Source organism: Streptomyces sp. NPDC051636 (assembly GCF_044453765.1).
In the GTDB taxonomy this organism is placed as follows: Bacteria; Actinomycetota; Actinomycetes; order Streptomycetales; family Streptomycetaceae; genus Streptomyces.
On sequence record NZ_JBITDA010000040.1, the window covers coordinates 1 to 54,580 of the forward strand.

Below are 54,580 nucleotides of genomic sequence, written 5' to 3' on the forward strand. Positions count from 1 at the left end.
TACGAGCGAAAGGCCGAGCACTTCCTGGCCTTCGTCGGCATCGCCGCAGCCCTCATCAGCTACCGCAGGCTCACCAACTGAAACGACGTCTAAGCCGTGGGATGTGGCTGCGGGCTGGGCGGCGGTGCAGGCCGCGGGCGGGCAATGCCTGGAGTTCCCGGTGGCGGACGGTCAGACCGCTTATGTCCTGGGCACGCCTGGTGTCGCCGAACGCGTGGCCGCGCTCGTCGAGGAACACGCCGCCGTCTTCACCGCCACCCAGAACCGCACCCGGCAACGGAAGGCGGGCCGACCCGTGGTGGCCACCAAGGCGGCAACGTCCCGTTCCACCACGGTCGCCGGCGGCCCCAGGGAGGCATCCCCGTCCACTGCCGCCGACGCTCGTCCGCAGCAGAACTCCGAGCCCCGCCGCAAAGGACCCAGCCGATAGCCACCCGAAACTCAGCGGAAGACCCCGTGCCGGCCCAGGCTCAAGTCGGACAAAGCGTCCTGATGCTGAACGTTTGTCAGCGGCGGTACCTGCGACAGGGGAAAGTACCGGACCTCCAGGGTCTCTGCGCTCAAGGCGGCGCTGCTGCTCGTCGGCAAGGCGCTGCGCCTTCCGCCGGACCCGGTTGCCGAAGGCCTTCGGCTTGTCGGCGCCGGCGAACGCGGCGTCCTCCTCCCAAGTGGTCCCCTCGCCCTCCGCGTACGCAAAGACCACCTGGCGTTCGGCCGGGTCCAGGCCTCGCAGGACGGCGTTGAGCCGCTCGTCCTCGAACACCCCGCCCGCCACCCGGGACAGCATCTCGGTGTCTGCGGCGACCAGGTCGTGAAGGGACAGCCCGTCCCCCAGCACGGCATCCAGGGACAGCCCGGCCGTGCCGGGTGCGCCGCCGCCACACCGGCACCAGCTGCCGGTGCACGGCGCGCGCCTCCGCCCTGAGCGCGCCGAGTGCCGTGTCGGGCAGTCGCCTGGTACGCAGCAGTGCCAGGTGTAGCAGGGCCCTTGCCCGTTGCCATGTGTACGGGCATATGTACGCGTGCGGCAGGCGAAGCCGGCTGCCGTTGGCTGGCAGCAGCCCCTGATGCCCATCCTGCATTCAGACGGAGAAGTTTGTCCGCGGACAACAAGGCGGAAGACGGCATGACCGTGGCTTCTTTGACAGTTTCCGGGCAGCTCCCGCGCGGACGCCATCAGGTCTCTAGCCTGCTCATACCGCCTGCCACTGCGCTTCCAGACGGATCTGCTGCCAGGTCAGCGTGCGGCCTCAGATGGGTGTTACCACGGCGGCGACAGGCTTCCGTCGGGTTCGAGTCCGTACCACCGTGGGCTCTTCCCCATGAACGCTGTCGCTCCAGGACGGACCAAGGGTTCGCGGGCTGGCTCATCACGGACCCTGTGGTACACGATTTCAAAGTCGTCGTGAGGTCGGCTCTGCTTCCGCGAAGTGGCCAAGGCAAAGAGAGCCCGGGGTTCACCAGCGTCAGCGGCTAGTCGAGCGAGGCGTTCGGCGCCCTCGCTGTCGCCAGCTGCCTCACGCGACCGGGTCAAATCCAGCAGGCCCCGCAGATCTCCGGCCTCGGCTGCTCGTACGGCGAAAGTTTCGGCCCACTTGCTGTCGCCTCGTCGTTCCACGATGTAGGCCAGCATTGCCAGCGCCTCCGCATGGCCCGTGTCCGCGGCGCAACGGGCAAGGCGCTCGGCGTCGGCCATGTCCCCGACGTCCTGCCGCATCCACGCTATGTTGAGCAGCGCAAATGGCTCGCCGATCTGCCGGGCAAGAAGTTCGGCGCTCTGCGCTTCTCCGGCCTCGGCCCGCAGTTGCAGCACTGAGAGATAGGCGCGGTTGTCACCCGTAACCGCAGCCTGCCGGGCGATGGCCTCGGCATCAGTCCACCGGCGGGCCCTCCCCCACATCTGGGCGAGGAAGACCAAGGCGTCGGACTCGCCTACGTTGAAGGCTTGCCGATAGGTGGCCTCGGCACCGTCCAGGTCTCCTGTTACATCGCGCAGCCGCGCCAGATCAATCAGCGCCTGGGTGTTGCCAAGATCAGCCGCCTGTTGGGCGAGGGATTCGGCGTCCGCCAGGCGTCCGGCCTTCGCTCGTACCTGAGCCAGGTAGGCCAAGGCGTGGCTGTCACCCGCAGCAGCAGCCAGGCGACAGGTCTCTTCTGCTCCGTCCTCGTCTCCGGTCTCGGCTCGTTTCCGGGTCAGGTACATCAAAGCTCGAGTGTCGCCAGCGTCGGCCGCCCGTCGGGCCAGCCGATCAGCCCCGTCCCGGTCCCCGGCATTCTCCCGCATCCGGGTGAGCGCACGTAACGCGTCGGTATGGCCAGCTTCTGCGGCCTGCCAATACGCAGCCGCCGCACCGTTGGGATCTCCAGATTCTTCACGTCTCCGCCCTAATGAGAGCAGAACTTGGCAGTCAGAGGCATCGAGGGCCATCTGAGCAAGTGATTCAGCGCCTTCCCTGTCCCCGTCCGCTTCCCGCATCTGGGCAAGATCACGAAGAGCGCGGGTATCACCGAACTCAGCAGCCTTCCGGGCGAGTGACTCAGCGCCTTCCCTGTCCCCGTCCGCTTCCCGTAACTGGGCAAGATCACGAAGAGCGCGGGGGTCACCGAACTCAGCAGCCTGCAGATAGGCGGCATCGGCTGCGACGCTGTTCCCGGCGGCCTGCCGTGTTCTGGCCAGGTGGAGTAGGGGGCGCGTGTCGCCGGTGTCAGCAGCCTGCCGGGCGAAGGTCTCGGCGTCACCCGGTTTTCCTGCTTTCTCATGCTGCAGGGTCAGGTGAAGAAGGGCCTGTGAACTGCCAGCCTCGGCTGCCTGCCGGTACGCCGCTTCTACACCCTCGTTGTCTCCGGCTGCCTCTCGCCTCCGGGCCAGGGCGAGCATCGCCTGGATATCACCGGTGTTGGCGGCTTGGAGCCACAGGTGGTGGGCCCATTGCAGGCGGTAGCGAGCCTCTGCCGCCCTGGCCAAGTTGACCAGATCGTCAGAGCGCAACAGGTGAGTATGAGCCGCTTGCCACAAGGAGGCGGGCGGGCACAGTAGACGGCGCGTCTGACGCCCGTGTTGCTCAAGAAAGTCGGCCAATCGGAACACCGGACCTGCGATCGGTCGGACAGAGTCGGGAGCAAAGCTGCCGGGCAGTCGGCGTGGAGGGCGCGGATTGGCCCGACGTAGAGGCGCCTGCTTCCCGTGGACAGGGCGGGCAAGTTCCGCGTATGCCTGCTCCGCCCAGTCTTCGGCCAGGCTTTCGTATTCCTGATCGGTCAGGTAGTCGGTGGCGGCATCTGTGAGAAAGGCCTGGGGGAGTCCCACTCCAACGCCGAGGCGCCGTGCGTCCATCGCCGCTTCAAGCACGGCTCGGGCGGGTGGCGTGGCGGTTTGGTATCGCGTGAGGAGTTCGGGCGCTCCGGCCAAGTCCTGAGCCAGGCGCCCATGGTCGCGGGCGCGAGTGAGTGCGTCGGCCAGGAGCTGGTCGCCGCGTTCTGCGAGAGTGGCTGCGGCTTCAAGAGCCTGCGGGCTAAAAACGTCTGGCACGGTAATGGTCCGGCCAGCAAGTAGTTCCCTGGTCCGGCTGTGCGGGTCCGGATCGCGAGGGTTGGGCACTTCGGTGTACTGGTGTGCGTATTCAGGCCACAGAGTGCCCAGAACCAGAACCGGCCCTCGTTCTGGGCGAGTGAGCAGGTCGTGGAGTTGGGCTGCGACGGGCTCGCCTGTACGGGTGTCTCCCAGGTAGTGCTGGGCTTCGTTCAGCCATACAACGGTCTTTGCACCTACGCGGTGCAGATCCTCAAGCGCGGCTCGGGCCCGAGTGGGCTCGAAGGGGTGCCACAGCTGCCAGCCTTGGCTGGCGAGGGGTTGGACAGCCTCCCAACACGCCCTTGTTTTACCGGTCGACGATGCGCCAATCAGAATGACAGCGCGGCTGTGTCCCTGGGCGGCATCGCGCACGGCTTCGGCCAAGAGCCGGTCGTGATCGCGGGGCACATAGCCGGGCAGCGCCCCACGGACGGCAACCCCGTTCCGGCCGACAGCTGCGGTAGTCGTACCGGCCGGATGCACTTCCAGGTCGTGAGGATCCCAAGCGGAGATGGGGCGCCCGAGGCCCTGATCGGCATCACTGATCCGTGCCTCTGCCGGATCACCCAAGGCACGATGGAGTTGGCTGAGCAGTTCCTCGTCTGGAAGCCGAAGCTCGCGAGCCAGCGCAGCCACAGTTGCAGGTGATGGCGCTGCTTCACCCTCGCGCAGGGCGCCATGAATCGTCGTTCGGCTTAAACGCGCACGGGTCGCCAACTGCGTCTTCGTCAGTCCGGACTTAGCGAGGGCAGCCGTCAGGCGGGCCCGCAATGCCGCGAGTTCTGCTTCGTCCACGCGCCTCCTCCCCGAGGCCTGGCCGTGTTCACCAATGTGCATCATCGTCCGGGCGAACCCCGACGAACAGCGCTTTCTGGATTCTCGGTAACACCGCTGACCCATCAAACGTGGAGAGAGTCCGCCATGGCCCGTCTTACCCTTGTCCTTCTCCTCGCCGCCCTGGTGATCCTCACAGCGATCATCGCTGCCGCGGGCGCAGCCAAACTGGCACGCCTCGATGGCGCCACCTATCCCGCGGCTATTCTGCGCGCCGCGACTGTCTTCGCCGCCGTACTCAGCCTTGCGGCCAGCCTCATCACCGCTCTCGCCCAGATCACCTGAATGCACCGGCCGATCAGGCCCGCAATGTGGTCCTGCACCCCTGCAGACTCTAACTGGCCGTTCTCTATCCGGTCGTGCGCTCGGTCTGGTTCGAACGGGGTCCTGGATCGGGTGACTTGTGGGCTGGTGGGGCATAGAGGAAGGGCCTCTTGGTAGCTCGCGGTTGTCGAGTCCAGCGAGGAGCAAGAGGCCCTGTTGTCGAAGTGTCGCGTGGTCGTGGTTGCCGGGTCCAGTCCGTCCACTCCTGGGTGTGACTGTCTCGCCCATCGGTTCGGGAATGCGGCTGACCGGCCAGAGCGCCGGCCGCGGTACGGCTCGGACATAAGCGATGCGGAGTGGGCGTCGGTGCGGGATCTGCTGCCGGTGCCGGGATGGCTGGCGGGCCGGGGCGGGCGTCCGGAGGGCTACTGCCACCGGCAGATGATCGACGCGGTGCGCTATCTCGTCGACAACGGCATCAAGTGGCGGGCGATGCCGTCTGACTTTCCGCCGTGGCCGCGTGTGTATGCCTTCTTCGCCCGCTGGCGGGATACGGGGCTGGTGGCGGAGCTGCATGAACGGCTGCGCGAGGCCGTCCGTCTGGCTGAGGGCCGCAGCCCGGAGCCGAGCGCGGCGGTCGTGGACTCGCAGTCGGTGAAGGCGGACGCCACGGTCACCCTCGCTTCACGGGGATACGACGCCGGGAAGAAGATCAACGGGCGCAAACGGCACGTGCTCACCGACACCCTCGGGCTCCTACTGGCCGTGCTGGTCACGCCGGCCTCCACGACCGACCGGGACGCTGCCCGCGTCCTGCTGCCTGCGGCGAAGAATCATTTCCGGCGGCTGGCGCGGGTCTGGGCCGACGGTGGTTACACCGGCCACCTCACCGACTGGACCGTCCAGCACCTCGGAGTCGTCCTCGACATCGTCCGCCGCAGCGACGACGTCCAAGGTTTTCAGGTCCTGCCCCGCCGCTGGGTCGTCGAGAGATCCTTCGCCTGGCTCCTGCGCAGCCGGCGCCTGGTCCGTGACTACGAACGGCGCGCCGACACCAGCGAGAGCGTCATCCTGTGGTCGATGACCATGCTCATGGGCCGCCGCCTGGCCGCCCAGCGCCAGCAGCGTCGTGCTCCGGCGCGGGCAGCATGAACCTGCCCGGCTTCTCTTCGACCAGCCAGCCCCGTTCCACCAGTCGCTTCAGCCGGGCCCTCGCTCCCTCGACACGGGAAGCGGAGGCGCTGTCCCAGCCCAGCACCACCGCCGCCCGCCGGGCACCCAGCCCATCGGCTCCCGCCTCCAGGGCAGCGGCCATCAACGCCTGGTAGTCCACCGACAGCACCTCGGTTCCGGCCGCGTCCTGGTGGTGAGGCACCGCCCGGCGCGGGCCCACCGGCTTCCTGGGCGACACCACGGCCACGGCGGGCGCATCCTCTTCGGCCAGCGCCTCCAGATACTGCTCCAGACCGATCATCCGGCGCCTGAGCACCTCTTCCGCCTCCGCCAGGGCCGCACGCACTCGCTCCAGCTCGGCTTCGAGGTCCTCCACCCGCACCGCCGCGGCTTTCTGCCGCGCTTCCAACACCGCCGCATCGACGGCATCCGCCACCCCCACGAGATGTCGGTCAGCAACGGACCGAGACTTCCGTGCCAGCCGCCATCTCACGCCTGATCAGTGGAAACCGCACATGAGGTTCGGAAAGAGAACGACCTCTAACGGGCTGCCCCGCGATTGTTCCGCAGCAGCCAGTCACCCGGGCCAGATCCTGAAGACCGACGTAACGCCATGTCCCGAATTGGCCACAACAGCATTCCCCAGGGTGCGGCGCCGTTCGCATGCCCACGAGATGCACAGCGTTCCCCTGGAGGGGAAACGGTCGGGACGGCAGCCGATCTGTCCGTCGCAGGCCCCGTCTGGGATGCTGAAGGCCAGGCTCGACAGGGGGGCAGACGGTGTATACGGAACCTATGGCGCGAGCCGTTGTGGAACCAGCAGTACTCAAGCTGATACGGCAATACCCCCGTGGCAGGTCGTTCTCCACGACGGTCACATTCGGCGGGGACGACTTCAGCATGTGCGCCCACATACGGGCGCAGTGGGCGGCACCCGGGCAGGTGAAGATCGCACTGGCCTGTTGGGTCGTCAACATGGACACTGCGCGCTATCTCGGTGACAACCCACCTGCCAGGGAGGAGATGCGCCTGACACCGGAAGGCACAGCGCAGTGGGACGAGGAACTGACCAGCCGGGTGATCGGCCACCTCGCAGCTCGTATGAACGCTCTTGCCACCGCCCTGCCGACCACCGACGAACACCTCACCATCACCGTGCCTCTCGTCCTGACGTAGTCCGGTTGAAGGGTCGGCCGCACAACGCCCGGGCGCCCCCGCCTGGACCGCACACACAGGTGACCAGAGCCAGCCCGGTCGCTACCTGCATCGACGGCCTGGAGGCCGCTGTGGGCGAGCGCGGCGAGTCAGCGATCGATCAGGCTCCGCGACCTCGCCGGTGCAGCCAGATGGCGATCAGGGCGCGCTGAGCGATGCGACGCCGGTTTCGTCACGGGCTGCCTCGCGATTGATCTTGGTCACGTCAGGCGACATACGGAAGGCCGCGCCAGTGGTCTGAGTTGTGAAGATTAAACAGGTCCGCGCGGCCATGTCACATCATGCCTTCTGCGGCCTCTGTCGTAGGCATCTGGGCGCGCTGGTGGAAGAACTCGCTCCGCGTTGGGAGGCGCGCTGTGAGTCTGCACGCCACCAACGGCGCGAGGGAGCCCGCCAGCGTCAGGCAGGAGCCGGGCCGAAGCACGAATTCGTCTTCACCGACCGGCTGCTGGCCACACTCGTACATCTGCGGACTGGCCTTACCCACGAGGCCCTCGGGGTGCTCTACGAGGTGGGGTCCTCCACGATCGGCCGGGCCCTCGCCGAGATCCGCCCGCTGCTCGCCGAGCGGGGGTTCGCCGTCCCCGGCCGTCCCGGTGTGCGCCTGCGTACCCTGGCCGATGTTTTCGCCTATGCCGAAGCCGAGGACGTGACTCTGCGGATCGACGGGATGGAAACCCAAGTCCGCCGCCCCCGGGCAGGCCAGCCCGGCCGCCGCGCCTTCGTCTCCGGCAAGCGCAGGCAGAACACCCTCAAGACCACCACGATCAGCGACCACCAGGGCCGCACCCTGTGGTCCGGCGCCCTGCGGCCCGGCCGCATGCACGACCAGACCGCGCTGCGCACCGAGGGCATCGTCGAACAGTTCCACCAGCATCCCGGCGTGAAAGCCGAGGTCGACGACGGCTACCGCGGCCTCGCTAACGAGTTCCCCGACCAGGTCTTTGCCCCGCCGAGGAAACCGAAGACCGCGAAAGACCCGGCCGAGCGGCCGCTCACCGAGCACTACGGCTGGCGCGAGCACAAGCGCCGTCAGTCCTCCCGGAGGATCTGCGTCGAGCATGCGAATGCAGAAGTACGCCAGTGGCGCCCACTCCAGCGATACACCGGCCGCCGCGAAACCTACGGGGAAACCCACCAGGCCATCGCCGCCCTCGTCTCCGACCGCGCCGCCCAGCGGCCCACCCGGCACAAGACGAGTACCGAAGCTCATGCCCGTCCGCACGACGGCCTGCTGAATCACCCACCAGCTAACTCCCCAGGCCAACACGCCTCGTGATCAATTGCGGGGCAGCCCGTAAGGGTGCAGGACCACGTTTTTGCCGTCCCACGGGAAACCGAGACGGACAGCTTGTTGTCCGCGGACAACAAGACATGGACGGCATGGCCGAGTGGCAGAACCGGCCCCTCGCCGCCGTCTACCCGGTCATCTTCATCGACGTGATCCACATGAAGGCCGCGACGGTGCTGTGGCCAACCGGCCGATCTACGTGGCTCTGGCCGTCACCGCGGAGGGGCCGGCGCGACATCCTGGGCCTGTGGGCCGGCGACGGCGGCGAGGGTGCCAAGCACTGGATGCACATCCTCACGGAGATCAAGAACCGCGGCGTCAACGACGTCCTCATGCTCGCTGCGACGGCCTCGAGGGCCTGCCCGACGCGGTCGAGACCGTCTGGCCCCGCACTTGACCTCCCGCATGCACTTGTGGAGTGGGTGACGATGCTGATCGTCACCCGGGAGGGTGACCGCCGCTGCAAACTCCGTCCGTCCGGGCGTGCGCTGATCGCTCTGGCGTACCTGCGCCGGCACGAGACCCTCGCCCAGTTACACAGTGGCGCCCACCTTGACGCGCTGGCCGCCGAGGCCCGGAGGCGGGGCATCGAGATCGGCCGCAGCCAGGTCCGCCGGATCCTGCTGGCCGAGGGTGTGCGCTGGCGACGCACCCGGTCCTGGACAAGATCAAGAGACGCGGACTTCGAGGGAAAAGGACCAGGATCATCGAGCTCTACACCTGCCCGCCCGAAGGCGCGACGGTCGTCTGCGCCGACGAGCTCGGACCGGTGATCCCCCGCACGTTCCCACCGGCGCCGGGCTGGTCGCCGGACGGCCACCGCATCAAGTCCGAGGTCGACTACGGTCGCGGACCGGAGAAGACCTGGGTCTACGGCGCCTTACGCGTGCGGGAGGGACACGAGGTCACCATGACCGCATCCTCCCGCAACAGTGTCTTCTACCAGCAGTTTCTTCAAAAGATCGAGGTGGCCAACCCCGTCGGGGACATCTACGTCGTCACCGACAACCTGTCCTCGCACAACAGCGTGTCCACCCGAACCTGGCTGGAGGACCACCCCAGAATCCAGCACGTCTTCATCCCCGTCGGCGCCTGCTGGCTCAACCTCCAGGAAGGTTGGTGGCGCATCTTCCGCAAGGCCGCCCTCGCAGGCCAGTCATTCGCCGGCCCAGCCGAGATCGAACACGCCACCCGCCTCACAACCTCCCAGCTCAACGCCCGGGCCCAGCCCTGGATATGGGGCAGACCCGCACCACCAACCCGGCCACTACGACGCCGATATACGTACATCCAATGAGGAATCCAGCGCTAGTAGGGCTTGGTCAGGTTCGTATGGGGGTGGGTGTGTCGCGGTGGCAGGTGGGGCAGGTGCCGGCCCAGAGGGCGAGGAGTGTCTGCATCTCGCGGACTACGTGGTAGAGGCTGAGTCCTGCGCCGCGTCTTTTGGGTCGTGTGCCAGTCGTTGGAGGGTGCAGAAGGCGTGGGCGGCGGAGACGAGGGTGACGTGGTGGTGCCAGCCGTTGAAGGTGCGGCCTTCGAAGTGGGCCAGTCCCAGGGCTTGTTTCATCTCGCGGTAGTCGTGCTCGATGCGCCGGCGGAGTTTGGCCAGTCGGACCAGCGTGGCCAGGGGCATGCCGGAGGGCAGGCTGGACAGCCAGAGCTGCACTGGTTCCGGCTCGGTGGCGGGCCATTCGGCCAACAGCCACCGCTCGGGCAGTTCCGCACCCTGCGTGGCCTGGCGGATCTCGCGTCCGGGCCGGATGCGCAGGGCGACGAAGCGCGAGTACTTGCGCTTGAAGCCGCTGCCGCTTTTTTCCGGCCGGGAACCCTCGCGCCAGGACATCGGGCGGGCCGCCTGCCGGCCGGCCTGCATGACCAGTTCCTTCACCGTCATCGGCTTGTCCGGATACCTCGCCACCGGCGGGCGACCGATGCCCTGATAGGGCTGGGTGAGCGGCTGCGCGTGTCCGGGCTGGGCAGTGAGCCGGGAGGAGATGCCGACGGCGTAGGCCAGTTTGCGTTCCTCCAGGCCCAGGCGGAAGGCTGTGGCGTCGCCGTATCCGGCGTCGGCAACGACCAGGGGGACGTCGACGCCCCAGCCTCGTCGATCATGTCCAAGGCCAGCTGCCACTTCTCCACGTGTCCGGCCTCGGCCGGGATCCCGCACCGCGGGCGGCGGGCGACCTTGACCGGATCCGCCTCCGGCGAGGCCGGATCCCAGGAAGCCGGCACGAACAGCCGCCAGTCGACCGCGGCCGAGGCACGGTCGGTGGCCAGGTGCAGCGACACGCCTACCTGGCAGTTGGTGACCTTGCCCGCGGCGCCGGTGTACTGCCTGGACACGCACGCCGAGGCGTCCCCGTCCTTGAGGAAGCCCGTGTCGTCGACGATCAACGCCTCCGGCCGGATCACGTCCTGCATCTTCCACGCCAGGCGGGCTCGCACATGCGCCGGATTCCACGGGCTGCTCGTCACGAAGTGCGCCAGCGCCTGCCGATTACCGTCCTCACCCAGCCGCGCGGCCATCGCTCCACCGACTTGCGCCGCCCGTCCAGCAGCAGCCAACGCACGTACACCTGCCCCCAACGCCGCTGATCAGCGCGGAAGAACCCGTCGAACAACTCCGCCGTGAACGCCTCCAGATCCTCCTCGGACCTCGGCCATCTCCCCAGGTGTCACACCACCACAACGACACCCGGAAGCCGCCAGACACGCCACTCACGGGTGAAGCTGACCAAGCCCTACTAGCCCTCCTGCGGGAGCCCCCGCGCGCCGGTCCGCTTGGCGCCCTTCAATTTCACATTGGTCAGCTTGGCGCCACGGAAGTCCGCATTGGTCAGGTCCGCGTTGCTCAGGTTCGAGCGAGCAAGGTCCGCGCCACGAAGATCTGCGCCTGACAAGAACGCGTTGCGAAGGTCCGCGTCGCTCATCTTGGCGTTTCGAAGATCCGCACCCTCAAGCGAGGCGTACTGCAGGTTCACACAGTTGTATCTCCCTAGCTCGTCTCCGGTATCCGCGTCGAACGATTCCTCCCCACATCCCATGTCCGCTCGGCGAAGATCCGCGCCCACTAGGTTCGTCCAGGGGAGGCTTGCCCCACTCATATCCGCACCCCGGAGGTTCGCCCTATCAAGATCAGCAGATTCCAGGTTCGCCTTGTGCAACGTCGCCTTGTGCAGGTCCGCGCCGATCAGAAAGGCCGCGCGCAGATCCGCGTCGGTCAGATCCACCCCGGGGAGCTTGATGGGTTCCCTTTCCGTGAAGCGGAGGCCACGCAGGTCGGTTTTGCTCAAGTCGATGACCGTGCCCCTGTCGCGGTCGGGGCGGCGATGGGCCAGCGTGGCGATCGCTGCCCGGACATCTGCCTCCGGAGTGGGAATTTCCTGGGGGGCGCTCGACCGGACATCCGGCTCCAGAGTGGGAATTACCTGCGGTTCTTTCAGGCTCTCTGCGCTCGACCCGGCGTGCCGTTGTGCGAAGGCGGCCAGCACGGAAACGACCGTCGGATGGTCGCGGGCGGAATCCTGCATGATGCGCTGCAGGGCGTAGATGCCGCCCAGTCGGATGTCCAGGGACTGCGATCCCAAATTGCCGACTGCGGCATTGAACCGGCTGGTGATCTGACCGTGCTCGGAGATGCGTAGCTCCTTACTGGCTTGTCCGACCTGCATCCAGGTGAACAGCAGCGCGCCCAATGCGGCGAGCCCCGGCAGGCTGATCGCGATCAGACCGACCCACTGCGTCCGGCCCCGCCCCTCAAAACTGGGCACCGACGATCGGCCGTGGTGTCGACGCCGCCGAACGTGATGGCGACGAGCGATACGGCGAAGCCCAACGGCGCCCAGTTTCCCAGCCACCTGCACATCGCATCCCGCGGGCCGAGCGTCAGCAACTCTCACTGCTCCAACTGGACCACCACCAAGTTCCGCCCGCTGATCCAAACGAAACGCCCTAGTACTCCAGCAGCACTTTGACGTTTTCCCTGTTCAGGGGCGGTTTCGGTGAGTGTAGTGGGCTGGTTTCCGGCCCGTGTCCTCTTTCCCGGGCCGCCCCTCGATCGTGTGCAGCCGCCGCTGATAGTGACAGTGGCGGGCGACGGCTTGGCGTCGTCTGCGCCAGTGCGACCATCTCAGCGCGCATGCGCTGATGAGAGGCTGGTGGGCACGTGCGAGTGAGTGGCCAGTTGCCAGGAGCCGCCGAACTTCTGCCACGGTGAGGGGCGCGAGGCCGAGGCAGGAACCGTTTCTGCTGCCCCTTTTGCTGCAGCGTCGGCGGCCATGACGGCCAGGAACGCGTGCGCCAGCATCGCCAGGGTGATGTGCCGCATCCAGCCGGTATAGCGGCGGACTTCGTACTGGTCGAGGCCGCACTCGTTCTTCGCGGCCTGGAAGGCCTCCTCGATGGCCCACCGTATCCCCGCGACACGGACCAGGTGCTCGACCGTGGTGCCGAGCGGCGCGTAGGCAAGGTAGTAGGCGATCTCCTCGGGCTTGCTGATGCTGCGGCGTGCCAGTGCCCACCGCTGATGGGTGGGCATCTCGCCCTCGAAGTCCTCGATGCACGTGATCTGCAGGGCGGCCCAGTGGTAGACGCGCGGGCCCTTCGCGCCGTCACCGCACGAACGTCTCTCCCACGCTTCGTTGGGTGCCTGGGAGAAGAGGTGATCGATGCGTCCGAAGTGTGGCACCTGCTGGGACTTGGGGACCGAGAGCACATATCCCAGGCCGGTCTCCTCCAGCATGCGGCGCAGCCGCCACTCCTGGCCGTAGGCCGCATCCGCGGTCACCCAGGCGATCGGCAGCGGCGAGGCGATCGCCCGCAGCACCATGGCCTTGGCCAGGTCGGGCTTGGTGGCAAAGGCCCGCTCGTCGGGGATGTGAGCGGCGCGGCAGCGGTCGCGGTCGTCGGTCCAGGACTTGGGCAGATACAACTCCCGGTCACCAGGGCGCGTCCACGTGTGGTGGCGTAGGCGGTGAACACGCCAATCTGACAGTTCTCGGTGCGGCCGGGGGCTTGTAAATGAATAACTGTCAGGGTTGATCTGCGGCGATCTGCTCGCCGTACGAAAGGCGGGCCTGCAGTTGTTCACGGGTGCGGCTGGTGAACCGGGTATCGGCGTGATGGCGATCCGGTGCAGGTCGAGGAGCCGGTGGCCGTCTTGGAACTGGTTGGACAGGTTGGTGCGTGTGACACCCAGCAGTTGGGCTAGGAGCGTACTGGTCGCGGCCTGGCGGCGGCGCAGTAGCGCCGTGAGGAGCCGGTGGAAGTGGTCCAGGCTGCTGACCTGCGGGTGGAGGTAGCTGCGCGGGCGGTGGAAGCGGCGCTGGAAGGCCGCTTCTGCCAGGGCGTCCCAATACGGCTCCGAGACCGCCACCAGATGCGCGAAATCCGAGCGCGACATGCCGGTCAGAGCGGGATCAGTGAGCATCGCGGTCAGGGCGGGATCGATCGGCCGCCGGGTCGCCGACGCTTCGCAGGGACGGGGCGGGGCCGGGGCCAGGGTGTAGTTCCAGTCACCGTGGAAGGCCTTGGACGAGATCGGCAGGGAGTGGAACTCGCTGGGGTGATGGAGCCGCCCAGGGGGTAGCTGCCCGTGTCCAGTTCGGCGCCGATGGCCAGACCGGCGGCAGTGGTCGTTGCGGCGATGGTCTCGACGACGACCTGGTAGCTGGTCAGCGGTCGGCCGCGCCAGTTGGCGGTGATGTGGCAGAACATCCGGTGCTCGATCTTGTTCCACTTCGACGTTCCGGGCGGGAAGTGGCAGATCGTGATCTCCAGCCCGCTCTCGAGGGCGAAGGCGTGTAGGTACTTCTTCCAAGTCCAGCGCCGCGGATCGTTGGAGCCCCCGGCATCGGCGGTGATCAGCAGTCGGGTCGCGTCCGGATGGTCGGCCAGCCCGCGATGTCGCCACCAGCGGCGGATGGACTCCGCTGTGAACTCGGCGGTGTCGTGGTCGGTTCCGACGTTGACCCAGCCGGTGTTGGTGGCCAGGTCGTAGATCCCATAGGGGATGGCGACCGGCTGGTCTCCTGTGACGAAGGTGTGGCAGTCCACCTTGATCGGGTCCTTGCCGGGGCGCCAGGTGCGTCCGGGCCGGTCGCGGTTGCCGATCCACTCCTTGGCCTTGGTGTGACGCTGATCACCGGCTGGTTGTCGTCGAGGAAGGCGGCGGCGGTGGCGTTGATGTATGCGAACTGGGCGTCGCGGTCCGGATGGCGGGCGCCCTCCGTGGTCTTGGCAGTGCCCTGCAGGCTGAAGCCCAGAGAGTGCAGGAGGTGCCCGACGGTCGTGGCGCTGACCGGGTGTCCCTGCGCGGTCAGGGTCGAGGCCAAGGTGCGCATCGACAGCGTCGTCCAGCGCAACGGGGAGACAGGATCGCCGCGGGTGTGCGGTTCGATCAGCGCCTCCAGGGCCGGCAGCAGGCCGGGGTCGGTCGTCGTCAGCGGCTTGCGGCCGGCCCCAGGGGCCCGGATGCGGTGGGTCGGCACGGATTGCTCGGCCAGTTCGCCGATGCCGCGCGTGATGGTGGCGGTACTGGTGCCGGAGGCGGTGGCCACCAGGGTGATCCCGCCGTGGCTGAGCGCGGCGGCCTCGCTGGCCAGATAGAGCCGACGGCGCCGCTCGTCGAGGTGCGGCAGGATCTGATCGAACTTGGCCCGCAGCACGGCAGCGGGGATGCGATCTGGCGAAGGCGCACTCATGCCCCAGCCTCCCACCAACACCCGCCCCACAGATCAGCCCTGACAGCTATTCAATTACAAGCCCCCGGGCAGACCGAGAACTGCCAGATCGGCGTCTTCGCCGCCTACGCCACACCCGCGGACACGCCCTGGTCGACCGCGAGCTCTACCTGCCCAAGTCCTGCACAGACGACCGGGAACGCTGCCAAGCGGCCCGCATCCCCGACGAACGCACCTTCGCAACCAAGGGCGACCTCGCCCGAGACATCATCCGTCGCGCCCTGGCCTCCCCACTCCCCATCGCCTGGGTCACCGCGGATTCCGCCTACGGACAGAACTCGCACTTCCGGCGATTCCTCGAAGACCACGGCCTCTCCTACGTCGTCGCCGTGCCCAAGTCGCAGCCAGTCCACGGCCCGCGCATCGAGGAGGCCGGCGACCAGGCCGAAGGGGAATGCGTGCCTGACGGCGTCGACCAGTTGCACGGTGGTGAAGAAGGACGAGAGGGCGGTGCCGCCGGTTCCGGTGCCGAAGGTTCCCAGTGTCACTCCGCGCCGCTTTGACGGGTACCAGGCGTTGACGAACGGCACGCCGACCGCGAAGGTCGTGCCTCCCAGGCCGAGGCAACCCCGTGCTGCCCCGCATTTGCGAGCACTGCCTCAACCTCAAGGATTAGCGTCGATATGCCAGAGAGGAGACAAGTACCGTTCCCGCAAGCCCAGTTAGCCCAATGACAACACCCGGATGAAGCTGGGTTCCCAGAGCGCCGGACAGCGCGACCCCAAGTCCCTGCACCGTCATGAGACCACTGGTCTGCACCGTGAACAGGCGCCCTCGGTAGGCGGGCTCTGTCGCCGACAGAATCAGCGGGTCGATGCCCTGGTTGCAGGCAAAGCCCGCGCCTGAAAGTGCCAGCAAGGCCGCCGCCGCAGGAACAGAAGGGCCCAGGAAGAAGGCGATCAACGGGATTTGGGATCCGATGACCAAGGGAGTGATGAGGCGGCGTCGAGTGTGGGGCGACAGCCTCGCCACCACGAGTTCGCCCAGGACCGTGCCGGCGGCGTACCCGGTGAAGAGCCAACCTGCCGCTGTCTCGGCAGAACCCGCCTTCGCGGTGTAAGCGACAGCAAGCCCGTCGCCTACAGACGAGAAACCCGGGACGGCCCAGGTCAACAAGACCAGTCGTCGTAACGGTCGGTTGGTCCAGATGTGGCGCAACCCCTCCGCCGATCCCTTCACCACGGATCGCAGGGACCGTTCGCCGTCCGGCGCGCTGGCAGGAGCAGCCGGTGTCCACAATCCTATGAGTACGGCCGAGGCCACGAAACTGCATGCGTCTACGGCCAGAAGCCACAGCGGTCCGATCGCGGCCACCAGAATGCTGCCCAGCGCGAATCCGGAGACGACAGCGCTCTGGCTGATGGTGCGCAACAGCGAACGGCCTACTGGGAAGAGGTCTTCATCCAGCAGGTGGGACAGGCTCGCCGCCCTGGCGCCTTGAAAGAGCGGCGCTACGAATCCGGTGATGAGCAGAAGTCCCAGCAGGGCGAGGGTTGGCAGCCCTGGTATCAGCATTGCCGCGATACAGGCGGCGCTGAGCAGGTCACAACAGACCAATACGCGCCGTGGCCGGAAGCGGTCCGCGAGCGACGACAGGATCGTGCCGCCCACTGCGTAGGGCAGAAACGAACAGACGAGCACGAGGGCTGACCACAGGGCCGAGCCGGTGCGCTGGTAAATGAGGATCGACAGGGCGACCTCGGCGGCCAAGGTGCCCACCATGGACACGGCGTGTGCGACGAACACGGCGCGCATCCCTGGTACGCGAAGCACCGACCTGATCCCTGAAGCCGGGACCGTACGGACCACGGACTGCTGCACTGGCTGTCCCCAACCCAACTCTCGCACTGTGATCCTGTTGGACCCGGAGGGGGAATTAGCCGGGTCCAACAGGAATCTCACTTCAGTTTTGCGTTGCTTGTGAAATCAGTGAGCGTGACGCATGAGGGCCTCCTTCCCCTATCGAGGGGTGGTTGATGCGTTCTCTGTCTTGCGCTGTGAGGTCAGTGAGCGTGGCGCATGGCTCCTCCTTCTTCCCTGTGCCTGGGGCGGCTGAGCTTCTGCGACTTCTGAAATCAGTGAGCGTGGCGCATGGCCTTTCCCCCTCTCCTGTCCGCGGTATAGGGCTCGTCCTGAAGAGGTATTCCGCAGTTGCGGGACCGCTCCTCAGAACGAAATCTCAAGGCTGTGCATCCCGTGTTCGGTCACGTTGGGGCGGGGAACGGGCTCGGAGACGAGCCGGGCGTTCGGATACCGGTGGCCGATGGTTCCGAAGACGGTGCGGGCCACCTGGACGGCGACCTGGGCGCCGAGGCAGGCGTGGGGACCTCGGCCGAACGCGAGGTGGCGATTGGGTGTCCGGTCCCATCGCAGTGAATCGGGGTCGTCGAACATCTTGGGGTCCCTGTTCGCCGCGCCGAGGAACATCGAGACGACCTCACCCTTGCGGATCTTCTGGTCCCCGAGGACGGTGTCGTGCACGCAGGCACGGCTCTCCACGTGCACAGGGCCGGCAAACCTGACGAGTTCGTGGACCGCCTTGTCTGTGTCGACAGGAACGCGCTCCTCAGGCGGTATGCGCAGCAGCGTGAGCAACCCTGTGACGAGGAAGCGACTGGCCGTCTGGAAGCCGGCCTGCAGCACGACGCGCAATGAGTTGAGAAGTATGTCGTGGTCAACCCCGACGCTCGGCGCCCTGTTGATTACATGGGCGGTAAACCCTTCTGGCAGCGGAGACTTGAGCCACTGCCCGACCAGTTCGCTGAGTTCCGCTCGAGCCGCAACTCCGGGTTCGTAGCACTCGGGCCTGAGGCTGGAATCCATACCGTCCACAATGGTGTTCGACAAGGGGACGAACCAGTCCTTGTCCGGCTCGGGAACACCCAGCAATTGAGTGACCGCCCGCAAGGTCAGAGGCTCGGCCACCTTGGAGACGAAATCGAAAGTCTCCTGCCCTTCCACGGCCGCCAGCAACTCGTCGAGAGTGCCCTGGACCGTCTTCTCCAAATGTTCGGAGTCTGCTGCCTTGAACCCCTCAAGCATCAGATGGCGAATCTGAGTGTGTTCCGGTGGGTCAAGGGTCTGAAGGCTGAGCAGGGAGGGCGGGGTGTCCACACCTACTCGGCGCCAGTCCTGACAGAAGTTCTCGACGTCCCGCAGAGCGGTGAAGGCTTCCTCGTAGCCGGTCACCAGCCATGCTTCGATGTCAGAGTCCCAAAGGACGGTGGACTGGTCGTGCCATTGCCGGTAAATCGGATGGGGATCAAGCAGGGCAGCCGGATCGAGCAGGCTCCAGATGTTCGTGTCCGTCACGCGCCCACTCCCTTCATACGTAATAGGGCAGCCCCCCGGAGGGGAATCGTGCTGCGTGGGATATGCACGCCTGATTCAAGTGGCTGGAAAGCTCTTGTACTTGGCGCGCTTCGGGCGACGAACCATTCGCTGTCCCCTGCTGGCTCCTGCTCGCGGTTTCACGCCCTGCCTCCCTACTGAGTCAGTGACGAACGCGCCGTCTCGACCTAGACAGAGGCAGGTGTGGTGCACCAGATACATCCGCCGATGACTTTGTTCGAACTTTTTGGATCCGGCGCCCTGTCCTCCGTACCTGGAAGCCCCAACTGCATTGTGGTGACTACCATGTTGGCCATGGCGGATCGCGGGATACGAATGAGTGCGGAAGAACGACGTGAGACGATCGTCCGCGCCGCTGTCGCCGAGTTCTCGCGGGGCGGCCTCCATGGCACTTCAACAGAGACGATCGCTCGGCGGGTTGGCGTATCTCAGCCCTACTTGTTTCGCCTGTTCAAAGGGAAGCAGGCGCTCTTCGAAGCCGCTGCAGACCGCTGCTTCAGCCGCATGAGAGATGCCCTCACACACGCAGCTGAAGGCCTCCGTGGCGCTGAGGCCCTTGCGGCCATGAAGCGGGCGCAGCTGGACCTGCTCAAGGATCCCGAAGTCCTGCTCATGCAACTGCAGGTACACGCTGCGGCTGCCTCACCCCAGCAGGCAGCGCTCGCGAAACAGGTCCGTCGGCACTGGCGCGAACTCCGGGCTCTGATCACCAGCACCACCGGGGCCACGCAGGACGAGCTGGACTCGGTGCTCGCCCAGGGGGCCCTGCACTCTGCACTCGCCGCGGTCGATCTACCGCCGTCCGGGCGGAGTTGAGACCGAGCATCGGCCACGAACGGCCACCGTCGCTGCCTCGCTCATAGAGGACGCTACCGCTCCTCAGGCTGCGAGAAGGCCGACGCCGAGGGTGATTACTCCGTAGGCAAGGGATGCGGCGCCGGCCCAGACCACCATGATGAACCGGTTGGGCTGGGTGATCTCCCCTCGCCCCATCGACGAGGCGAAGAAGCCAGCCGAGACGAGCACTGCGGCCAGCGGTACGGCGATCCGGCCGGACCAGCCCCAGAAGCCGGACAGCGACGTGGCGTCAGCCAGGACTTGGCACACCAGGCTCAGCGTGACCAAGACACCGGCGTGCGCGTGCCCCGCCCGAGCGAAGGACTTCTGGAAGTCGGTCAGCGGTACGGACCCTCGTACGATGCGGACCATGAAGGTGCCACCGAACTCGATCGTGACGATCGTCAGCAGGACGACGCCTGCGATGTAGCGACTCGCGTCGCTCAGGGCCAGAGTCTGCATAGGGATCTCCTGGTAATGGGTGCGGCGGCGCGGTGCCGCATCGTGGCGTACGCAAGGGTCAGGACATACGTTCGTCAGTGTCCGAAGCGCCGTCGGCCTGGTCGGTACGCGCGTCGGCTGCCTCGGCTTCGAGCTGATCGGCTGCCCACTCCGCCCACTCCGCGATGGCGGTGGATACCCGTACGCCCAGCTCGGCCGCATAGGCGCCGAATCCCGGCCTGTCGGCAGCATTCAGCATGTCGCGCAACTGGCCTGTTTCCTCAGCCCGTTGGCGATGAAACGTCTCTTCCAGCCTGACCAGTCGGGCTGCGACCTCCGGGCCTAGAGCCGGCAGTAGGAAGGCCCGGAGGGCGACTTCGTTCCGCACAGTCCGGCTCGGCTCGACCTCCGTCAGCCAGTGCCGCAGTTCCTCTCGCCCGGCATCAGTGACGGAGTAGCGCTTGCGGCCTCGCGGGCCTTCGTCCTCCACCGTGACAAGGCCGGCCTCGGACAGGCGAGCCAGTTCCGGGTACACCTGGCTGTGCTGGGCGGCCCAGACGTGGCTCAGCGAGCCGGCGAAGTCCCTGGTCAGCGCGTAGCCGTTGGACGGCCCTTTGGCGGTCAGCAGGCCCAGCAGGGCCATTCGCAGCGACACGGTTGCTTCGCCTTCCTTTCAAGCCCAACTGGCGAGTGGCAATGTTGACATGTCTAATCAGACACTGTTAGTTTCCGCATGTCAATAGTGACATGTCTGTCTGGACAGTGACTCGCGAAGTCCCGTGCACGTCACAGTGACCAGCCCCGATGTATCCAGTCGCAGAGCGCTTCCTTCTGTACTGCCGACTGGCGATCCACACAGCATCGATCGTCATGTGCGTAAGGGGAGACATCCATGAGCCCAACTCAGCACGCCCGGTTGCCCGCCTTGCCCGTCAAGGAGTGGGAAGGACGCCTCTTCAGCGGAGGCTGGGTATCTGCCGCACGACGTGCGGACACGTTGGAGGTGTTCACCGGCAAGCCCCTCCTGGCCGTCGGAGAGGCATCCGAGAGCGACGTCCGGCAGGCCGCCGCCGCCGCGGCAGTCGCCCAGCCCTCCTGGGCGGCGCGCGCGCCAGAAGAACGCGCCGAAGTCCTACGCCGCGCAGCCGCGTTGCTGGCTCAGCCCACTCCCGAACTGGTGGGTTGGTTCATTCGTGAGTCCGGTGCGGTGCAGGCGAAGGCGGAGATGGAGTTCGGCGCCGCCGCGGGCGAACTGGCCGCTGCCGCGGAACTGGCGCAAGGTGCCGCCGCCCCTGCCGAACTGCACAGCATCCAGCCGGACCGCACCGCAACGGCGAACCGCGTTCCTCGCGGCGTCGTCGGCGTCATCACGCCATGGAACATGCCCCTGATGCTGGCCCTGCGCTCTGTCGCGCCCGCTCTCGCCGTGGGCAACGCAGTCCTGCTGAAGCCGGACCCCAACACGCCGGTTGTCGGAGGGCTCCTGCTCGCCTGGCTTTTCGAGCAAGCAGGACTTCCCAACGGGCTGTTGCACGTACTGCCTGGCGGCGCGGACACCGGTACGGCGGTGGTCGAGGCCCCCGAAGTACGGATGGTCTCCTTCACCGGGTCCACCGCGGCCGGCCGGGTCGTTGCCCGCCGCGCGGGAGAGCTGTTGAAGAAGGTCGCAGTCGAACTCGGTGGCAACAACGCATTTGTAGTGCTGCAGGACGCCGATGTTGAGGCCGCCGCGGCAGCAGGAGCCTGGGGCTCCTTTGTCCACTCGGGTCAGCTGTGCATCGCCGTCGGCCGCCACATCGTCCACCGGTCGATCGCCGAGCGGTACGTCGCCGCGCTCGTCGACAAGGCTCAGCGCCTCATCGTCGGAGACCCGAGTTCATCGACCACCCAAGTGGGTCCTCTCATCAATGAACGCCAGTTGATGAAGGTACGCGACATCGTCGCCGACACCGTCACTGCCGGGGCCCACGTGGCGTACGGCGGCAAGGCCGAGGGCCTGCTCCACTGGCCCACCGTGCTGACCGACGTACGCCCCGGGATGCGGGCGTTCGACGAGGAGATCTTCGGGCCGGTAGCCGTGGTCACCGTCGTCGACGACACCGAGGAGGCTGTGTCGCTCGCCAACGCCACGGACTACGGCCTGGCGGCCGCTGTGTACGGGCGCTCCCCCGAAGCCGCCCGCACCGTGGCCGGCCGCCTGAACGCCGGCATGGTGCACATCAACGATCAAACCGTCGTGTCCGAACCTCAGTTGCCTTTCGGGGGAACGGGTTGCTCGGGCAACGGAGGCCGCTTCGGCGGGCGGGCCAGCGTCGAGGAATTCACCGAGTGGCGGCTGACGACCGAAAGCACGCCGCCCCGCCGCTACCCCTACTGACCGCAACACCGACGCCATCTCTCCGGAGCAGGAGGAACTGCCCGGAACAGCCGAAAGGAGCACGCGGTCGTGGGACAGAAGGTCTACCCCGGTCGATATACAGCCTCACCCCCCGACAGAACTGTCGTCTTCCTCATCGGGATGCGCATCAACAAATGGTGGAAGGTCCATCGCTGGCTCCCCGCCTTCATCTCCATGGTCCCCATGCTCAAGGAGGTGAACCGGCGCTCCGAGCACGGCTTCCTGGGCTACCACGTCTGGTTCGGCAGAACCACCATCGTCCTCCAGTACTGGAAGAACCTGGACGACCTCCTCACGTACGCGAGGAACGCGGACGCCGAGCACGTTCCGGGCTGGCGGAACTTCAACAAGCAGGTAGGCAACAACGGCGACGTCGGTGTCTGGCACGAGGCGTACATAACCCACCCCGACCAAATGCACATCATCTACCGGAACATGCCGGAATTCGGCATGGGCAAAGCCACAGAACATGTCCACAGCGGCGGGAACGGCCCGGTCGCTGTGCGCAAGAGGCCCGACCGGGCTGCCGACAGCAACGAATCGAGGTAGCACATGGCCACGGTCCCCCAGCAGGCAGCGGCGCCAGGCAGCGCCTTGGCCGCCTCCCCTCCGAAGCGTCCCGGCCTTTTGCTGCTCGCCAGCTGCCTAGGCATGTTCATGTCTTTCATCGAGGTCACCGCGGCCATCTCAACCCTGCGCGCCATGCAGATCGATCTGCATGTCGCCACGGCCGACCTCAGCTGGATCTCCAGCACGTACACACTGGTCGTCGCAGCCGGCGTGCTTTCAGGCGGGGCCTTCGGCGAACGGTTCGGCAGGCGCCGCGTCTTCCTCATCGGTGTGGCCGCGCTCGCCGCCGGGTCCCTGGTCGTGGCCGCGAGCGACAACTTCACTCAGGTGCTGGCCGGCCGGGCCCTCAGCGGTATCGGCGGCGCGCTGGTCCTGCCCACGTCCCTCGCCATCATCACCACGTCCTTCACCGACCCGCGCGAACGCGGACGGAAAATCTCCGTGTGGGTCTCGGTCTCCGGTTTCGGCCTCGCGCTCGGCCCGCTGATCGGCGGCAGCCTGTTGGAGCTCTACAGCTGGCACGCGGTGTATCTGGTCAACGCGGTTCTCGCCGTGATCACCGCACCTATCACGCTCTTCGCTGTCGCTGAGACGCGTATCCCTGGTCGGCCACTGGACTGGCCCGGCCAGTTCCTCGCAGTGATCGGACTGGGCGCACTGGTAGCAGGCATCGCGGTCGGCGGTCGTGTCGGCTACGGAACTGCCGGAGTGATCGCTCTGCTCGTCACTGCTGCCGTTGCCCTCTCCGCCTTGGTCGTCGTCGAACTCCGGGCTCCCACGCCGATGTTGAACGTCCGCATGATGCGTGCGACGCCGTACCTCACCGCGCTGGTGGTCGCGGCCGCCGGCTTGTTCAGCTTCGTCGGCGTGACCTTCCTCGAAGTTCAGTTCCTGCAGCGAGTTCAAGGGGATGCTCCGCTGGAGACGGGACTCCGCCTGCTGGCCGCCATGGGCGCCTTCGTCCTGTCCACCACCGCCGCCTCCCGGCTCGGCGCACGGATCAGCCCCGCCAAGCTGCTCGTCGTCGGCACCTCCATCACCGGCGTCGCCACACTGCTGCTCCTCCTGCAAAGGCCCGACAGCTCCTACCTCGTCACGGCGACGGGCTTGGTCCTGGTCGGGCTGGGCTCCGGTCTCGTGATCGCACCGTCCACCTCTGCCGCCCTGTCGGTGGTCGCACCGCAGAGCGCTCCCGCCGCCTCGGCAGCGGTGACTGCCTTCCGGCAGGTCGGATCGGTGCTGGCCACCGCGGCGCTGGGCGCGGTGCTCTCGATCAACTTCATCGACGAACTGCCCGGCGAACTGTCCACAGCTGGCGTGCCGTCTCGCGTAGCTGACGTCGTGGTCGACAAGGCGACCAACGGAGCCGGGGGCAGCGGGCCGATGCCGACAGGGGTGAGCTCCGCCATCGGCAACGCGTTCACAGACGGCGTCCACACCGGCATGCTGGTCATCTCAGCCGTCTCGTTCGCTGCGGCTCTACTGGCTTACCTCTTCCTCGTCCGCCGCCGCGCGTCAGCTACGCCCCAATGAAGGTTCGCACCGCCCTATGAATTGCAACTCGTCGCAGTAAAGTTACCGTTCTCGACGTATCGCACCGGCTCACCCGAGTGGCATCGTAGTGGGATCGGAAACTCACAGAGGCGACCTAGGATGAATGAGAAGAGTTGGGCGGGTGAGGGCTCGGAGGCCCCGGACGAGGACGCCTTGTTCGAACTACTCCGCGAAGACATCGGCCGACCGCCGGCTGCATCGGTGGACCGAGCTGTCACAGCAGTGCAGCAGCGCCTGAGGCAGGTCGGAACCCGGCCCGACGAACCCACCGACTGATTCCTCCGGACCAGCCCGGGAAACCGCACATCGCCCGACCTGTGAGTGCGAGACGGCCAAGGAAGAGTCCTTGGCCGTCTCGCACCCAGAGCAAGGGGCGAACCGCGCCACGAGGGCGCCCGTCATCGTGAGCCTTCCTGTGCCTGAATCGATGAAGCAACACAACTCACATGACAGACTGGCAAGTTCGCCCCCAGCTGGCAGCACCACGAGCCACTCATCTGGAAGCTGCGGAGGTACAGGGTGGACCACTCCACATCCTCGGCGACGGTGGAGCATGCGCGAAGGCGCACGTCGTCATCGACGGCGCCATCGTCTACCTTCCGGGCCACTGCCAAAATCGGTCGTGTGACGGAGCTGGGCCAACCTTGTGCAGTGGAAGCCAACTGGCTCGACGCGGCGCGCCTCTCGGCCGTCGCAAGCGCGGCACCGTTGCCGTGACACCGTCTGATGCAGGAACTGTTTCGTCGGCGAACAGGTCCTGGCCGGGACTCTTCCCAGGACGCGCGAAATACATTTCGAACCCGCGACCCAAACCAACGGGTGGCTCCTGCCTCAGCCGCGCTCCTCGCCCGCCAGTTCGCCTCGCATCTTGGCGAGAATGCGGCGACGAGTGGGGCCGATCGAGCCCCGCGCCATTCCTACAGCCTCGGCTATGTAGTCGTAGCTGAGGGGAGGTTCAGCGAAAAGCAGGCCCAGGAGGGCTTGGTGCTCTTCCGGCAGGTTCCTGATGGCCTTACGCAGCCGCTCGCTGTCCGAACGGGCGACGGTCCACTCTTCGGGCGCAGGAACAGTCATGTCCGCGGCGTGTAGATAGTCTGCCGGGTCGGGGACGCTGACCATCCTTCGAGCCTGCCTGGCGCGGCTGATCGCCTCACGCTTGGCCACGGTGACCAGCCACGCTGCGACCCGGCCGGGTTGCTTCAACGTATGTATGTGCTCGACGAGCCTCTGCCATGTGAGCTGGTACACGTCCTCGCAATCAGCCTGCTTGAGACCGTGCGAGCGAACGACTGTCCATACGACAGGGCTGTACACGTGGATCAGCTGTTCCCACGCCCTGCCATCGCCCTCTCGGCACCGGTCCATCAAGCGCCCCAGGTCGGCCGGCGTCCGCTGGTCCGGAATGCGAACCTGAGCTGTTTGCACCGCTTGCGTGTCCCCCTTATTCCCCACTCCGAACTCCCCCATGATTCCCTCCCGTTATGCCAAAAGTGCCCGCATGCTGGGCACCATCGACCTCGACCAACAACAAGATCAGGAGTGTGCAGCTCCCCGTTAGGAGTAACTCTGCTCTCTTCGGTCTCCCATTTCGCCTGCCCCTCCCGAACAACACAAGCTGACCTGCGATGATGAGTTCATCACCGGCGCACGATGCTGTCACTCCACTCATTACAGAGTGGCTGAAAACGCCCGTTGACGCTGACGGCGGACCTGGATCGACCCGACGCGCCAGCAGGTAGACATCGCTTCAGTCCTACATCGGCGCCGTTGCTGCAGGGATTTCGCTCGTCGTTACGAAAGGTCGCCGCATGGCGGGGGAGGCAGCCCCTCGCCCTCCGGTAAGAATTCAGGCGGATCCTGGCTCTCCCGCGCGGACAGCGCCCGAAAAAGACGCCGCAGAATGGCTCCGCGATCAGCAAGGCGTCGAACGGGCCCTGAGCTTTGGAGACCTGGTGCCAAGCCGCCAGCGGCCTCCAGGGGAGGCCCAGTACATGACGCAGGGATCTCACTTGGAGCCGGGACGCCGTGATCAAGGCCCTCGCAATGGGCGGGTTCGGGGTGATCCAGGGCAGTGGAAGCACGCACTCTCCTCAGAGCCGCCAGAACGGATATAGTGACTATCCGATAGTGGATCCTGCCACTTTCCATTTTCCGCGTCCACGGTTCCCGGTCCTCCACAGGAGGAATCCAGCCAGGGGTACCGGGAGCCGCACGTGGAGGTCGAGGAGCTAGATGAAGATCTCTGAACTGAGCCGCCGCAGTGGTGTATCGATCGCGACGATCAAGTACTACCTGCGGGAAGGGCTGCTGCCGCCCGGCGAGCACACCGCGCGTAACCAGGCCGAGTACCCCGAGAGCACGCTTCGACGGCTTCGCCTGGCCCGTACGCTCATCGCTGTAGGCGGGCTGTCCATCGCCGCGACAGGCAAGGTGTTGAGGGCGATGGATGAGCCGGTCACCATCTTCAGAACGCTGGGCTTGGCGCACTACGCCCTGTCCTCACCTTTCCCTGATGAGGCACACGAGGACGTTGATGAGCAGTTCTATGCCGAGGCACGGGCGCTCGTCAAAGCTGCCGGTTGGACGATCGTGGGGGACACCCCCTACATCGCGAGCCTCGCCGCGGGGCACAAGGCGCTGGCCGACATCGGCCTTAACTGGTCAGCACAGGACCTTCTGCCGTACGCGAAACTGGCTCATGCCGCCGCACGGCTCGATTTCGACCAGGATGCAGGCATCGAGGACCGAATCGACATCGCTGAGAGGGCTATCGTTCGCACAGTGTTGCTCGAGCCGGTGCTCGCCACGCTGCGCCGGCTGGCCCAGGAGCACGAAGCCGCACAGCGCTATCAGTCGACAGGACAAGCAGCCGACGGAGGCGGCTCGGAGTAAGCGGGGAGCGAGCAGAGAAGGTCGCCCGAAGGGAAGAGTTTCAAAGGCATGGGCATCGCCCTGGACGTGTGCTCCCGCCGACGCACGGCCACGGCCAGCCGATGGCCGGTTGAGGTCGTGGACAGAGCGAACTGCCAGCAAACTGCATCGTGTTCGGGCTGGCGCGGGTCTTCCAACAATACGCCCCGCCGGGAGTCAGGGCCCAGCTGAAAGCTGTCGAAGCCGTACTGGAAGCCCGATCCGAGGGCCTTTGTATAGGCCTCCTTGAGTACCCACACGTCGACGAACTCCCGGCTGCGCACGGCGGGCGGAGCAGCGTCCAGGCGAGCCCGCTCCGCGGGCGCGAGCCGCTCTACTCCAAACCGGACCACGCTCGGGGCGACGAGTAGACGCTCAACGTCTATGCCGCATGGCAATCCGTCGGTCACCACGCAGGCGATGAGACCATCCGTGTGACTGAGGTTGAAGCGCAGTCGCCATGGGTTCGGATCCAGTTCGGGCCGGCCGAAGTGCCCTTTTCGAAAACGGAACTGGTCAGGAGGGGCCCCGGCGTAAGCGCCCAAAACAGAGCGGCACAACAGTCGGGCACCGAGGTGCCGACGCCGTGCCGCTTCCGTTCGTAGTCTGGCCCAGCGCGCGTGTTCGTCCGAGGAGAGCACCGCATGCGCCTGCTCCGTCAGCCCATCGACCTCGTCCTCCGGAAGCAGCCAGATCTCGGGGTCCTTGAGGGCTCCGAGCGTGCTCACACCAGCCAACTGCCCGACGCTTGAAGGTGTATGGGCCAGTGCGAGAAGAGCCGCGCCTCCGCATGCAGGACGCGCAGCACCTCCATCGCCTGGTCTATCGCCGCGGCGTCCGTGACCGTCTCCGCCGGGTAGAGCAGTCGCCACACGCGCTCCAGACAGAGTAGGAGCACCGCGCCGTCGGGGAAACTCTCGCCGAGCACCCCGTCCGAGCGCACTGCCACATGAATTGCCGCTGCGCCTGAGTGGAGCGCGCAATACTGTTCGGCGAGACGGAACTGCTCGGCGGAGGAGGCGTGTCCGCGGCCGGTCTCCTTCTTGATCCGTGCCGTTTCGCTACGGAGGCGGTCGAACTCCTCTAGGAGACGGGCACCGAGGTCCGCCGCACGCCGGAACAGCTCCTGTTGCCGGGGCTGGTGCTGGCGGGCCGCGAGCGCTCTCAAACGCTCGAGTGCGTCGGGCAGCGCCAGCAGCGCGTCGTCCTTGCCTCGGCTGACCAGGAGCTGCTGTTCCGGCCGCCATGTCGGCAACGGCGCGGTCACGTCGTACATGGTCGTGGCGCGAGCGACGGCCTGTGCCCGAAGCGAGTCGTCTGCGTCGTGCGCCGTGTCCAGCAGGCCTTCCAGTTGTACGGCGATGTTCTTGAGGTTGACGACGGTGTTGCCGTCGACGAAGAGCACCGCCGCGAGGTCGCGCAGCATCTTCTGGTAGACGCCGAAGTGCGGATGCGAGCGTAGGTACAGTCGCGCTCCCAGTACCACGGACAGCTGGGCCATGGTGCGTTCCAGCAACGTGGGCACGAAGTACTTCACGACCGAGGAGTAGATGCTCGCCTGCTCCGGGTTGGACTGCAGTCCGCGAACCGCCCCCGCGCTGACGGCGTCGGCGAGCATGAGGTCGGCGAAGCACTCGGCGAGCTGCCTCCGGGAGTACGGGATCTCGACGACTTTCTGGCCGAAGATCTCCCTCTGCTCGGCGAAGTCCATGGTGACGCGGAGCGCGGTGTCCACGGCTCCGAGCGCGATGCTGCTGATGACGACCCTGGCCACCTGGGCGCTCTTGAGGGCGAGTTCGAGTCCTTGACCTTCGCCGCCGATGCGGCTGCCCTCCGGGACGAACACACGGTCGAGACGGATACCGCTCATGTCCAGGGCGCGCAGGCCGTGGAGCCTTTCGTTGGGAAGCGCGGTCACCGTGCCGGCCGGACACTGGCGCTTGTCGAGGGCGAAGATGGACCAGCCGCCGGGGCCACCGCGTTCATTGGTGCGGGCTTGAACCGTGACCACGTCCGCGATGGTGGCGTTGCCGATCAGGTACTTTTCACCGGTCAGCAGGTAGCCGCCCGGTACGCGCTCGGCGCGCATCTCGTTGGCCAGCACGTCGCTGCCGTGCCGCCGTTCCGACAGGCCCCAGGACATGCGCGCCCCGTGGTTGATGTCATGAACCGCGGCCCGCCCCTGTTCGTCGGTGGCCGCGATCCAGGCCGGCATGAAGGCCACGTTGGTGATCATCAAGGCCGTGGCTGTGGTCGGGTCGCGCCGTGCCACCAGGCGTACCAGGTTGAACCCGACTTCCACGTCGCCTGCCTGCCCGCCCCAGCGCTCGGGCAGGCAGTACTCGTGGATGCCCCAGGCCTGCAGAAGATTGGTCAACTCGTAGGGAAACTCTTCGCGTTCATCGAACGAGAGAACCTTCTTGAACGGCATGCGGCTGCCGTCGTCGTGCGGGTCTCCCAGATGGTCCTCAAGGTTCTCGGCCAAGGAGACCAGGCGTGCTACGGCCACGGAGGGCATCCTTTCTCGTACGGGCACTGGTCACTCCGCGAGGGTGTGCTCGGCGAGTTCGGGCGCCGTGCAGGAGAACATGCGGCCGCTCTCGTACAGCGGCAGCACAAAACCGAGCAGCTGCTCGATCTCCGGCTCGGGCAGCGGTGTGTGTCGGCCATATGCCCGTGCTAGCAGCACATCCAGTACCGGTGTCAGCCAGGCGGCGCTTCCCGGCGGGAGGCCGAACAGCGAACGGTCGCGGTTGAACCACCACAGGTGGACGCAACTCGCCGCCGCGTGCAGGAAGCACAGCCGGTCGGCGAGGTCGTTCAGCTCCAGCGGGTCGTCCTGGTCGGACCGGCGGTGCTCCTGCCGCCACGTGATGCCGTGCAGCAGGCCTTGGATCGCACGCTCCAGTTGGCGGGTCAGCGCGGTGACCCGCGCGGCGTCGCCGACCGAGGCATCCGCGCCGTCCGCCACCGCGCCGCGCACCGCGTCGGCCCCAGCGGGCAACCCTTCCAGGATCTCGTCCTGAACCCGGTCGGAGAGCGCGAGCTGATCGACCCGCAGAGCTGGAAGCGGCACGCCGGGCATGAAAACCTGGGCAAGTCCGTTCCCCGCGAGGGCGCGCAGGCTGGACGGGTCGGAGTCCTTCGTCGCACGCCACGACGCCGCCAGCCGTCCCAGATGCGCTGCGACCAGCCGGTTGTTGGCGACCGGGCTGGTATCGATGTAGCGGACCATGGCGTTGTCCCGCCGCGCGGCGTCGAAGGCGGCGTATGGCCCTTCACGCAAGACGGAGCGGGTTCCGAGTACGTCCGCGCAGCGAGCGAAGATCTCCTCGGAGGTATCGGTGAGGACCTTCTTCGCCGTACTCGACCACAAACTCTGCGCCCTCGGCAGCGCGTGGAGTCCGCGCGCCGCGGTCAGTGCCATGACGTCCCCGGCGAGGAGCAGCGCGGCAGCTGTGGCCAATTCCCGTCGGCAGTAGGGCAGTTCGAGCGCACTGACCTTGCCCACCTGATGCTTCACGGCGAAGTCGAAGGCCAGCCGCAGGCCGGTGTCAGCGCAGGCGAGGTTGGCCGCCGTACTCATCGAGCGCACTACCTGCATGGCCTTCATGGCCGTCTCCAGGCCGCGGCCTTCCTCACCGACCAGTACGTCGTCGCGAACCTGTAGCCCTTCAAAGCTGAAACCCGCGAAGTCGATACCTCGCATTCCGCTCGGGCTCTGGCGGATGCCGGAGCGCGCCTTGTCCACCTCGCTGCCTTCCAGGAGCAGGGTGGAGAAGGCCGCCGGGCCACGTCGGCCTGTGCGGGCCACCACCAGCAGTGCCTGGCACCGCTCGCCCAGTCCGACGAGCCACTTGTCGCCGTCGAGCGTGTAGCCGACCGGCGTCCTTCGGTCCGCCTTCGGATCGTCGCCAAAGTCCTGCGTCGCGGTGCAGGAGTTGGCGAGCAGGTCACTGCCGTGGGAGGCCTCGGACAGCGCGAACCCGATGGAGCCGCCGGCGCGCAGCAGGCTGACCACGCGCTGTTGTTGCTCCGCCGAGCCGGCCGCCAGCACGCAGCTCGCGGCGGTGATGCTGAACATCGTGGCCGGCATGACTGAGGCGTCTCGGCGGGCGGCAGCACGCACCAGCATCAGCGTCTGGTCCAGGGACACGAGGTCGCCGCCGTTGGTAGTCGGGATGAAGGAGGCCCGCAGCCAAGGTCCCACCTTGTCCGCCAGCGCGTCAGGGAACGTCTCGGTGGCGTCCCTCCGCGCCATGGCCGCGAAACCGTAGGGATTGTCCGGGTCCCGCGGGTCGCCCAGCTCGCGGTCGAGCTCCGTCACGGCGGAGTACGGTTGCCAGCCGAACGGGCGCTGCTTCGACTGTCGTGCGGTGCTGCCGGCCGTGGCGGTCGTCATCGTCCCTCCATCGGCTCGGTAACGGGGGTCGGAACGTATTCCGTGCAGGCAGCGGGCAACCGAACGCCACTTGTCGCGAACTGGCTCACGCGGGCGGTGAACGCGGCGCCGCGCATGAGGTGAAGGGCCACGTCAGCGGCCCGCCGATTCTCCTGCGCCGCCAGATAAGTGCCGCGTACCCACTCGTTGAAGGAGCCCATGGCCGGGCCGCACCACACCTGGTAATCAGCGGTTCGGTCCGCCTCCCCGGTCACGGCCCATCGCGACGCCATGCCGAGGTACCAGCGGAAGAGCAGGGCCATCCGCCGACGGGGGGACTCCTGCGCGCGGCGCAGCTGCTCGGGATCCCGGCGGGCGAAGTACTGCTCGACCTCTGCCCAGATCTCGTCCAGGGAACGCCGGAACACCTGTTGTTCCAGCCGCTGCCGCTCGTCGGCGGGCAGCACCTCAATGCCGTCGTACGCCTTGTAAAGCTCGTAGAGCTTCTTGGCGCGCATTGGGAAGAAAGTGCCCTTCTTGAGGACCTGAAGCTCTACGCCCAGTTCAAACATGTCGGCCGCCGGAGCCATCTCGAAGTCGGCGAGCCCTGCCCCGACCAGGAGGCGGCGTGCGGCGTCGGATGTGCCGGATTCCAGGCACGCCTGGTGCACGGAGCCGACGACGATGTAGTCGGCTCCCATGGCGAACGCCGCCGCGGCGGCCCGCGGGGTGCCGATGCCGCCCGCGGCACCGATGCCGATCGGCCGGTCGTAGCGCAGTTCCCGTTGGACCGCGTCGCGGGTGCGCAGCAGAACGGGGAACAGCGCGGTCAGGGGGCGCCGATCGGTGTGCCCGCCCGAGTCGGCCTCGGCGGTGATGTCGTCGGCCATCGGCACTCGTCGCGCCAGCTCAGCTTGGTCCGCGGTGATCAGGCCGCGGGCCACCATGTCCGCGGTGATGGACTCAGGGGCCGGCCGCATGAAGCGTTCGGCGACTTCCGGGCGGGAGACCTTGGCGACGAGCCGGTTGGCGATCTGCACCCGGCCGTCGCGGGCACGGTGCAGTCCGGCGACGCGATAGCGCACGACGTGCGGGGTCAGATCCATGAAGGCGGACGCCTCGACACAGCGCACCTGATGCTTGAGGAACAGCTCCACGCCGTCGCGTTCGAGCGCGTCCTCACTGGGGCTGTGGATCAGGTTCGCCGCGTAGGGCAGCCCGGGTATCTCGGCGGCGAAACGGCCCAGGGCCTTCTCGATGCGTTCGGGCAGCAGGCCGGCAGCGCCGAACGACGCCAGCGCCCCTGACCGGGCCAGCGCGATGACGAGATCCTCCGACGCGATGCCGCCGGCCATCGCACCGCCCATGTAGGCGTACCGCACGCCGTGCCGTGCCCGGAAGCCGCTGGAGCCGAGGCTCTCAGGGGCCAAGGGTCCGGCGGCCGCGACGATACGTCCCGAGGGGCCGGGGGCGGTGCTGCTCGCGCCGACGCCGTTGCCGGTGTCCACGATGTAGCAGGGCTGTTCCAGCAGCCCCAGGGTCTGGTGGATGCCGGACGGGTCCGTGCGGACGGCGCCGGGCATCGGGGTCGTGTGATGGGTGGTCGCTGTCACTTGTCCTCCTCGGCGGGCACGACCTCGACGGCTATGTCGGTCAGTTCGTAGATGCGCAGGCCGGGCTTCCACACACTCGCGTCGGCGACGACAACGAGGCGCCCCTCACTGCGCCGGACTTCCTTGATGTGGGCGTCGAAGGTCATCTCGCCGTCGGTGCGCAGGATCTGGCCGCGGTACTTCCACTGCATTTCCACATCGCGCGGCACGGTGAAGCGCACGGGCCCCATGCCGTCCGCCAGGCCGGAGTCGATGACGTAGAGCTGGAGCGCCTGCAGCACCGCCTCGACGCCGAGAGATCCGGGCATCACGGGGTCGCGGTAGAAGTGGCAACTGAAGTACCAGTCGTCCGGGTCGATGTCACGACGGCCGAAGAGGTATCCCTCGGCGTGCTCACCGCCGCCGGGGACGAATGTGACGTGGTCGACCAGGCGCAGGTGCTCGTCGCCGAGCCGCAGTCTGGTCCCGGCCTGCGGGGCGAACCAACGCTCGTCGGAGCGGACCGGCAATTCACGCACGCCCGCGGCGTCGAGCTGGTCGCGGGCGGTCTCCAGCCATGGCGCCACATACTGCCCGGAGTCCAGGCCCACTTGGTTCGACAGGGCCTGTTCGGTGAAGTAGCCGAAAAGCGATTCGCCTTCGTAGAAGGCCTCGTCGTCGGCGAGCAGCCGGTAGCGGAACTTCTGCAGAGTCGCTCCGGGGACGGCCTGGCTCGAGAGCAGCTCGGACTCGTGCCGGATGGTCTTGCCGCGCAGGTCGAGTTGCTTGACGAAGGTGGCTCGGCCGTCAAGGTTGCGGATGGCCAGTTCCTCGTCCGGGCTGGCCAGTGTCGCGCCCAGGTAGTACCCGAGCAGGATGGCGGCCTGTAGAGAGGTCTCCATGACAACGCAGTTGGGCATCCCTGCCGGCCCGTTGTCCCGGTAGTACCAGGCCTCCGGAGGCGAGTCGTACTCAGTGGCCATGGTCGCGCCGGGCTTCAGTTCGCCTCGGGTGCCGTTGAGGCGCATGATCCGGTCGACGAACTGGAAATCGCCGTTGGGGATGTACGGAGCTCGGCGGTCCGCGTAGATCTCGAACTCCTTGCCCATCGCCGTGGCGAGGTCGCCCTTGGCCGCGTGCGCGAGGTGCAGCTCGTTGATGAACGCGGCTTCGCCCCGTTCGTTGCGGCGGCCGAGGAAGGCGGGGATGCCGCCGGTCTCCGGACGGTACGGAGTGCCCGGCTTCTCCTGAACACGGACACCGAAGTTGCGCATCGCCACGATCGGCTTGTCGCCGTCATACACGGTGATGTCAGCGATGACGGTGGGACGCGGCAGCATGGTCAGCTCTATGACGTCGACCTCGTACCGCACCTCCCGGGTCTCCGGGGTGATCTGGCCGCGCACCTTGACCTCGGTCTCCAGGCCCGGCACGGCCTGGAACTCCGCGTCGGGGAAGACCAGGTGCATGCCCAGGTACATCGCGTACGTCTGGAGGATCTGCACGCCGCCCTCGGCGATGAGTGAGCCCGCGAGCACCGGGTCGCCGGTGAAGTGGCAGGTGAAGTACCAGCCGTCGGGGTCCAGTCGCTTGTGCGCGGTCAGGTGACCGATCTCGCGCGGGCCGCCCAGCCGGTCGATGTCGGTGATCTCGTCGATCATGCGCAACATAGCGCTGGGCAGGCGCAGGGAGCTGTTGAAGCCGTCCTGGGTCTGGTCCCAGCGGGGACCGAAGACCTCGCCCGGGCGTCCCTCGGTGAGCAGCTCGAGGTCGGCTCCGCCCAGGCTCGTACGCTCGGTGCGGGCCAGCGGCTTGAACCACGTCGGGGTCATCTCGGCGCGGCGGGCGCGGTCGGCCGCGGTTTCCACCACGCCCAGGGAGTCCTCGAGTTCGGCGGGGGTGAAGAAGCCCGCGCAGGCGTCGAGGAGTTCGAGAATCAGCTCGCCGTCGGCGTAGCAGCGGTAGTTGAAGAAGAACAGAAGACTGTCGCCGTTCCAGACGAAGCGGTCGATCTTGATGTCGTAGCGCAGCGTCTGGCCTTCGCGTGGCAGTCCGCCGTGGAAGACAAGTCGGCTGTCCAGCAGTCGGTAGACGCGTTCTCCGCGGTTGCGGAAGTCGATGCCGAGGTAGCTGATCAGGAGCATGTCGCACTGGCCGGCCTCGATGGTGACCGCGCACGGGACCAGCCCGTCGACCGTGTACCAGGCACCGGTCGGCACGTCGTACTCAGTGGTGATCTCGGAGGGTTCGAAGCGCCCTGTCTCTCCCTTGAGCCGGGTCACCCGGGTGACGAAGTGGTAAGGGGGCTCGGGCAGCCGGCAGCGCCGTGCGTAGCCGTCGACCTCAGCGAACTCGGGACCGAAGACAGGGGCGACTCGGCCGCGGGCGAACTCCAGGAGGTCGTTCTCGTCCCACAGGACGGGCTTGCCGGCAGGCTCCCCTCCGCCGAGTGCCGGCGGCGTGGGAGGAGGCGCCACCGCGGGAACGGACTGCATATCCCCGCCGGTCTCCGGCGTCACCAGATTGCGCAGGGAGGCCTCCAGGATGGCGTGCTGGGCCCGCAGCGCGGCACGGTGCGCGTCGGCCACGCCCACCGCGAGTGCCTGAAGCGGTCGGAACTGGCTGACGGTAGGGGCTCCAGCCGTCAGGAGAGCCGGGCGTCGCTCGGGCAAAGGTTCAGGCAGCGGCTCCGGCACATAGACGAAGGGTTCTCCCTCGATGACGATCGTGTCGTGCGCGTCCAGCACATCAGGCGAGGCCACGTCGCTCGGCGAGGTGCCGGGCACGGTGCTCATGGAAGCTGTCACCTCGATGGGTTCGGTGGGTTGGGCGGGACTGGCCGTCCGGAGGATCGGGGCTGCGGTGCGCTCCACCCGCTCGACGATCGGTTCGCCTCCGCACGGGACGGAGATGACGGATGAGCGTTGCCCGGCATCCGGAGAGGCTGGGAAGAGCACTGTGAGGTCGACGGGAAGGCCGTGGCTGATCAGCCGGGCAAGGGCCTGTGCCAGCGCGGTGCCGACCATGGCTCCACGGCGGTCCACCGAGATCGCGACATGCGGGCGGTCGCCGAGCGTCTCGGAGATCCAGCGCGTGCACGTAGCGCCCGGGCCGACCTCGACGAAGTAGCGGTAGCCCCGGTCGTAGGCGGTCTCAGCGAGGCGTGCGAAGTCAATGGTGGAGCGCAGGGTGTGGGCGATGCGATCGGCCAGCTTCGTACGATCGGTGACCGGGACGGTGTCGTAGTCGTAGGCGGACAGCAGCTCCAGTCCCGGCGCCTGCTCGCTGAGGGGGTAGTCGTTGAGGGCGGCCAGACCCGCAAGGTCCGGGTCGACTACCGGGCAGTGCATGACGTGGTTCGCCGGTGGCCTGGCGGACTGGCAGTCCAACTTCTCTACAAGGGACCGGACTTGTTCGGGAGCGCCTGCGATCACGACTTCGTGCGGGGTGTTGACATGCGTGAGGAAGACCCGGTCGAAGCCCGTCATCGCCTCGCGGACGGCATCGGGTCCGGTCAGCAGTACGCGCGTGGTCCATACCTCGGAGTCCGGGGTCTCCTCTGGGAGCGACCACTCCTCGCGGACACGCTCCTTGCGTCCGCGCAGCCGGTGCTGGAACAGCGGGCTGGCGGCGAGCGCGGCGTCGTCGCGCGCTGATTCGGCCCATACCCCGGTCGCGAACAGCATGCTGGACTCGCCCAGGCTGTAGCCGAAGCCGCCGTGCGGTTCGATGCCGAGGACGTCCCGCAGCAGTCGGGTATGCAGCACGGCGAAGTTGGTGCCGGCAGCCAGCATGACGGGGATGTTCTCGATGAGTTCGGCCTCGTACCGCATCAGGTCGCCGCGTCCCACCGGACCGCGTGAACGCGGGTGCAGGAAACGGTGCTTGAAGCGCTGCGCGGGTCGGTCGGCCTCGTTCTCGAAGGCGGTGAGCAGGCCGGGGAAGAGCCGGAACAGATCTCGTCCGGCTCCGGGGTACGTGGTGAACGCTCCCGGGTAGACGAACGCGACACGTCCGTCCGGTCCCATGGGCCGTGCGGTGAAGTAACTGCCGGAGGGAGTGCTCCACTCCCCTGCCTCGGCCACAGCGTTCGGCAAGTCCCGTTCGGCGGCGGCAAGTTCCTTGGCCAGCCGCTCGGCATCCGAGGCGACGAGTACCGCCGTGTAGCGCGCGGTGCAGGGCTTGCCCGCCGCCGTGCGCACCACCTGCTCGGCGCCTCGCTCGGCCAGTTCGGTGCGCAGGGCCTGGGCCGCGGTGGCGAGGCCCGGACCGTCGTCCGCCGAGACCGGGAGCATCCATACGCCGGGACCGCTCGTCCACTCCGTCTTCGTCGGCTCGGACGGTGCCGGCCTGGCTGACGTGCCACGAAGCACCACGTGGGCAGCCGTTGCCCCAGCCGGGCCCGCGTCACCGAGGACGCTCAGCGCTGCGGTCCTGGGGGCGTCGCTTCGGTCGCGGACCCACGGCTGCGGCTCTCCGAGCAGCGTGAAGCGGGAGTCCGCCAGTGCCGGGTCCTCGGCGTCAAGCAGGGCCTTGGGGGCAGCCGGGAACTCCGCGTGATGCACTGCCAGAGCTGCGGCGACCAGAGCAGCCAGCGGGGCGGCGCACCCGGTGTATCCGACGAGTGCCGCGGTGCTGCCCACCGCGCACCCGTGCCGGTCGTCTCCAGGCCCGTCCGTCCGGTAGACGGAGGCGAGGGCGGCCGCCTCGTCCTGTCGGGCATCGGAGGCTGCCCCGCCAAGTTCGAGGTACGCCACCTCGTCGAGGCGCACCCCCGCCTCGTCCAGTGCCTCTCGTGCGGCGTCCTCCACCGCGGCGGCCCTCGTGGAAGCGGTGCGAACCCGAAGGGCCTCGACAGTGGCGTACTCACGGCGGCCGGCGCCTTCGCGTGTGACGACGACGGCTGCCGCGCCGTCGCCGAGCGGCGGCAGTTGCTCGCCGCGGCTGGTGGCGATCCGGGCCCTGGCCCGGGTGTTCTCAGCGCCGGCCGCCAAGTCCACACCACCGACGAGCACCGCCTCGATGGTGGGGTCGAGGAGCAGCAGCCCGGCCACCTCCAGCGCCCGGACTCCGGCGGTGCCATCGGCGGCGACCGTGAAGGAGGGGCCGGTGAGGTTGCGCGAGGACGAGACCCTGCTGGCCATGATGTTGCCGATGTAGCTCAGGACTTCGTTGGCGCCGATGGGGTCGTGCACAGCGCCCCGGACGGCCGCCTCGAGCTCGTCCAACTGCTCGTCGTTCAAGGTCACTTCGGCTCGAGCGCACTCCGCCCGCACATGGGCGCCGATGTCGAAGCGTGCCCGGTGCGTATGCGTGTGGGGTTCCATCTCCATGGCCACCACGACGGCGACCCTGGTCTCGGGCAGTTCGTCCGCCTTGGTGCCCGGAGGAGGTGCGGGGTACCCGGCGTCGGTGAGGGCCTGTTCAGCCGCATCGAAGAGCGCCAGGTGCTGCGGGTTTGCCTGCCCCAGCTCGTTCGGCGGGATGCGGTACGTACGAGGGTGGGCGTCCACCGTTTCGAGGTAGCCGCCCGGCAGGTCGGTGCCGTCCGACGCCGTCCCGGCGAGCGGGCCGGAGGACAGCTTGTCCGCTCCGTACCAGCGGTTCTGCGGGCGCTCGACCAGCGCGGGACGACCGGTACGCAGGGCCCGTGCGAACGCGTCTGTGTCGGACAGCGGCCCCAGATGTGTCCCGAGCCCCACCACAGCCAAGGAGGGCAGCTTTGCGTGGGCGGGCCGGGAAGCGGGGACCGCAGGCGATGACGTGGACGGGCCCGCGGCTCCGGCCGCCTCCGGGCCCGACAGGACGAGGTGCGCGTTGGTGCCGCCGAATCCGAAGGCCGAGACCGCGGCCCTTCGCGGACCGGTGCGTTCGGGCCACAGACGCGTACTCAGGACGAGGCGCTCCGCAGCCGCCTCGCCTCCGGCGGGCCGCAGCGGGCACATGACGCCAGGGGTCCCGGGTATGAGGCCGTGCTGGAGAGCGAGGACCGTCTTGAGCACGCTGGTGAAGCCGGCAACGGTCAGCAGGTGCCCGACGTTTCCCTTCACGGAGCCCAGCAGCGGCGGAGTGCCGCCCTGCGCTGTGAAGTAGTCGGTCAGGCCGATCAGTTCGGTGGCATCGCCCAGGGGGGTACCCGTGGCATGGCACTCGATGTAGTCGACGGAGGCCGGGTCTATGTGCGCGTAGGCCTGCTGGTACGCGCCGATCTGACCGGTGACGTTCGGGCTCAGCAGGTGTTTGCCCGCGCCGTCATTGGTGAGCCCGATGGACTCCAGGACTGCGTGCACCCGGTCGCCGTCGCGCAGTGCGTCGGACAGCCGCTTGAGTACGAAGACACCAGCGCCTTGCCCGGTGACGATGCCGGCGGAGCGGTCGTCGAAGGGCTGGCTCACCCCGTTGTCGGGATAGGCGTGGAGGTCCGAGAAAGACAGGTGGATGAGCAGGGGGTCGGGAGCGCAGACCGCGCCGGCCACCATGACGTCGGCACGCCCGGTGGCCAGGTAGTCCCTGGCTAGAGACATGCCGTACAGCGCCGAGGAGCAGGCCGCGTCGAGCGCGAGGCGTGGGCCGCCGAGCCCCAGGGCATCGGCGGTCACGACAGCGGGAGAGCCGAAGGGCCACAGGTTCTCCGCGGCGGGCTCCGGTTCGGTGTCGTCGGTGGGCGGCACCGGGAGCCCGGCACGGGCCAGGCCCTCGGTGACCGCCTGCCGCACCTGCGGCGTGCACAGGCGCACGGACGAGTCAGTAGGGAAGGAGTAGTTGCCCAGCACGAGCCCGGTACGGGCCAGGCTCTCGGGCCGCTCGGTCACACCGGCGTCGGTGAGTGCCTGGCGGACCGTGTGCAGCGACCATCGCACCACCCGGTCCAATGAGCCGAGTTCGTCGGCGGGGATGCGCAGACCGTTGAGGTCGATCGGCGGCTCCTGGACGAACCCTCCGCGGGTGGCGGTGATCCGGTGCTCAGGATCGCCCCACCCGCCGGGGGTGCCGGGATCGGTTCCGAAGACCTCCCGGCCGCCTTCCGTGCGGTGATCGTCTCCGGCGAGCAGCCCGTCCCAGAACTCCTCCGGAGTATGTGCGCCAGGGAGCAGACAGGCCATCCCCACGATGGCGACGGGCTCGTCGCGACGGGGTGTGCTGCGGCGTGTGCTGGACATGGTTTCCCAGTTCTCCCACTCGACTCGTCAGGAATGATCGGCCGCTGCGGACCGGAACTTCGCGCTGAGCCCAGGACTCGGCACGGCTTCGACATCGCGGAAGCGCTGCAGCACGCGGCCGTCGGGGGCACAGGCGGTGACGGTGCAACGGATGCCGCTCGCCGTCTCCACAACACCGTCCACCACCAGCAAGAACGGCTCTCCCTCAGGCAGTTCGGCGATCAGCTCGACCTCACCGACCGCAGTGGGCAGCACCGCCTCGCCGCGGTGGATACGCGCCCAGACCAGCACGGCTTGAAGCAACAGGTCGGACAGGACTGGGCTGTAGCCGGGTACCTGCCAGGCGCCCGACGCGGGGCGCGGGTCGGTCAGCTGGGCGGCGAGGACCGTCCGCTTGCCCGCAGCCAGCACGGCAGTGATGCCGCGCAGCAACGGACCGTGGAACAGCGTGCCGTCCTCGTAGTACGTCACCGGCTGCCCACTGCCCAGCTCCGGGAGACCGGAGACTGGCGGCAGCGAGGCCCTCGCGGCACGCACCACTTGCGCGCGGTAGCGCGGACGGCCGGCGTCGTCGTGCACGCCCACGTCGTACGCCTGGCTCGTTCCGACCGATGCACGGGCGTCACCGAGCCGCACCGTCAGCTGGAGTCCAGCGGGCTGGGCGTCATCGAAGACGAGGCCCTTGTGCACGGCGAATCCGCGTACTCCCGTGATCTCCGCGCCCGGTACGGCACGGTGGACCGCGTTGAGCACTCCGCCGATCGCGGCGGTGGCCGGCAGTACCGGAATGCCTCCGATCGCGTGGTCCACGATCACCGGGTCGGAGGCGGTGGCTGCCAGTCGCCGGTGCACCACCACGCCGTCCTGCGGGACGGGGAAGGGCTCGCGGGCGGACAGAGGTGAGTTGGGCCCCACGACGCACACCGTGTCGGCGGCGTGCTCCTTGGAGAACTGCTCGACGAAATACCGCACGCCTTCGTCCAGCGGGATGAGTGGTATCCCGCGCTCGGCGAACATCTTCTCCAGGGCGGGCGTGACCATTCCGCCGGCCCAGGCCCCCCAGTTCACCGAGGTGATGCGAGCTTCGGGCATACGGTGCCGAAGGGCGCAGGCCCAGCGGTTGAGCGCCTCGTTGGCCATCGCGTAGTCCGACTGGCCGCGGTTGCCGAAGAAGCCGGCGACCGAGGAGAACAACAGGACGTGTCGCAGTGCCTCGTCCGGAAGTGCCTCGATGACGTTCCGCAGGCCGGTGAGCTTGGTGCTCAGCACCCGCTCCACGTCCCCGGCCTTCTTGTCCTTGATCAGCGTGTCCGCCAGGACACCGGCTCCGTGTACGACACCGGTGATCTGCTCTCGGCGCGGTGCCAGCGCCGTGCGGACGGCTGCGGAATCCGTGATGTCCACCGTGAGGTACTCGGCCTCGGCCCCGGCCTGTCGGATCTGGGCCAGGGTCTGCCGGATCTCGCGCTGACCGATGAGCTCACGTGCCATCCGTTCCACTTCACGCGGGGTGGGCTTGCCCCCACCGCGCTTGATCTCGGCAGCGGCCTCGGCACGCAGCCGGTCGGCGGGCACGCCGACCGCCCAGGCGGGTTCCTCGGACAGCGGGGTGCGGCCCAGGAGCAGCAGCCCGGTGCGGTGGGTGCGGGCCAGCCCGATGACGCAGGCCGCGGTCACTCCACGGGCGCCTCCGGTCACCACGAGCAGGTCGTCCGCGGTGGGTTCGGCGGCTCCCGGTATGCCGGGCAGCGAGTCGTCGGTCTCCGGGGCCAGGCTCACGGTGTGGCGCGTTCCGTCCACCGCGTGGCCGACCTGGGTGAGCTCGACCTCCGCGTCGTACAGCTCGGCCAGGAACAGCTCGGCGCATTCCTCCGGTGCCAGCGAGGGTGCGAAGTCGAGCGCGCGGCAGAACAGCGCGGGCGCTTCGATGGCGAGCGTCTTGACCAGTCCGGTCACGCCGCCGAGCGTGGCCCTTGCCTCGGACGCCTCGCCGGTGAGGCCCAGGCGTCCGTCGAGCCTCGTCACGGTGATGAAGGCGGCGCGTCCGTCCTGTGTCGTGTGTTCCAGAACCTGCTGGGTGCGGCCTGCCAGCAGCAGCGCGTCACGAAGGGCCGCGGCCTGGGCATCCGGCCCGGTGGCTTCGACGCAGTCGACGACCAGATCGAGACGCTGTACGCCTTCGGGTACGGTCGCGCCGGTGTGAACGGTCCAGCCCCGCGCGCGCAAGGCGGCAGCAATCGGTTCGAGGAGTTCCCCCGTCCCGGCGAGCAGGGCGACCGGCTCCGCCCGAAACGCGTCGGGCACCACATCAGCGGGCGCCAGGTCTGTCACTACGGCTTGGAGGCGTCCCAGGCCGGAGTTCAGGCTTTTGGGACGGCCACCACCTCCGCGGTGCCCTGGGACGCGGCGCCGGAGACGAAGGTGATGATGTCGTCCAGCGTGCGCAGCTCGGCCAGTTGCTCCGGCGCAGCAGACGCCGACCCCGGGAACCGATCCCGCAACGCCCCCATGATCTCGACCCTCTTGATCGAGTCGATCCCCAGATCCGCCTCGACGTCCATCGACGTATCCAGCATCTCCGCCGGATAACCCGTCTTCGCCGACACACTCTCCAGCAACACCCGGCGCACCTCGTCGACGGACACCTCAGCGGAAAGGCCGGCGGGCGCTTCGGCGGGGGCCGCAGGAGCAACAGTGGAGGCACCAGCGGCGCCGGAGACGAAGGTGATGATGTCGTCCAGCGTGCGCAGCTCGGCCAGTTGCTCCGGCGCAGCAGACGCCGACCCCGGGAACCGATCCCGCAACGCCCCCATGATCTCGACCCTCTTGATCGAGTCGATCCCCAGATCCGCCTCGACGTCCATCGACGTATCCAGCATCTCCGCCGGATAACCCGTCTTCGCCGACACACTCTCCAGCAACACCCGGCGCACCTCGTCGACCGAGGTGCCGCCGGAAGCGGGGGCGGCCGGGGTCACGGGCACAGGGGGCGCGGCGGCAGGCTCGGACGCCAGGTGGGCAGGGACGGCGGGTGCCGGAGCGGAGACCGCAGTTGTGGACGGCTCGACCGTTGGGGCAGCCGTGGGTGCTGGCGCGGCCGGGGCCAGTGCCTGCGGAGCCACCGGAGTCGGTGCGAAGGCTGTCCCATACGTGTCGTACGGCGTGCTGACCGGAACCGATGCGACGCCGTTGCTCAGCGCGGTGCCGTTCCCGACAGAGACGCCGCTCTCCAGATGTGCGAGGCTGCGGAGCACCTCACTGGCCTGGACGTGGCTCTGGCCGATGGCCAGGCTCTGCTGGGTCACGGCGGTGATTCCCGCGACAGCCCTGTCGCTCGGACCGCCGCGTCCGGTCTCCTCCTGCAGTACACCGCTCAGCCTCTCGGCCACCCTGAGCTGCCCGGCCAGGTACTCCCGGTGCATCGACAGGTGCTCACTCGCCACCATGCCGGTGGTGACAAGCCCGGCGCCGAGCGTGGGAGCCGGTGAGGCGACGTGGTTCTGGGGCTGGGGCGCCGCGGCCATTGGCGCCGACGGCACCACGGCCGACTCCTGCGGGGCGGGAGCCACGACAGGAGCCTGCGCCACAGCGGGTTGCGTGTCCGTCTGCTGGACGGCTTCGACCGTGTAGCCGTTCTCCAGGGCCTGCCGGTACGCCTCACGGCGAGCGTCGGGCACGTAGTTCACACCGTTCAACGGGATCGTCATCCCCTCCACCGGCAGGGCCGGTTCGACATCTGTGGAAAATCGGTTGCAGTCCGCGAGCGGGAGCCCCAGGACGAGGAGCTGCGCGGCGAGCTGCTTGAGTGCACGGTCACCGTCACCGCCCGGGCCGGAGTCGGCGCTGAGGACAACGATGTCCTGGCGGTCGGCGAGCGTGTGGCGGACCAGACCGGAGAGCACCGCCTTCGGGCCGAACTCGACGAAGACCCGGAAGCCTTCGTCGTACATCTGCGTGACGCGCGGTGCGAAGTGCACTGGTGCGGCGAGCTGGCCGACGAGTACCTCGCGGTTGCCCGCGATGCGCTTCCCGTATGCGGCGTCGGGCGTGTTGGCGAAGACAGGGATCCGGGGCGCACGCACGCGGGCGGAAGCCACTGCGGCCTTGAACTCCTCGACGGCGTGCGCGACAAACCGCGTGTGGAACGCCGCGGCGACGGGCAGTAGCTGCGCCTCGACTCCGTCGCGCGCACACTCGTCGACAAAGGCCCGTACGGCTTCGGTGCCGCCGCCAACCACCACCTGCTGTGGTGTGTTGATGTTGCACACGACGACGTCGTCGTGTCGTTCGAGGAGGTCCTGCACGCGCTTCACGTCGGCCTTGACCGCCGCCATGGTGCCCGCGTCGGAACTGCCCTCGGGCCGCGTGGCCATGGCCTTGCCACGCTCTCGGGACAGCCGGAAGAAGTCCTCGTCGCTGAGGCTTCCGGCGGCCCACAGGGCGGTGAGTTCGCCATAGCTGTGCCCCAGCACTCCGTCGGGGGAGAATCCGAGCGCGGCGAGATAGCGGTACTGGCCTGCCGACAGCGCTCCGATGGCCGGCTGCGCGTAGTCGGTCCGGCGCAGGGCCTCCTCCTGCCGCCGCCGGGTCTCGCCGTCGAAGGCTGTCGGCGGGAACACCACGCGTCCCAGCGGCTGTGCCCCGGCGAACTGCCGGGCGGCTGTGTCGAACGCGTTCCGGACGGGCGGCACGGCGATGGCGGTGCGTGAGCCCATCCCTACGTACTGGCTGCCCTGTCCGGCGAAGAGCGCGGCAACCTTGCCGCTTCCGTCGAGCAGCGCCGAGCGTCGGTAGTAGGCGCCGCGCGGCAAAGCGAAGTCGGCGGCGTCCTGGTGAGCGCGAAGGTGGTCAGCGGCTGTAGCCTTCAGCTGCGCCGCTTCCTTCGGGCTACGGGCGACCAGGGCGAGGCGGGCGTGTTCGGCCGGGACGGTTTCGTCCAGTTCCGTGGCGGCCGCGTCTGTCTCATCCTGGTCCAGCAGAGCCAGCAGCGCCTGCGGGTCGGCAGCGTGCCAGGCGTAGACGCGCGCCGTCGGGCCAAGGGCTGTGAGGCCGATACCCTGAGGGTCGTGTTCCTCCAGCAGGCAGTGGAAGTTCGTGCCGCCGAAGCCGAACGACGACACAGCAGCGCGACGTCGGTCGCGGGCCGGATCGCTGACCCACGGCTGAGAGGACGTGTTCAGGAAGAAGGGGGAGTTGGCGAAGTCCACTGCCTTCCGCGGCTGCTCGACATTGATCGTCGGCGGCAGGACCTTCTGGTGCAGGCCCAGCGAGACCTTGATCAGGCCGGCCGCGCCGGCGGCCGCCTTGGTGTGCCCGATCTGCGACTTGACGCTTCCCACTGCGGCGAACTGCCGATCGTCGGTGGCCTCGTCATACACGTCACGCAGTGCGGTCAGCTCGGTGAGGTCGCCGACCGACGTGCCGGTGCCGTGGCACTCCAAGAGGCCTACCTGTTCGGGGCCGAAGCCCGCGTCCTCGTACGCCCGCTTGAGTGCGGCGACCTGCCCTTCGCGGCGCGGTGCGTAGATGCTCTTGAACCGGCCGTCGCTGGACGTTCCGATGCCCTTGAGAACCGCGTAGATCCGGTCGCCGTCGCGTTCCGCGTCCTCAAGTCGCTTGAGAGCGAGCATCCCGGTGCCCTCGCCGATGAGGGTGCCGTCGCTGTCCTCGTCGAACGGGCGGATACGCCCGTTCTTGGAGAACGCGGGGGTCTTGGAGAAGCACAGGTACATCAGGATGGTGTTCTCTGCGTCGCAGCCGCCCGTGAGCATGAGGTCCGCGCGCCCGGACACCAGTTCGGACACGGCCATGTGCACCGCGGCCAGCGAACTCGCGCAAGCCGCGTCCACGGTGCAGTTGGTGCCGCCGAAGTCGAAGCGGTTGGCGATGCGGCCCGCGACGACGTTGCCGAGCATGCCGGGGAAGGAGTTCTCCTCCCACGGTGCGAACGCCTTGGTGAACTTGGCGGCGATCTCGTCCGCGTCCCGCTCGGTCAGACCGCAGCTGCGCACGACCTCCTTGAGCACAGGGGTCTGAAGCCGCGCGGCCAGCGGCTGGGTGAGCGAGTTGGCACCTGTGATGCCGAGGATGACACCGGTGCGTGTGGGGTCGTACCAGGGCGCGTCGAGCGCGCCGGCGTCGCGCAGCGTCTGCTTGGCCACCATCAGGCTCAGCAGCTGGAGGACGTCGGTCACTTCGAGCGTGTTCGGCGGCAGACCGAACTCCAGCGGATTGAACGGGACGGTCGGCACGAAGCCGCCGCGCTTGGCATAGGTCTTGTCCGGGGCGCTGGGATCGGGGTCGTAGTAGTCGGAGATACGCCAGTGGGTCTCCGGTACGTCTTCTATGCAGTCGTTGCCATCGACGATGTTGTTCCAGAACTCGCCGAGGTCGCCTGAGCGCGGGTAGAGGGCGCCCAGACCGACGATCGCGATGGGGGTGTCGCCGAGCTTTCGGCTTCCGGTGCTGTGCTGAACCATGACGACTCCATGCCCGTGGGCAGGGGTTGAGGAAGAGGGTGTGGGGTGGTGCTGAGGAGGTGACGAGGAGCTGGAGCCGCTACGGCTGGCCGCTGGGGGCAGCGGCCAGGGCCGCGAACTTCATCGCCACCGGATCGCTCAGCATCGAGTAGTGGTCGCCCGGCGTGTGCTCGACGTTGAGGTCGTCGCTGAGCTGCTCCCAGCCCAGCGGGTCGGGCGTCTCCAGCAGGCCGCGCTCGGGGCGCAGCAAGGTCACCGGCACGCGGGAGCGGACCGGTTCGAAGGCGTAGGAAAGCCGGTTGTTACGACGCAGCCCGTCGAGGTACGTGTCGTAAACCTTGCGTAGGCCGGGCAGTGTCGTACCCGGCCGCAGCGCACCATGCTCCAGGGCGGCCTCGAGTACGGCCTGCAGGGCCGCGTCCACGTCCGTTTTGTCGGCTGCCAGAATGTCTCGCGGCACGGGTACGGCCCCGCCCCGCTTAGCAGCCAGGTACATGCAGAACCATGGCAGCACCAGGTCGGGCCCGATCTCGTCCTCGGCACGCGTGTACTCCGGCACGGGCGCGATGCTGTCCAACAGCACTGCCCTGTTGGGAAGTTCAGCCTCGGAGAGCAGTGACGTCAACGCGTGGCCGACCACGCCTCCAAAAGACCAGCCCATCAGAGTCCACGGACCGGAGAACAGGTCACGGGCTCGTAGTTCGTCCGCGGCGCGCGAGGCGACATCGAGGACCGTGATGTCGGTCTGCCCGCCGCTGAGCGCGGCCTGGAAGTACTCGGGCACCTGCTCCAGATCCACCACGCGCAGGTCGGTCCCGTGGGGTAGAGCCACCGCCAGTTCCCTGTACTGCTCGGCCGGCAGGGCACCCGGGTGGATGACCACTACCGGTCCGGTCTGTGACGAGCCCTCATCACGGACCGCGTCGACGCTGAAAGCGCTTACCAGCGGGGCAGGTTGGCGATTCCTAGGCCGCACGTTGCTCCTCCTGCTTCTGCGCTATGTAGCGGGAGAGTTCGGTGATCGTGGGGTGATACCACAGGGCCGTGGTCTCCAGTTCGAAACCGAGCCAGTTCTCCAGTTCCCCGGAGAGCACCAGCGCCTCGGTGGAGTCGAGGTCGAACTCGTCGAAGTACTGGTCCGGGTTCACCTCGTCCTGGGACACGCCCAGCTTGTGCGCCACCTTCTCGACCAGCCATCCCTGGACGGCCTCAGGAGTCAGGGCGGCGACGCTTCGCTCACCAAGGGTATTTTCGGGCACGGTTGGCCTTTCTCTCTGATGTGGGGAAGGAGAATCGCTGGCTGGGCTCTATGTCCATTGGCAGGAGACCCAGTTGAAAGGACAGCCCCTCAACGACCCTGTCTCGCAGGGCTAATCCGGCTGCCGTCGACCGATAGGCGTTGACTCCAAGGTTCACAGGGAGCTTCACGAGTGGGACCTGCTTTCCGCGCGTTCCGGAATCTACTGCCGGTTAGCGGAAACGGAACGCAGCACAGACTCGGCCGCCGCGCTTCCGGAGTCGAATGCGGATTCGTGCGACCCGATGATGTCCGGCCCCATCTTCCGGGAGTGAAAGTAGGAGCCGGCGAGCTTGACCCGCGAGCCGGAATCATTGATCGAGTAGATATCCGTCTGCAACTGTCGCGTCGGCAGCGAGAACACGGGGTGCCGATAGGAAATTTCCTCGATGATGCACTCCTCACGGATCTGCACACCTGAATCGAGCGTGAGGAAATAGTCCTTGGTGCCGTCCAGGTGCTGCAGGTCATTGAGGTAGTAATTGACCCACGACACCTGCTCTCCGGCTACCTGGCAACGCCCGTAGTTCCAACTGCGCCAGTTCTGCGTCTCCTTGGGCATTACCGCGGGGTCGGTGTGCAGCGTGGCCCGCGTCGGGTTGTACTCGAACACCTCGAGTCGACGTTGATGCTCGTTCGGGCTCTCCAGAATCCGCAGCGAGTCATCCGCGTGTGTGGCCAGCACGACATAGTCGAACCGCTCTGCAGCCGCACCACCCACGTGCACATCCACGCCGCCCCCCGTCTCCCGCACCCGAGTCACGGGCGAGGAAAGCCGCACTTCAGAGCCTGCGGCCCGGAGCTCCCGCTCGGCAGCACGCAGATAGCTCACGCTGCCGCCGGTGACGGTCCGCCAAGGCGCGGTACGCCCGCCAAGGCCTTCGGCGCCATGGGCGTAGAAGAACGCGATCACGGTGCTCGCCGGCATCTCCCAGATGCGATCAGCCGGCACCGACCATGCGGCGGTCGAGATGAGCACGATGAATCCGTACCGGAAATCATCGGAGTACCCGTGGCGATCGAGGTACTCACCGAGCGGTATATCGGCCTGCTTGCGCATGAAATGGCGAGGCGACTCTTCCAGGAATCGCTTCGCCTCTCGCCAGAGGTGAACAAAGTCCTGCGGGTAGAGCTCCTTGACCTGATCCTCCGTCAACTCGAAATCATCGGATACATAGGAGGTCTGACTGTCCAAGTCGAAGAAGCCGAACTTCCCCGGGTGCCCCTGGGTGGCCACGCCCAAGTCAGCGAAGAACTTCGTCAGCTTGGGGTAGTGGGGCTCGTTGAAGACGATGAACGCCGTATCCAGACCGAGAACTCGACCTGCGTCCTCGACCTCGATCGTGTTGGCATGACCGCCCAGCCGGGGTGCCTCCTCAAGAAGTGTCACCTGCACTTCATCACGAAGGTGGTAGGCAGCCGAAACGCCAGCTACTCCACCTCCTACGACCGCCACTCGCGCTTTCACAGTCCGCCTCCGACCGAGATATCGACACCAACTGGGCTCGTCTCGATGTAGACAGAGAGGGGATGCTCATCCCAGATACACCGGAGGCGCAAGTTTCTTCTGCCGATTGAGCTCCTGCTGGGTTCCCCCATCACCTTCCTTGTGGAGCCCAGTTCGGGCTCGTGGCCTCCGGGGCCGGTAAGGCTTGTTGCCCCTGTCCTTGATGATTGGGGGGCTGTCGCAGGTCCCGGTGGCACAGGATGGTCGCTGATGGAAGCGTGTCCGCCGAGAGGCAGGGCTGCGTAGTGCGGCTGCCGATGTCCGGTGCCCGGTTGTGACTCCGGGGAGGAAAAGCCCAGTGACCAGCAACGACTTCACGTTGATCGACGGCGATCCCCAGCTGCTGTGAGTTGGGGGTGTGGTGGCGGTGGTTGGGTGTCATTGGTGAGTGACAGCTTTCTGGCCTGGTAGAGCGTGGTTTCTCGTTTTCTGGTGGCTGTCATGGGGTTGAAAGTTCCTGTGTTCGGGGTGGCCTGTTTGGGCTGTGCTGGCGGGTATGGCTGCTCGGTTGGGTCGTGGTGTACGTGGTGAGGCAGCGGTCCCGGCTTCGGGTGCGGGTGCGGGTCGTGGTGTGGTGGTTCGGCGTCTGCTCGCGGTGGACGAGTCGGGGGCCGTGTCGCGGTTGCATGTGAGGGTGGCGGCTGAGCTGGCTGGGGTGTCGGAGCGGACGGTGTGGCGCTGGCTGGCGGAGGGGCGTGCGGGGCGGATCGAGGGGCGGTCGCGGCGGGGCGGGTTCGCGGTGAGCGACGAGCTGTGGGCGGTGCTGGCGGAGGTGGGTGGGAACGTCTCGGCGTTGCACCGCAGGCTGGAGCAGGCGCGGACTGAAGGTTCGCTGGGGAGGTGCGGTGTGACGCGAGTCCCGTCGGCCTCGACGCTTCAGTGTGTGGTGCGCCGGGATCTGCTGGCGGGGCGGGTGTTGGAGGTTGCGCGGCCGGCGCGGGGCGGGGTCGTTGCGGATCGCTATGACCAGGTTCTGGCTGACCTTCGGCTGACGCGTTGGGCAGGCGGCCCGCCGGTTTTGGACGGCGTCGAAGACAGCGCGGTGGAGCCGGTTGTCGACCCGGATGGCGAAGGAGACGGCACGGGTCGCAGTGGGGTGCGGTTCGTGCCGGGTGCCCGGTTGGTGTCGACGGCTGCGGTGGCTTCGGTGGTGAAGGCTGTCGGGCATACGGTCGCGGCGCGGGGGATCGTTTGTGTGTTCGGTGATACGGGGGTGGGGAAGACGGTGGCGGTGCAGCAGGCGCTGCATCTGCTGCCTGATCGGGTGCCGGTGTGGCGGGCGGTGGCGGGGGTGAAGCCGGGCCTTTCTCAGATACGCGCTTCGCTGCTGGAGGCCATGGGATTGGCGGCGGGGTCTTGGTCGCACCGTGCGCAGCCGGCGGACCGCGCGCTGGCACAGGCGCTGCGTCGGCCGGGGGTGTTGTTCCTCGATGACGCGCAGCGGCTGTCTCCGCCGCTGTTGGACTATCTGCGGTTGCTGTGGGACGAGCCGGGCACGGCTGCGGCACTGGTGTTGTGCGGGGCGGGCGCGGAGCGGGTGACCGCCCGGGCGCCGGCGCTGCGGTCACGAGTGCTGACCTGGCATCAGACTCCCGCTTTGGAACAGGCCCGGCTGATCGAGACGCTGCGCCTGTTCCACGAGGTGTGAGAGACGGCCGACCCGGCGGATGTGGTGTGGGCGGACTCGACAGTGGCCCATGAGAACTTCCGCATGTGGGCGAAGATCACTTCTCACGTCTATGCCGCGGTCAGGCGTCGGAAGGACCCGCTGGCGGACCTTTTTTTGATCGAGCAGGCCTGTGCCCGGCTGGGCCCTTACCCGTGACCGGACCGTGGTGCGGCGCGGAAAGTGAGCGGATTCGGATACAGGGGCCGGTTTCATGATCAATTCTCCTGAGGCAGCCGCCCCGGCATGGCCTGACGGGTCCGTGCCGGTGCTGGAGGGTGCGGGGCTGGCCGCGCTGCGGGGGCCTGCGGTGCAGCAGTTGCTTCGGTTGCGCGGGCTGGGGCGGCTGTCGCGGGGGCATGTGCGGCTGGCGGGGGAGTGTCTGGGGGTGTCGGAGCGGACGGTGTGGCGGTGGCTTGCGCAGGCCGAAGCCGATCCCGGGACGGCGGCTCGCCCGGGTGCCAGGTCGGGGGATCGGTTCGAGGTGACAGCCGAGGTGCGGGTGCTGACCTGGCACCAGGTCCCTGGACTGGATCCCGAGCGCCTTGTGGAGACGCTGGCGATGTTCCATGACGTGTGGGAGGGCGCGGATCCGGCGGATGTGGGGTGGGCGGATGCCACGGTGGCGCGGGGCAATTTCCGTACCTGGGCGAAGATCACCTCGCTGTCCAGCAACTGCTGCGGTTACGGGCACTGGGGCGGCTGTCGCGGGGGCATGTGCGGCTGGCGGGGGAGTGTCTGGGGGTGTCGGAGCGGACGGTGTGGCGGTGGCTTGCCCAGACCGAAACCGAACCCCGCATGGCGGCCCGCCCGGGCGCGAGGCCCGTAGACCGGTTCGAGATCGGCGCCGAGGTACGTGTACTGCTGGCGTACTGGCGAGGGACCGCGTCGGCGGTCCACCGCCAGCTGGTGGCCCGCGCCCGCGCCGCGACCGGTGGGCCGGTCACCGAGGTACCGGGTGGGGCGCCGGTGGAGGCAGTGCCTGTGCTGGATCCGGTGCCGTCGTTGTCGACGTTCCTGCGCGCGGTGCGCCGTGACCTGACCGCTGGGGAACGCGCTGCCCTGGCGCGGGGGCCGGAGGCGGCCCGGACCCACGACGTATTCGGGCGACGGCCCCGGGTATGGCGGAACCACACCTGGGAGGCCGACCACGTCCAGGTGCCGCTCCTGGTCGACGCCGACGGGGAACTGGTGCGCCCGTGGGTGACGTGGTTCATCGACGTTGCCTCGAAGGCCATCACGGGTACCGCGGTCACACCCGGCCATCCGTCCAGAGCCTCGATCCTGGCGGCCCTGCGCGCCGCGGTGCTGCGCACCGGACCGTACGGACCGGCGGACGGTGTCCCTGAGCACGTCCGCGTCGATCGGGGCCGGGACTTCCTGTCGAAGACGGTCCTGGGCGCGTTCGGTGTCCTGGACACCAAGGTCGAGGATCTGCCCGCCTACAGTCCGCATCTGAAGGGCACGGTGGAGAACCTCAACCGGTGTGCCGATCGCATGCTCTTCGCTGTCCTGCCCGGCTACACCCTCACTCCAGCGCCGCGGCGCGCCAAGAAGAAGACCGAATCCGACGAGCCCCCGCCGCTGACCTTCGCCGAGTTCACCGCCGAGGTACTGGCCTGGTCGCGCTGGTGGAACACCGAGCACCGCCCTGCCGGTCTTGCCGGCCGCACTCCCGTTGAAGCCTGGCTGGCCGATCCCACGCCGCTCTCGGACATCCCCGAGGCTGCTTTGTGGGGTCTGATGCTGGAAGACGACGACCGGACGAGGAAGCTGACCAGCCACGGTGTGCGCTGGCGCGGCCGTGACCATGTCGGCGCGTGGATGACAGGCCAGGCCGGCCGTAGCGTCCGGATCCGGCACATGCCTCACCACGATCACGAGATCGAGGTCTGCGACCCGGCCGGCCACCACCTCGGCACCGCCCAACTCGCCGACGCTGCAACCCTCGAGCAACTCGACGCCCTGCGCCGTACCCGCACAGCCAGAGCCCGCCGCCTGCGCGAGGGGGCGAAGAAGGCCGAGGCCCTGCGCCGCCAGCGCTTCGCACCGGCCACCACTCCCACGCCCGCGCAGCGCCTGGGCGCCGTCCCGGCAGTCGAAGCCGACCAGGAACTCACGACGGCCGCCCACACCGACATGGCCGCCCTCGCTTTACCGGACCTCATTCCGCCCGTCCCGCCGCCCGACGACTGGAACACCCCGGCCTCCCTGCGCCCGGCGCCCGGAGAAGAGAACCTATGACCAGCCAACTGCCGCCGCAGGAGACCGACCACTACACCCAGCTCCCCGACGCCGCGGTCGTCACGACCCGCGCGCTCCTGGCTGCCAGGGAGAACATCAACGACACGATCGAGGCCAGGGCGATGATGTGCCTCCACGGCCCGGCCGGCGTCGGCAAGACCCTCGCCGCCAACGTCTGCTTGCGCGAGCTCGAACACACCCGCGGCGAGGAGATCTGCCGGATCACTTTCCGTGCCCGCCCCACCGCCCGCGCGGTGCGCCATGAACTCTTCGCCACTCTCGGTCTGCCAGGCGAACCCCCTCGTTATCGTCCGAGTTCGACCGGCTGCTTCTGGACTTCCTCGCAGCCCAGCCGCGTACGCTTGTCGTGGACGAGGCCCAGTGGCTCAATCGAGAGACGTTCGAGTACTTCCGGTTCGCCTGGGATAACCCGTACACGCAGATCACGATCATCTTCGCCGGTGGTGAAGGCGCACACAGTGTGTTGCGGAAGGAACCGATGCTCTCTTCCCGCATCTTCATCTGGCAGCACGTCACCAGGCTCACCTTGGAGGAAGTTCAGCAGGTCATCCCGCTCTACCATCCGATCTGGGCGAGAACCGATCCCGCGGACATCGCCTTCGCCGACCGCCACGCGGCACACGGTAACTTCCGCAACTGGGCCCGGCTCACCGCCCACACCATGACCGCACTTGAACGGACAGGCCGAGACCACCCGGACCAGGAAGTGCTCCGCTGGGTCTTCAGCAGGCTGGGCAGCTGACACCCTGGCAAGCGAGCAACTCGCCGATTGCTCGGGCGCTGTGCAGGTTCATTGGTCGGCGAGAGCGGTGACGCAGGAGCGGCAGGGAAGCCGTTGATCCAGAATGAATCCGAGACTTATTTTGAAACAAACATCTGAGTGTTCAACCCGGAACCACAGTACCGGACGGACGCACCCCCAGCCTCTTCTCTCCGAAGCCGCTTCTGGCCCATCGTCACGCCCCCCCATAAACCACCCCAGCGGTCCATGCTGCTGCGCGGGCCGGAGGCCCGTTTGGCCGCGCGCAGCGCGGCCGAGGCTGGAGCGCAGCGGAAGCCTCCAGCCGGACGGAGCCCAGCACCG

General features: G+C 67.7%; 34 protein-coding genes and 4 pseudogenes. 17 read left to right on the plus strand and 21 right to left on the minus strand.

Annotated elements, in window-relative coordinates:
• The first annotated feature begins 103 nt into the window (after positions 1-103).
• Positions 104-430: a hypothetical protein gene (locus ACIBBH_RS38530; RefSeq protein ID WP_399413005.1), complete on the plus strand. Its 327-nt coding sequence runs from the start codon at positions 104-106 to the stop codon at positions 428-430.
• Positions 431-1,261: 831 nt separating this feature from the next.
• Here the strand turns inward: ACIBBH_RS38530 and ACIBBH_RS38535 are convergent.
• A complete protein-coding gene (locus tag ACIBBH_RS38535) occupies positions 1,262-4,366 on the minus strand; it encodes a helix-turn-helix domain-containing protein (protein WP_399413007.1) in 3,105 nt (1,034 codons plus the stop codon).
• 126 nt (positions 4,367-4,492) lie between these two features.
• On the opposite strand from ACIBBH_RS38535, the gene ACIBBH_RS38540 reads away from it, so the two are divergent.
• Both ACIBBH_RS38540 and ACIBBH_RS38545 read left to right on the plus strand, forming a co-directional pair.
• A complete protein-coding gene (locus ACIBBH_RS38540) occupies positions 4,493-4,690 on the plus strand; it encodes a hypothetical protein (RefSeq protein WP_399413009.1) in 198 nt (65 codons plus the stop codon).
• Positions 4,691-4,906: 216 nt separating this feature from the next.
• The gene (locus ACIBBH_RS38545; RefSeq protein ID WP_399413063.1) at positions 4,907-5,821 is read left to right on the plus strand and encodes an IS5 family transposase; all 915 of its coding nucleotides are present in this window, start codon (positions 4,907-4,909) and stop codon (positions 5,819-5,821) included.
• Here the strand turns inward: ACIBBH_RS38545 and ACIBBH_RS38550 are convergent.
• Positions 5,760-6,278 carry a hypothetical protein gene (locus ACIBBH_RS38550; protein WP_399413011.1) on the minus strand — a complete coding sequence of 173 codons (519 nt, stop codon included), beginning with the start codon at positions 6,276-6,278 and terminating at the stop codon, positions 5,760-5,762. The two genes, ACIBBH_RS38545 and ACIBBH_RS38550, sit on opposite strands and share 62 nt — an antisense overlap.
• Positions 6,279-6,742: 464 nt before the next feature.
• On the opposite strand from ACIBBH_RS38550, the gene ACIBBH_RS38555 reads away from it, so the two are divergent.
• The 5 genes and pseudogenes from ACIBBH_RS38555 (at position 6,743) to ACIBBH_RS38575 (ending at position 9,645) form a co-directional block, all read left to right on the plus strand.
• Positions 6,743-7,018 (plus strand): hypothetical protein, encoded by a 276-nt coding sequence (locus ACIBBH_RS38555; protein WP_399413013.1) that lies wholly within the window; start codon positions 6,743-6,745, stop codon positions 7,016-7,018.
• Between the two features lie 310 nt (positions 7,019-7,328).
• Entirely contained in the window at positions 7,329-8,336 is a 1,008-nt protein-coding gene (locus ACIBBH_RS38560; protein WP_399413015.1) for a transposase family protein, read from the plus strand.
• 104 nt (positions 8,337-8,440) lie between these two features.
• Positions 8,441-8,626, plus strand: a pseudogene (locus tag ACIBBH_RS38565) (transposase); the annotation flags it as partial.
• Positions 8,627-8,680: 54 nt separating this feature from the next.
• Positions 8,681-8,923: pseudogene (locus ACIBBH_RS38570) on the plus strand (hypothetical protein); the annotation flags it as partial.
• A 131-nt stretch (positions 8,924-9,054) separates the two neighbouring features.
• The gene (locus ACIBBH_RS38575) at positions 9,055-9,645 is read left to right on the plus strand and encodes an IS630 family transposase (protein ID WP_399413065.1); all 591 of its coding nucleotides are present in this window, start codon (positions 9,055-9,057) and stop codon (positions 9,643-9,645) included.
• 111 nt (positions 9,646-9,756) lie between these two features.
• On the opposite strand, the pseudogene ACIBBH_RS38580 reads toward ACIBBH_RS38575, so the two are convergent.
• The 4 genes and pseudogenes from ACIBBH_RS38580 to ACIBBH_RS38595 all read right to left on the minus strand — a co-directional run.
• Positions 9,757-11,020 (minus strand): annotated as a pseudogene (locus ACIBBH_RS38580) (IS701 family transposase).
• A 72-nt stretch (positions 11,021-11,092) separates the two neighbouring features.
• Entirely contained in the window at positions 11,093-12,118 is a 1,026-nt protein-coding gene (locus ACIBBH_RS38585; RefSeq protein WP_399413017.1) for a pentapeptide repeat-containing protein, read from the minus strand.
• Between the two features lie 359 nt (positions 12,119-12,477).
• Positions 12,478-13,776 (minus strand): IS701 family transposase, encoded by a 1,299-nt coding sequence (locus ACIBBH_RS38590; RefSeq protein WP_399413067.1) that lies wholly within the window; start codon positions 13,774-13,776, stop codon positions 12,478-12,480.
• Between the two features lie 63 nt (positions 13,777-13,839).
• Positions 13,840-15,049 (minus strand): annotated as a pseudogene (locus tag ACIBBH_RS38595) (ISAzo13 family transposase); the annotation flags it as partial.
• 149 nt (positions 15,050-15,198) lie between these two features.
• On the opposite strand from ACIBBH_RS38595, the gene ACIBBH_RS38600 reads away from it, so the two are divergent.
• The gene (locus ACIBBH_RS38600) at positions 15,199-15,591 is read left to right on the plus strand and encodes a transposase (protein ID WP_399413068.1); all 393 of its coding nucleotides are present in this window, start codon (positions 15,199-15,201) and stop codon (positions 15,589-15,591) included.
• A gap of 109 nt (positions 15,592-15,700) precedes the next feature.
• Here ACIBBH_RS38600 and ACIBBH_RS38605 read toward each other — a convergent pair whose 3' ends face one another.
• Both ACIBBH_RS38605 and ACIBBH_RS38610 read right to left on the minus strand, forming a co-directional pair.
• Positions 15,701-16,990, minus strand: a complete 1,290-nt coding sequence (locus ACIBBH_RS38605) for an MFS transporter (protein ID WP_399413019.1) — start codon at positions 16,988-16,990, stop codon at positions 15,701-15,703.
• Positions 16,991-17,254: 264 nt separating this feature from the next.
• The gene (locus ACIBBH_RS38610) at positions 17,255-18,400 is read right to left on the minus strand and encodes a cytochrome P450 (protein WP_399413021.1); all 1,146 of its coding nucleotides are present in this window, start codon (positions 18,398-18,400) and stop codon (positions 17,255-17,257) included.
• Positions 18,401-18,733: 333 nt separating this feature from the next.
• Between ACIBBH_RS38610 and ACIBBH_RS38615 the strand changes: the two genes are divergently transcribed.
• A complete protein-coding gene (locus tag ACIBBH_RS38615) occupies positions 18,734-19,255 on the plus strand; it encodes a TetR/AcrR family transcriptional regulator (RefSeq protein WP_399413023.1) in 522 nt (173 codons plus the stop codon).
• 63 nt (positions 19,256-19,318) lie between these two features.
• Here the strand turns inward: ACIBBH_RS38615 and ACIBBH_RS38620 are convergent, their stop codons facing one another.
• Together ACIBBH_RS38620 and ACIBBH_RS38625 are read right to left on the minus strand one after the other, a co-directional pair.
• Entirely contained in the window at positions 19,319-19,738 is a 420-nt protein-coding gene (locus ACIBBH_RS38620) for a hypothetical protein (protein WP_399413025.1), read from the minus strand.
• A gap of 58 nt (positions 19,739-19,796) precedes the next feature.
• A complete protein-coding gene (locus ACIBBH_RS38625; RefSeq protein WP_399413027.1) occupies positions 19,797-20,372 on the minus strand; it encodes a PadR family transcriptional regulator in 576 nt (191 codons plus the stop codon).
• Between the two features lie 237 nt (positions 20,373-20,609).
• Here ACIBBH_RS38625 and ACIBBH_RS38630 point away from each other — a divergent pair, with 237 nt between their 5' ends.
• From ACIBBH_RS38630 to ACIBBH_RS38640, 3 genes are all read left to right on the plus strand, one after another.
• Positions 20,610-22,094: an aldehyde dehydrogenase family protein gene (locus ACIBBH_RS38630; protein WP_399413029.1), complete on the plus strand. Its 1,485-nt coding sequence runs from the start codon at positions 20,610-20,612 to the stop codon at positions 22,092-22,094.
• 69 nt (positions 22,095-22,163) lie between these two features.
• Positions 22,164-22,664: a DUF4188 domain-containing protein gene (locus ACIBBH_RS38635; RefSeq protein WP_399413031.1), complete on the plus strand. Its 501-nt coding sequence runs from the start codon at positions 22,164-22,166 to the stop codon at positions 22,662-22,664.
• Between the two features lie 102 nt (positions 22,665-22,766).
• Entirely contained in the window at positions 22,767-24,218 is a 1,452-nt protein-coding gene (locus tag ACIBBH_RS38640) for an MFS transporter (protein ID WP_399413033.1), read from the plus strand.
• Positions 24,219-25,070: 852 nt separating this feature from the next.
• Here ACIBBH_RS38640 and ACIBBH_RS38645 read toward each other — a convergent pair.
• The gene (locus ACIBBH_RS38645; protein WP_399413035.1) at positions 25,071-25,706 is read right to left on the minus strand and encodes an RNA polymerase sigma factor; all 636 of its coding nucleotides are present in this window, start codon (positions 25,704-25,706) and stop codon (positions 25,071-25,073) included.
• Between the two features lie 765 nt (positions 25,707-26,471).
• Between ACIBBH_RS38645 and ACIBBH_RS38650 the strand changes: the two genes are divergently transcribed.
• Positions 26,472-27,131: a MerR family transcriptional regulator gene (locus ACIBBH_RS38650; protein WP_399413037.1), complete on the plus strand. Its 660-nt coding sequence runs from the start codon at positions 26,472-26,474 to the stop codon at positions 27,129-27,131.
• Here ACIBBH_RS38650 and ACIBBH_RS38655 read toward each other — a convergent pair.
• From ACIBBH_RS38655 to ACIBBH_RS38700, 10 genes are all read right to left on the minus strand, one after another.
• Complete coding sequence (locus ACIBBH_RS38655) at positions 27,089-27,877, minus strand: 4'-phosphopantetheinyl transferase family protein (RefSeq protein WP_399413039.1); 789 nt, start codon at positions 27,875-27,877, stop codon at positions 27,089-27,091. The two genes, ACIBBH_RS38650 and ACIBBH_RS38655, sit on opposite strands and share 43 nt — an antisense overlap.
• The gene (locus ACIBBH_RS38660; RefSeq protein WP_399413041.1) at positions 27,874-29,658 is read right to left on the minus strand and encodes an acyl-CoA dehydrogenase; all 1,785 of its coding nucleotides are present in this window, start codon (positions 29,656-29,658) and stop codon (positions 27,874-27,876) included. The genes ACIBBH_RS38655 and ACIBBH_RS38660 overlap by 4 nt, the downstream gene beginning before the upstream one ends.
• A gap of 30 nt (positions 29,659-29,688) precedes the next feature.
• Positions 29,689-31,305: an acyl-CoA dehydrogenase gene (locus ACIBBH_RS38665; protein ID WP_399413043.1), complete on the minus strand. Its 1,617-nt coding sequence runs from the start codon at positions 31,303-31,305 to the stop codon at positions 29,689-29,691.
• Positions 31,306-31,547: 242 nt separating this feature from the next.
• Positions 31,548-33,143: a PfaD family polyunsaturated fatty acid/polyketide biosynthesis protein gene (locus tag ACIBBH_RS38670; protein ID WP_399413045.1), complete on the minus strand. Its 1,596-nt coding sequence runs from the start codon at positions 33,141-33,143 to the stop codon at positions 31,548-31,550.
• Entirely contained in the window at positions 33,140-40,282 is a 7,143-nt protein-coding gene (locus ACIBBH_RS38675; protein WP_399413047.1) for a beta-ketoacyl synthase N-terminal-like domain-containing protein, read from the minus strand. Before ACIBBH_RS38675 ends, ACIBBH_RS38670 begins: the two co-directional genes overlap by 4 nt.
• Positions 40,283-40,309: 27 nt before the next feature.
• Entirely contained in the window at positions 40,310-42,586 is a 2,277-nt protein-coding gene (locus tag ACIBBH_RS38680) for an SDR family NAD(P)-dependent oxidoreductase (protein WP_399413049.1), read from the minus strand.
• A 56-nt stretch (positions 42,587-42,642) separates the two neighbouring features.
• Complete coding sequence (locus tag ACIBBH_RS38685; protein WP_399413051.1) at positions 42,643-46,761, minus strand: beta-ketoacyl synthase N-terminal-like domain-containing protein; 4,119 nt, start codon at positions 46,759-46,761, stop codon at positions 42,643-42,645.
• A 79-nt stretch (positions 46,762-46,840) separates the two neighbouring features.
• Positions 46,841-47,737: a thioesterase domain-containing protein gene (locus ACIBBH_RS38690; RefSeq protein ID WP_399413053.1), complete on the minus strand. Its 897-nt coding sequence runs from the start codon at positions 47,735-47,737 to the stop codon at positions 46,841-46,843.
• Positions 47,727-48,020 carry an acyl carrier protein gene (locus ACIBBH_RS38695; RefSeq protein ID WP_399413055.1) on the minus strand — a complete coding sequence of 98 codons (294 nt, stop codon included), beginning with the start codon at positions 48,018-48,020 and terminating at the stop codon, positions 47,727-47,729. Before ACIBBH_RS38695 ends, ACIBBH_RS38690 begins: the two co-directional genes overlap by 11 nt.
• 201 nt (positions 48,021-48,221) lie before the next feature.
• Positions 48,222-49,526, minus strand: a complete 1,305-nt coding sequence (locus ACIBBH_RS38700; protein ID WP_399413057.1) for an NAD(P)/FAD-dependent oxidoreductase — start codon at positions 49,524-49,526, stop codon at positions 48,222-48,224.
• A 673-nt stretch (positions 49,527-50,199) separates the two neighbouring features.
• Between ACIBBH_RS38700 and ACIBBH_RS38705 the strand changes: the two genes are divergently transcribed.
• From ACIBBH_RS38705 to ACIBBH_RS38715, 3 genes are all read left to right on the plus strand, one after another.
• Entirely contained in the window at positions 50,200-51,213 is a 1,014-nt protein-coding gene (locus tag ACIBBH_RS38705; RefSeq protein ID WP_399413059.1) for an AAA family ATPase, read from the plus strand.
• A gap of 693 nt (positions 51,214-51,906) precedes the next feature.
• Complete coding sequence (locus tag ACIBBH_RS38710; RefSeq protein ID WP_399413071.1) at positions 51,907-53,475, plus strand: Mu transposase C-terminal domain-containing protein; 1,569 nt, start codon at positions 51,907-51,909, stop codon at positions 53,473-53,475.
• Between the two features lie 367 nt (positions 53,476-53,842).
• Entirely contained in the window at positions 53,843-54,238 is a 396-nt protein-coding gene (locus ACIBBH_RS38715) for a hypothetical protein (protein WP_399413061.1), read from the plus strand.
• Positions 54,239-54,580: the final 342 nt, after the last annotated feature.

What these genes read in the sequence shown, in the direction of transcription:
- ACIBBH_RS38630 (WP_399413029.1), top strand. Translation starts at nt 20,610, where the DNA reads ATGAGCCCAACTCAGCACGCCCGGTTGCCCGCCTTGCCCGTCAAGGAG.
- ACIBBH_RS38540 (WP_399413009.1), top strand. Translation starts at nt 4,493, where the DNA reads ATGGCCCGTCTTACCCTTGTCCTTCTCCTCGCCGCCCTGGTGATCCTC.
- ACIBBH_RS38640 (WP_399413033.1), top strand. Translation starts at nt 22,767, where the DNA reads ATGTTCATGTCTTTCATCGAGGTCACCGCGGCCATCTCAACCCTGCGC.
- ACIBBH_RS38675 (WP_399413047.1), bottom strand. Translation starts at nt 40,282, where the DNA reads ATGTCCAGCACACGCCGCAGCACACCCCGTCGCGACGAGCCCGTCGCC.
- ACIBBH_RS38620 (WP_399413025.1), bottom strand. Translation starts at nt 19,738, where the DNA reads ATGCAGACTCTGGCCCTGAGCGACGCGAGTCGCTACATCGCAGGCGTC.
- ACIBBH_RS38615 (WP_399413023.1), top strand. Translation starts at nt 18,734, where the DNA reads ATGGCGGATCGCGGGATACGAATGAGTGCGGAAGAACGACGTGAGACG.
- ACIBBH_RS38555 (WP_399413013.1), top strand. Translation starts at nt 6,743, where the DNA reads ATGTGCGCCCACATACGGGCGCAGTGGGCGGCACCCGGGCAGGTGAAG.
- ACIBBH_RS38590 (WP_399413067.1), bottom strand. Translation starts at nt 13,776, where the DNA reads ATGCTCACTGATCCCGCTCTGACCGGCATGTCGCGCTCGGATTTCGCG.
- ACIBBH_RS38650 (WP_399413037.1), top strand. Translation starts at nt 26,472, where the DNA reads ATGAAGATCTCTGAACTGAGCCGCCGCAGTGGTGTATCGATCGCGACG.
- ACIBBH_RS38685 (WP_399413051.1), bottom strand. Translation starts at nt 46,761, where the DNA reads ATGGTTCAGCACAGCACCGGAAGCCGAAAGCTCGGCGACACCCCCATC.
- ACIBBH_RS38645 (WP_399413035.1), bottom strand. Translation starts at nt 25,706, where the DNA reads ATGGGGGAGTTCGGAGTGGGGAATAAGGGGGACACGCAAGCGGTGCAA.
- ACIBBH_RS38560 (WP_399413015.1), top strand. Translation starts at nt 7,329, where the DNA reads ATGTCACATCATGCCTTCTGCGGCCTCTGTCGTAGGCATCTGGGCGCG.